This window comes from Polaromonas sp. P4_F4, from assembly GCF_056401355.1.
Map to the genome: position 1 here is coordinate 1 of NZ_JBFUJO010000005.1, position 55,899 is coordinate 55,899.

Consider the following 55,899-nt stretch of genomic DNA (forward strand, 5'->3'; position numbering starts at 1 on the left):
GGGTCTCGCGAGGCCTCTCGGCCACGAAGGATTGCGGGCGGCTATTCACGTTGATCGCACAATGCAGGGTCGGCCATCGACCCGGACGCATCGAGCCGCGAATGCGAAAACGAAGGCCCAAACCCTACCCCTGGTTGAAGGTGCCCCGCGACCAGGCTCGCCGACACGTCCAGAGGCATGGTCATGCCTATGAGCCAAAGTAAGTGCCATTCCCGTTAACCCGCCTTCACGGTGAGCCGGTTCTCGACCGAATTCACCCCTTTGACGGTTTTGGCAAGGGTGCCGGCTCTCTCGCGCGCAGCTTCGGTGGGGGCTGAGCCCGTCAAGGTGACAGCGCCATTTTTGGTATCCACATTGATTTTCAGGGCGCTCAGCTCGGGATCCTTGGCAAGTCCGGACGACACCGCGGCGGTGATGCTCACGTCGTTGATCTTTTCCCCGGCCTTGTCCGCTATCTGCTTGCCGGAAGCTTCAACCTCCCGGGTCGCATCCTTCATCGCCACACCGGCATTGGCCATGGCACTTTCGGTCTTGGCTTTCGCTTTCTCGGCAGCCTGTTCGGTTTTCGCGATGGCGGTGTCCAGCTGCTGGCCGGCCGTTTTGCCATCATCTTGCTTGCCACAAGCACTCAAGGCGAAAAGAAGGACCAGCAAACTGCCTGTCAGCCTCACCCGGGGCTTGCAATGATCGAAAGATGGTTTTTTCATGGGTACTCCTGTTCGTGATCCTGTTCGTGAAGTAGGCACCAGGCACGCTCAATACGCCCAGCAAGCAAATGGGACCGGATCACCGGGTCACACAGGCAACAGATCAAAGGGGGCGACGATCCTGAGTCGTGTCTTTTTGACCTTAGCCCTGAAACCCGCCTTGTGAGGTCAGCCCCCGCCGAAGATGCCGTAGGACAAATCCAGAATCCGTCACCTGGCCCCGACTGACATCGTTCAGGAAACACCGCAACTCAGGGAACGACTCAAAGGCTCAAGCGTGGCAAGGTCCATGCTGCTTGCGAAATGCCCGGGGATAGACAGGGGGCATGGCATGAGACCGTGAGAAAAGACCAAGCCCCCCGGCTTTCGCGCGGCTTTGCTGAAGGGCGTAGGGGCCAGGTCGCCGGCCATAGTGATACGACCACGCCTGGCCTTGGGAGACCATCCATTGGCCCAGGTCATCGCCATTCAATTCCAGCCGGGCCAGTAGCCGACCGTAGTCGTCGTGGCGCCTGCCGAAAACCGCGATGCGCTGGCCCAAGGTCCGCCGCTTGAGCGCGTCGCGGGAAATGCCACCTCCCGGCTGGCAAATCTCGGGGGCGTCAATGCCGTCCACTCGCACGCTGACGGGCTTGCCGCCATCCGCTGGCCGCACCCAGACGGTGTCGCCATCCACGACATAGGTAACCACGCCCATCCACATGGCCTGGGCCGGTGCCGACGCACGTGCGGGAACGCAACAGGCCAGCCAGACCGTCAGGGCGAGAGCCGCGAGCGCCTTCACCTCGTCACGGATTGCCAGGCTCATAGGCTGTTAAATTGATAGCGCACGATTCCTTGCTTGATGGGTTCTCGGCCGAAATTAATGATTATTTACAGGCACCACAACTGCCCTGTGCCTTGCCGCGGGCACCCAAACCGGCGCCCCAAAAAAACCCAGCGCAGCTTGACCGGGTCGAACACCGAATGTACCTGAAAGACTGTATGAATAACCAGCAAACTCGGCAAGCCCAGCAAATCGCATCGTATTCTAGGCAGTGACCACCCAGCCTTCCAGCGTGTCGGTGTCGGGTGGCAAGCCATAACGGGGGGCACCCTGCTGCGCTGCCCACGCCGCCTGCATGAGGCACAGCACGGCATCCAGGCTGTCGCCGCTGGCATCGTCCACGAGGGCGTCCCGCTGGGCATGGCTGACCTTCAGCCGCACCCCCAGCCGGGTCTGCCCGTGCTCCAGGGCGGTGATCAGGTCCTTGCGCGCAATCAGGCGATCGGCCGTCTGCTTGGCGCGGTCGTCGCTTTTGTAGGAGCGACTGCCGAGCACCTCCCGGGCCAGCAGCCCGGGATAGCCTTCCAGCGCGACACGGTTGACATCCCCCTCGTGCAGGCAGGGAAGGTGCACGCCGGCTTCCAGCAGCCGGGGCACACCGGCATGCAGCATGTAGGCCACCGGCGGATTCACCCACTTCATGGACGGGCTGGAGCCAGCCGGCCTGTCCGCCGCACGGTGGGCAAACTTTCCCCCGACGGGGCGCGCATCGCAAAAGGCGGCGAAGGTGTCTCGTATCTCCGGCCGGCTCAGGCTGGCGTAATGGCGAATCAAGGCCGGCCACTGCTCGGGCCAGCCGAGATGCACCACCAGTTCACGCGGCAGGCCGAACGGGAAATCGAAGGCTGCGATCCAGGCGCGTTCCCGGCGCAACCATTCATCAAATTCATCCAGCGAGGCCACGCGTTCGAGACTGGCCAGCAGCACCCGCCCCTGCGATGCCGTGCCCGCAGCCATCACGATCGGCTTGCGCCGTGTGGGACTGCTGGAAAAGTCGCAACCGATCAGCAGGCCGGAGGTCATATGCTCATGAACCCACTGCCAGCTGCGCCATCACGCCGGTCACAATGAAAAGCGTGCCAGGCAATCAGGCTCGGCCAATGATGGCGGCGGTCGCCATCAATTCCTCCAGCAAGGCCATCGATACCTTGCCCGATACCGAGTAAGGGTCGAGTTCCGGCTTTTCGGAATATTTCAGCAGGATGGAGTGGTTGAGCTTGAGCAGGTTGACCTGCCCCATGGTCCAGCCGCCGAAGCGGCGTTCGGAAATTTCTTCATAGTCGAGCAGCGCCACGTCCTTGTGGCGCGGGTCCCGCTGGATGTGGCCATACAGCTCGCTGACAGCCATGCGGCCGCCCTCGATGGCCTGCAGAAAAATCCCCCCACCGTAACAAAGAATGCCGGTGATGCCGCAGGTCGGGTTGTACTGGCGTGACTGGGTCAGGATGGCCTCAATCGCATCGGGACGGGTATCCAGCGCGCGACTGGCATAAAGCAAACGGACTAACATGGGATCATCCTTTCTGTGGAATCAGGGCAAGGAATTCACGGCGCAGGTTGGGGTCCTTCAGGAACACGCCGCGCATCACCGAATTGATCATCTTGCTGTCCATGTCCTTGACACCGCGCCAAGCCATGCAGTAGTGGCTGGCTTCCATCACGATCGCCAGCCCATCCGGCTGTGTTTTCTCCATGATGAGATCGGCCAGCTGCACGACGGCCTCTTCCTGAATCTGCGGGCGCCCCATCACCCACTCGGCCAGCCGCGCATATTTGGACAGGCCGATCACATTGGTGTGCTCATTGGGCATCACACCAATCCAGATCTTGCCGATGACCGGACAGAAGTGATGCGAACAGGCGCTGCGTACGGTGATCGGCCCGACGATCATCAACTCGTTGAGGTGTTCGGCATTGGGGAATTCGGTGATGCTGGGCGGCTGCACATAGCGGCCCTTGAACACCTCGTTCAGATACATCTTGGCGACACGGCGCGCGGTGTTGTTGGTGTTGTGATCGCCGGCGGTATCGATCACCAGGCTGTCAAGCACGGTCTGCATCTTGACTTCAACTTCGTCAAGCAGCTTTTCGAGCTCGCCCGGCTCAATGAACGCGGCAATGTTGTCGTTCGCATGGAAACGCTTGCGTGCCTGATGCAGGCGCTCGCGGATCTTCACGGATACGGGCGTTCCCTCGTCGGTGGAGCCCTGGGGGTGCGTGGTGGATTTCATAAGCATGCCTGATATTACCAGCCCGTCCTGAAACAGTCTTGTCCCGAAATTTGCAAGGTTTTGAGCTGCCAGCCCATAGGACACATACGCAAGCAGCTATATATTTAATAGCAAAAACAGGGGCTCCCGCGCGCCCCGCCAATGCCGGGGGCAATGAGCTCAGTAACGCTGTCCGGTTATCAGCAAGGCCAGTCGCATCAGGGCATAGGCCATCCAGCCCCGCAGACGCTGGCCCAGCGGCCGCTGGCTGTAGACCGCGGGGTCGATGCGCCGGCCGTAGCTGGTAATGGCCACGCACAGGCGGTCTCTCAACGCTTCGGCAAACGCCTTGTTCTCCACCACCACGTTGGCCTCCCGGGCCAGCAGAAAACTGAGCGGATCCAGGTTGGACGAGCCCACCGTGGCCCAGTGTCCGTCCACAACGGCTACCTTGGCATGCAGAAAACTCGCCTCGTATTCATGGATTTCCACCCCTGCCGCCAACAGGGCGCCGTACACCGGTCGCGCAGCATGGTATTGCATGAAGTACTCGTAGCGTCCCTGCAGCAGCAGGGTCACGCTCACACCGCGTCTGGCCGCATTGATGAGGGCGCGGCGCAGCTTGCCGCCGGGCAGGAAATAGGCATTGGCAATGATGATTTCCTGGCGCGCCTGGCCAATCGCCTTGCGGTAAACACGCTCGATGCTGCTGCGGTTGCGCAGGTTGTCGCGCAGTATCAGCGCGGCCCGCGCGCCCGACGCGCCGGCAAGCCTGAAACGTGGCCGACCCGTGAGCACTCCGTTGCCGGTGCGGCCGCCGTAACCGGCAGCCTTGAATTTTTCCCATGCCGCGCTCAAGTGCCTTTGCCGTGCGCTGTAGCCTGCCTGAACGCGCCACCAGAGCAGCGCTGCGGCGTCGGCGGCATCAGCGGCCAGCGGACCTGTCACCGCTACGGCAAAATCAAGACGCGGGGCCTGGAGCTCCCCATGGTTGGGATCGTAAAAGTCATCCAGCACATTGATGCCACCACAAAAAACCACATGCTGGTCCACCACGCACAGCTTGCGGTGCAGCCTGCGCCAGCGGTCGGGCACCAGCAGGCCCAAGCCGCCCAGCCCGCCGAAGCCGGAAGCCAGCGGCGAGTAGACGCACCACTCCACGCCCGTTTCGCTGAATTTTTTTTGCCATTCGGCCGGCAAGGGATCGGTGCCGATGCCATCGACCAGCACCTGGACCGTCACACCGCGCCCCGCTGCCCGCGCCAGCGCCTCGGCCACCTCCGCGGCGACGCCGTGAACGTCAAAAATATAGGTTTCCAGCTGTATCCAGTTGACCGCGGCATCAAAGGCCTTGATGAGTGCCGGAAACAAGGCCTGGGCGCCTTCGAGCAATTGCAAGGCTTCGGACTTGTGGAGTGGGGACATGGGCCGGGGAATTTCGCCTGGGGGCTTGTGAGTTTCAGATGTGGTGTGGACTGGTCAGCCCATTTAAACCGACTGCCCCACATTTGCCAATCGGCTGCGACCCACATGCGGGCAGCGCACCCGCCCCGGCGTGAAGTAAAACAACAAGGCCAAACGCGTGGCCCCGTCCGTTTCAAGCCATGAAGCGCGGCAGAAGCAGGACCGCTTCAGCGTTTGAAGGGGAAAAACAGAGATCGGCGGCGGCCCGGTACGGCAACCACTGCCAGGCTGTGTGCTCGCGCGGATGGAGGGTCACAGCGCAGGTCTCGGGCACGCACAAGCCAAACACATGCTCGGTATTGTGCGTCACCCCCGGCGCGTAGCGGTGGCGCCAGGCCGGGTAAATCTCGTAACGATTGGAGAGCGCCCAGTCCCGGAATTGTGCGGGTGCGGCGGCGATGCCGGTTTCTTCCATCACCTCGCGCAACGCCGTCTGCAGGAGCGGTTCGTCCACCGTGTCTTTGGAGCCGGTGACGCTCTGCCAGAAGCCCGGATGGTCGGCACGCTCAAGCAACAGCACATCGAGCTGCGGCGTATGGATGACGACCAGCACCGACTCCGGAATCTTGAAGCGCTTCATGGCTCCTCAAACACCGACGGCCCCCGAGGCGCAACGAGCAAGCGTGGTGGCGGCATCCCCTTCAAGCAGGGGCCGCGGAACCGGCTCAGCCGGGCCGCAGGCGCAGCGGCCCCCTCGGGGGGCAGGAAGCTACGCGAAGCGAGCGACCGTGGGGGCCACATTCAAACCGGCTGCGGATTGCGCAGGCGGATATGCAGCTCACGCAGCTGCTTTTCATCGACCGGGCTCGGTGCATGGGTCAGCAGACATTGCGCACGCTGGGTTTTCGGGAAGGCAATCACGTCACGGATCGACTCGGCTCCGGTCATCATGGTGACGATGCGGTCCAGCCCAAAGGCCAGGCCACCGTGCGGCGGCGCGCCATATTGCAGGGCATCCAGCAGGAAGCCGAATTTCTGCTGCGCTTCTTCCGGTCCGATCTTGAGTGCGTTGAACACCTTGCTCTGCACATCAGCGCGGTGGATACGAACCGAGCCCCCGCCGAGCTCCCAGCCGTTGAGCACCATGTCATAGGCTTTGGCGATGCAGCGGCCGGGATCGGTGTCCATCCAGTCTTCGTGCCCGTCCTTGGGTGCCGTGAAAGGGTGGTGCACCGCGCTCCAGCGCTGGCCTTCTTCATCAAATTCGAACATCGGAAAGTCCACGACCCACAGCGGCTTCCAGCCGGCGGTGAACAGGCCGGTCTTTTTACCGAATTCGCTGTGGCCGACCTTCAGGCGCAGGGCGCCTATGCTGTCGTTGACGACTTTTTCCTTGTCGGCACCAAAGAAAATCAGGTCGCCGTTCTGCGCGCCGGTGCGCTTGAGGATTTCGGCAATGGCGGCGTCATGGATGTTCTTGACGATGGGGCTCTGGAGCCCTTCGCGGCCCTTGCCCGCATCGTTGACCTTGATCCAGGCCAGGCCCTTGGCGCCGTAAATCTTGACGAACTCGGTGTAGCCGTCAATCTCGCCGCGGCTCATCTCCGAGCCGCCGGGCACGCGCAGGGCGACCACGCGGCCGCCCTTGGTGGTGGCCGGCGCACTGAACACCTTGAAGTCGACATCGGCCATGACATCGGTCAACTCGGTGAACTCGAGGTTCACCCGCAGGTCGGGTTTGTCGGAGCCGTAACGGTGCATCGCATCGTTGTAGGCCATCACCGGAAACTCACCAAGGTCGGTATCCAGCACGGTCTTGAAGATGTTGCTGATCATGCCCTGGAACATGTCGCGGATGTCCTGCTCCCCCATGAAGGATGTCTCGATATCGATCTGCGTGAATTCGGGTTGGCGGTCGGCACGCAGGTCTTCGTCACGAAAGCACTTGGTGATCTGGTAGTAGCGGTCAAAGCCCGCCACCATCAGCAACTGCTTGAACAGCTGCGGACTCTGCGGCAGCGCGAAGAACATGCCTTCATTGACACGGCTGGGCACGAGGTAATCGCGCGCGCCTTCAGGCGTGCTCTTGGTCAGCATCGGGGTTTCAATGTCGATGAAACCATGGGAATCGAGAAACTTGCGCGTCTCCATGGCCACGCGGTAACGCAGCATGAGGTTCTTCTGCATGTAGGGACGGCGCAAGTCCAGCACCCGGTGCGTCAGGCGCGTCGTCTCCGACAGGTTGTCGTCATCGAGCTGGAAGGGCGGCGTGACACTGGGGTTGAGCACGATCAGCTCATGGCACAGCACCTCGATCTTGCCGCTTTTCAGGCTGTCGTTGGTGGTGCCCTGCGGGCGGGCGCGCACCACGCCCTTGACCTGGACACAAAATTCATTGCGCACGTCTTCCGCGGTTTTGAACATGTCGGCACGGTCCGGGTCGCACACCACCTGCACGTAACCTTCGCGGTCGCGCAGGTCAATGAAAATCACGCCGCCATGGTCACGCCGGCGGTTGACCCAGCCGCACAGGCTGACGGTCTGGCCCATGAGGCTTTCGGTCACCAGACCGCAATAGTTGGAACGCATTTGGGAAGCAATAGCCATAAAAATCTCGAACTTTCAATGCCTCTGGGGCAGTTTTCGCCGTTTACAGGGGCGGGGTCAGCGGCTGGAAGGGCCTTGCGGGAACCACGACGCCCATCGAAATCACGTAAGTCAGTGCCTCGTCGACGCTCATTTTCAGCTCGATGCATTCGGACTTTTTCAGCATGACGAAGTAACCGCCCGTGGGGTTGGGGGTCGTGGGAACGTAGACGCTCACGTAGTCCCCCGGCAAATGGTTGACCACATCGCCGCCCGGAAAGCCGGTCAGGAATCCGATCGTCCAGACTCCCTCGCGCGGCCATTGCACCAGCAGGGCCTGGCGAAAGGCATTGCCGTTCTCGGAGAACAGCGTGTCCGACACCTGTTTCACGCTCGAATAGATGGACCGCACAATGGGAATGCGGTGCAGCAGCGAATTGCCCCAGTGGACCAGCTTCTTGCCAAAGAAGTTGCTGGCAATGGCGCCCATCAGCAACACAATCGCCAGCATCAAGAGCACACCGAAACCAGGAATGTGAAAGCCCAACAGCTTGTCGGGGTGCCAAGCCCCCGGCAGGATCAAGAGCGTCTGATCAAGCGTTGCAACGATCCAGTTGAGGACTGCCAAGGTAATGGCCAGAGGCACCAGCACCAGGAGTCCGGCCAAAAGCCATCGGCGAATGGAGCTCATCACGAGACTTTGGATGACGAATCGCTGGCCGCGCCCTGGCTGGCTGGCGCTGCCGCAGGCGTAGCTGTTGCAGGGGCGCTGGCCGTTGCAGCGGCCGCGCCTGTATCTGCGGATTTGCTGTCCGTGCTTTCCGTGCTTTCCGTCGCTGTCGAGCCGCTGCCACCCGATTTGGCAGGCTGAGCCGCCTTGTCTGCGCCGCGGAAATCAGTCACGTACCAGCCCGAACCCTTGAGCTGAAAGCCGGCTGCCGTGACCTGCTTCTTAAAGCTGGCGGCCCCGCAGTGCGGGCAATCGGTCAAGGGCGCATCCGATATCTTTCGCAAGACGTCCTTGGCATGCCCGCAGGACTCGCATTTATAGGCGTAGATTGGCATAGTGCTAGAGGTTCTGTCCGGGAAATTGCGCCTGAAGAAGGCTTGCCAGCGCAAAACCCTCAATTATAGGCGTTGCCGCCAACTTCAAGGCAAACGGGCGGGGGAGACCCGCGGCGCCCGGGCCGGCGTCAAAAAATCCGGACCCGCAACAGCAATTGCATCACGATCAGGCCCAGCACAAAGCCCAAACCGCCATAGATCAGGCTTTGCAGCAACCTGTTGGTACGCTTTTGCTCGACCAGCAGGGCTTCCACGTCGCGGCGGCTTGGCCCCGACGGCCCCTTAAGGTACTGGGCCAGCAGCCGCGGCAGCTCCGGCAGCAGCTTGGCATAAGCGGGGGCCTCGGCCTTGAGTTGGGCCCAAAGCTTTTCGGGCCCCACCTGCTCCACCATCCATTTTTCAAGAAAAGGCTTGGCAGTGCTCCAGAGGTCGAGTTCGGGGTCCAGTTCGCGCCCCAACCCTTCAATATTGAGCAATGTTTTTTGCAGCAGGACCAGTTGCGGCTGGATTTCCACCTGAAAACGGCGGGAGGTCTGGAACAGGCGCATCAGCACCAGACCCAGCGAGATTTCCTTGAGCGGCCGGTCGAAGTACGGCTCGCAACAGGCTCGAATGGCCGCTTCCAGCTCGTCCACACGGGTGCTGGCAGGCACCCAGCCGGACTCGAGATGCAGCTCGGCCACGCGTTTGTAGTCGCGCTGAAAGAAGGCGCTGAAGTTGTGAGCAAGGTACTCCTTGTCCACCTCTGTGAGCGTACCCACAATGCCGAAATCCAGCGAAATGTAGCGCCCGAATGTTTCCGGGTCGAGGCTGACCTGAATGTTGCCCGGATGCATGTCCGCATGAAAAAAACCATCGCGAAACACCTGGGTGAAAAAGATGGTCACGCCGTCACGGGCCAGCTTCTTCATGTCCACGCGGGCATCGCGCAGGCGCTGGACCTGGCTTATGGGCACCCCCTTCATGCGCTCCATCACCATGACATCGGGCATGCAGTAGTCCCAGAACATTTCCGGAATCATGACGAGGTTGAGGTTCTGCATGTTGCGGCGCAGTTGCGCCGCATTGGCGGCCTCGCGCAGCAGGTCCAGCTCGTCGTGCAGGTATTTATCAAACTCGGCCACCACTTCCCGCGGCTTGAGGCGCTTGCCATCGGCGGATGCGCCCTCCACCCAGCCGGCCATCATGTGCATGAGCGCAAGGTCTTTCTCGATCGCGGGCAGCATGTTGGGGCGCAATACCTTGACGGCCACCTCACGGCCGTCGTGGAGCGTCGCAAAATGAACCTGGGCAATCGATGCGCTGGCCACCGGTATCTGCTCAAACGTCGCGAATATGCGATCCAGGGGCCGGGAAAACGCCTTTTCGATGATGGCCACGGCCACGGCCGACTCAAAGGGCGGCACCCGGTCCTGCAGGCGGGCCAGCTCATCGGCGATGTCGGGCGGCAGCAGGTCGCGCCGGGTGGACATCACCTGCCCAAATTTGACGAAGATAGGCCCCAGCCTTTCCAGCGCCTCGCGAAGACGGGCGCCACGGGGAGCGCTCAGGTTCCGCCCCAGCGAGACGATGCGGGTCAGCAGGCGGATCCACGGTTTTTCAAAGCTGGACAGAACCAGTTCATCGAGACCGAAACGAAGCACGGTCCAGACAATGACTCCCCCCCTGAACACCCGGGTCATGCAGAAGCCTTCGCGGCATCCGGAGAAGAACCGGGCGCTGCGGATGAAGATGAGGATGCGGATGAAGGGGACGTTGAGAATGGAGCCGGGGACATTGGCGCCTGCGCCAGAAACTGCTTCAGGCCGGCCAGCAGCCGCCTTGCTGCGTCGGCGAGGGCGTGCGCAGGCGCATCACCTATCAGGCGGGAGAGATCCTCTTCGGCATCCCAACGCAGATTTTCGGCCAGCCATCCAAACTCGGCCGCCAGTCGCACATCGCCCTCAACCTTCACCGGCGGAGGTTTGCCAGCAGCCACCGACTGCATGATGACCAGGGGCGACTCGGCGGCCACCGAAAGCAGCAGGTCCGGCTGTGCTGCGGGTGGCGCACGGTCAACCAGACCCGCCGGGGTTACGATCAAATCAAGCGCAAAAACACCCCACCGAAGGTGGACAACACGGCCTTTTTGCCGTAACAACCGATCCTGCGCCTCTTTCTCCTGCAGCAAGACATGGTTCAGAAACAGCACCAGCCGCCGCTGCCCTTCATCGACCACCCAGGCGGGCGGCTGAAAACGGCTGGCGACAGACTCGAGAAAAGAAAAAGGGGACGTGTTATTCATACGTCCCCGATTTTGACAGCAATGTGGCCCCCACGTTCGCCCACTGCGTGTGGCTCTCTTCCCCCCGAGGGGGCCGCTGCGCCTGCGGCCCGGCTAAGCCGGTTCCGCGGCCCCTGCTGGAAGTTGGGACCCGCGCTTTTCAGTTCAGCTAGCGGGATTACTGGAGTGCCTGAACACCGGCGACCAGCCAGCCACTGCCGCCGTTACGGGGTTTGGTCATGTTCCAGACTTCGCGGAAGGGGCTGGCGCCAGCGGAAGCGTCCTCGCGGATCATCCCCGAGAACTCGACGCTGGCCATGTACGTATCGCTCAGCTCCTCTATGCCCAACAGCTGCGCATTGAGCATCACGACCTCGGTCCGGTTGGCCACACCGCCGGTGTGAGATTCGCGGTCGGCCAGCTGCGCCTTGATCTGCGCCAGCATGTCGTCGGTCATCATGGCGCGCAAGCTCTGAATGTCGGAACGGTCCCAGGCGTCCTGCAGCGTCACGAAATTCGCCTTGCTGGCCTTGAGGAAGCCCTCGGCATCAAACCCTGCAGGGACGCCCCACGTCTGGGCGCCCAGCAAGGCCGAGCCAATCATGGAGCCCGCGGCGGGCGCGGCCGCCGCGTCCCGGTTGGCATCGAACGCCATGCCGCTGCGCTCCCAGGGTCGCGCCGAGGCGTCGTTGCCCACATTTTCGGGACTGTAGTTCCTCGGCGTGGCAGCGTTGCCCGCGCCCTGGAATGCAAACGGATCCTGCGTACGTGGAGCAGCAGGACTTGCTCCACCGCCCTTGAGCTTGCGCATGACGAAACCGATCACCACCATGATCACCAGGGCCAGCAGCGCGAACATGATGACCTGGCCAAAGGCTTCACCCAGGCCGAGCGACGAAGCCAGCCAAGCCAGGCCGAGGCCGGCAGCCAGGCCGCCCAGCATGGCACCCCACGGTTTTTTCGGGGTGGCAGGGGCAGGTGCCGCGGCAGGCGCTGCCGGTTTGGCCGCGGAGTTGGTCGCGGAAGTAGCGCCGCCCGGCGTGGCCTCACGCTGCGTGACATTGGACGATTGCTTGCCAATTGACTTGCCGCCACCCAGACGCGCAGCCTCGGCGTCCGTCCCCGGCACAGCCAGGGTGAGCGCCATTACGGCAGAAAGAATGACTGACCAAATCTTCATGACATCTCCTTTGAGCAAGCTTTTCGCCTGTTTATTTAAAGTCCGTTTAACTTCTTCAACTCTTCTTCAACTCTTCTTCAATACTTCTTCAAAAAATCTTCTTCAGCATTTGATTGCAACATGCAATGCCACTACCCCGCCGGTCAGGTTGTGATAGTCCACATGACCAAAACCACCTTTAAGCATCAGGGCTTTGAGTTCTTCCTGGCTCGGATGCATGCGAATCGACTCGGCGAGATACTGGTAACTTGAATCGTCATTGGCCACCAGCTTGCCGAGCCTGGGCAACACCTTGAACGAATACCAGTCATAAATCTTTTCCAGGGGTTTGGCCACCTTGGAAAACTCCAGCACCAGCAGCTTGCCGCCGGGTTTGAGCACACGGTTCATTTCGCGCAGGGCATCCTCTTTATGCGTCATGTTGCGCAAGCCGAAAGCGACGGTGACCACGTCAAAACTGGCATCGGCAAACGGCAGGTGCTCTGCATCACAGACCAGTGTGGGCAGGTTCACACCGGCATCCAGCAGCCGGTTGCGCCCTTCCCTGAGCATCGCCTCGTTGATGTCGGTGTGGACCACCCGCCCGCTGTTGCCCACCTTGGGCGCAAAAGCCAGGGCCAGGTCGCCCGTCCCGCCGGCAATGTCGAGCACCTGCTGGCCCTCCTTGACATTGGCGACCAGCACGGTGTAAGCCTTCCAGGCGCGATGCAGGCCCATCGACATCAAATCGTTCATCACGTCGTATTTGGGTGCCACGGAGTCAAACACGCCGCGCACGCGTCGCGCCTTGTCCTGCTCCTCGACGGATTCAAAGCCGAAATGGGTTTTCGTCATAAAGTGAATGCTAGGGGGCAATGCCCCAATTGGTTGCTACAACCCTGCACCGGTTCAGGGCATTGTGAATTTTTATCCCGGAAAAACAACAGTCCCGCACAACCATGCGGGCAGGCCTCGCCGGTAGTGGCGTTCCTCAGTGATGCCCGCAGGCGTGACCTGCGGCTTCGACCATGGGGGCGTCCCTGTCCCGACCCGCAGCCTGGAGTCGCCGGTTGTAGTCGTCCCACAGACGCTCTTGCTCGACACCCAGGTGATACAGGTAGTCCCAGGAAAAAATACCGCTTTCATGGCCATCGGAAAATACCGGCTTGACCGCGTAGTTGCCTATGGGTTCCAGCTCGACGATATTCACCTCGCGCTTGCCAGTCTGCAGCACTTCCTGGCCGGGGCCGTGGCCCTGCACTTCCGCAGACGGCGAGTACACACGCATCAGTTCAAACGGAATCCTGAATTCGGCGCCGTCCGAAAACGCGATTTCAAGAATACGGGACTGGCTGTGAACCGTCAGCGCCGTGGGAATCGGTGAACCGGCCTGGAGACCTGCCATGGTGATGCATCACTTTCTGAGTAAACCAAATCGAAACCTGCGGAGGTCGAACGCCTGTCTGGGGCAGGTTGCATTGCTGAACCGGGAGCCACTGGAAAAACCGCGAGCGCTTTCCCGGCTTTCCTGTTCTCTACACCAGCACCCGCTCGATCCCACCGTGGTTGGCCGCCTCGACATAGGCCGGCAGCCATTCCTTGCCCAGAATCTGGTTGGCCATTTCGACGACGATGTAATCGGCTTCAAGCAGGCCGTTTTGCAGGTCGCCTCCGTAGCGGGACAGGCCCTGCAGACAACTTGGGCAGCTGGTGAGTATTTTGACGTTTTCGCTCTCGCCCACGGCACCGGCGGCCCGCAAGCTGGCCTCGCCTTTTCGCAGTTCTTCTTCCTTGCGGAAGCGGACCTGCGTTGAAATGTCAGGACGCGTGACACCCAGCGTGCCTGATTCGCCGCAGCAGCGCTCGTTCTTGAGGACGTTGTCGCCGAGCAGTGCCTTGACGGTCTTCATCGGCTCCTGCAGCTTCATCGGGCTGTGGCAGGGGTCATGGTACAGATAGCCCTTGCCGGGCTGGTCCGTCCGCAACGTAATGCCTTTTTCCAGCAGGTACTCATGGATGTCGATGATGCGGCAGCCCGGGAAAATTTTCTCGAACTCGTAACCCTGCAACTGGTCATAGCAGGTGCCGCAGCTGACCACCACGGTCTTGATGTCTAGGTAGTTCAGGGTATTGGCCACGCGGTGGAACAGCACCCGGTTGTCGGTGATGATTTTCTCGGCCTTGTCGTACTGGCCCGATCCGCGTTGCGGGTAGCCGCAGCACAGGTAGCCTGGCGGCAGCACGGTTTGCACGCCGGCATGCCACAGCATGGCCTGCGTAGCCAGGCCGACCTGGCTGAACAGACGCTCGGAACCGCAACCCGGGAAATAAAACACCGCTTCGGTTTCCGCCGTGGTGTTTTTTGGATTACGGATGATGGGCACGTAATCCTTGTCCTCAATGTCCAGCAGGGCACGGGCCGTCTTCTTGGGCAGGCCACCGGGCATTTTCTTGTTGATGAAGTGGATCACCTGCTCCTTGACCGGCGCCTTGCCCACCGTTGCCGGTGGCCTGGCGGTCTGCTTGCGCGCCAGGGTGCGCAGCAGGTCATTGGCCAGGCGCTGGACCTTGAAGCCCACGTCGACCATGGCGCCGCGCATGAACTTGATGGTTTGCGGATTGGTGGCGTTGAGGAAGAACATGGCGGCCGCATTGCCGGGCCGGAAGGACTTCTGGCCCATCTTGCGCAACAGGTTGCGCATGTTCATCGACACATCGCCAAAGTCGATATCCACCGGGCAGGGCGTCAGGCACTTGTGGCATACCGTGCAGTGGTCGGCCACATCCTCAAACTCTTCCCAGTGCTTGATGCTGATGCCGCGCCGGGTCTGCTCCTCATAGAGAAACGCTTCCACCAGCAGCGAGGTCGCCAGGATCTTGTTGCGCGGGCTGTACAGCAGGTTGGCGCGCGGCACATGCGTGGCGCACACCGGCTTGCATTTGCCGCAGCGCAGGCAGTCCTTGATGCTGTCGGCAATCGCGCCGATGTCAGACTGCTGCATGATCAGCGACTCATGACCCATCAAGCCGAAGCTGGGCGTGTAGGCATTCGTCAAATCGGCCGGGAGCCTTTTCCCATCCTGCGTATTCAGCTCCTGATTTCGCAGCAGCTTGCCTTTGTTGAAGCGGCCTTCGGGGTCGACCTTCTGCTTGTACTCGGTGAAGGGGCGCAGTTCCTCGTCGGTCAGGAAATCCAGCTTCGTGATGCCGATGCCGTGCTCGCCGGAAATCACGCCGTCGAGCGAACGCGCCAGCACCATGATGCGCGCCACGGCTTCGTGCGCGGTCTGCAGCATCTCGTAATCGTCGCTGTTGACCGGCAAATTGGTGTGCACATTGCCATCGCCAGCATGCATGTGCAGCGCTGCCCACACGCGGCCCTTGAGCACCCGCTTGTGAATGGCGTTGCATTCTTCCAGGATGGGCAGGAATGGCGCGCCGCTGAACAGGGTCTGGAGCCTGGCCCGGATCTGCGTCTTCCAGCTGGCGCGCAGCGTATGGTCCTGCAGCTGCGGGAAAAACGCCTCAATACCCTCGAGCCAGCCGGCCCAGAGGGCCCGGACTTCGGCAATCATGGCAAGCGCCTGGCCGACCCGGTCTTCCAGCAGTTCGGCCGACGGGATGTCGTTGGCATCGTCCGATTTACCCAGAGGCAGGTTGCCCTTGAGGAAAAAGGCTTCCAGCTCATCGCACAGCCTGATCTTGTTGCGCAGGCTCAGCTCGATATTGATGCGCTCGATGCCGTCGGTGTACTCGGCCATGCGCGGCAGCGGGATCACCACATCCTCATTGATCTTGAAGGCATTGGTGTGCCGGGAAATGGCGGCGGTGCGCTTGCGGTCCAGCCAGAATTTCTTGCGCGCGTCCGGGCTGATGGCGATAAAACCCTCACCATGGCGCGAGTTGGCAATGCGCACTACTTCCGAGGTCGCACGCGCCACCACATCGGCGTCATCGCCAGCGATGTCGCCGAACAGCACCATTTTTGGCAGGCCGCCGTGCTTCTTCGACTTGGTCGCATAGCCGACCGCTTTCAGGTAGCGGTCGTCCAGGTGTTCCAGGCCCGCCAGAATGGCGCCGCCGCGCTTTTGTTCCGCAAACATGAAATCCTTGATCTCGACGATGCTGGGAACAGCATCCTTGGCATTGCCAAAGAACTCCAGGCAGACGGTCCGGGTGTGTGCAGGCATGCGGTGCACGATCCAGCGGGCGCTGGTGATCAGGCCGTCGCAGCCTTCTTTCTGGATACCCGGCAGGCCACTGAGGAACTTGTCGGTGACGTCCTTGCCCAGGCCTTCCTTGCGGAAAGTCTTGCCCTGAATATCCAGGCGCTCTGTGCGCACCGGCGTCTTGCCGTCGGCTTCAAAATACTTGAGCTCGAAACTCGCCATCTCGGCGTCGTGGATCTTGCCCAGGTTGTGGTCCAGCCGGGTGACTTCCAGCCACTGGGCTTGGGGCGTCACCATGCGCCAGGAGGCCAGGTTGTCCAGGGCCGTCCCCCACAGCACGGCCTTTTTGCCGCCCGCGTTCATCGCGATATTGCCGCCAATGCAGGACGCTTCGGCAGACGTCGGGTCCACCGCGAACACAAAACCGCCCCGCTCGGCGGCATCGGCCACACGCTGCGTGACCACGCCGGCCTCGGTCCAGACCGTGGCCACGGGCTGCGCAATACCGGGCAGCGAGACCATTTCCACTTCGGTCATCGCCTCGAGTTTTTCGGTGTTGATGACGGCCGACTTCCAGGTCAGCGGAATCGCGCCGCCGGTGTAGCCGGTTCCGCCACCACGCGGCACGATCGTCAGGCCCAGTTCGATACAGCCCTTGACCAATCCGGCCATTTCCTGCTCGGAATCGGGGGTGAGCACGACAAAGGGATATTCGACGCGCCAGTCGGTGGCGTCGGTGACGTGCGAGACGCGTGACAGGCCGTCAAACTTGATGTTGTCCTTGAGCGTCAGCTTGCGCAGTTTGCGCTCGGTCTGACGGCGCAGGCCGGCTATTTCCTCAAACGAGGCCGAAAAGCGGCTGACCGCGCTGCGGGCCGCGTCCAGCAGCTCGCCGACGATGCCGTCGCGCTGGCTGTCAGCCTCCGGTGTGCGGCGCTTTCCGACTTCGGAGAGGCGATGGTGCAAGGCATCCACCAGCAGCTTGCGGCGTTTGGGATTGTCCAGCAGGTCATCCTGCAGATAGGGGTTGCGCTGAACCACCCAGATGTCCCCGAGCACCTCATAGAGCATGCGGGCAGACCGGCCGGTGCGCCGTTCGTCGCGAAGGCGGTTCAGCAAGTCCCAGGCAGGCGCGCCCAACAGACGAATAACCACTTCCCGATCGGAAAAGGACGTGTAGTTATAGGGAATTTCGCGAATGCGTGCTTCGCCGGGCTTTGCGTCATCCGCAAAAACGTTCAATTCTTGAAGGGTAGTAGGGGCGTTCATCGTGAAAATCAGCGGCTTCGGACCCACGTCCAGCGCTGTTGCCCTATGTTACCGCAGCACGGCGTTTGGCCGGGGACCCGGCCCAATGGCCTCATGGAAACCCCGCTTGTTAAGAAGGCACCAAATCGCTTAAATCGGCCTGTCACAAACAGTTCCTAGACTGACCTATTTCAATAACAGCCCCAAAAAATGGGGCATCCATATCAGGAGTTTTCATGAAAACCCGTTTCTCCGCACTGGCCATCGCTGCCTGCGCCCTTGTTGCCCCCCTGGCGAGCCAGGCGCAAACAGAGATCCAGTGGTGGCACTCCATGGTTGCCGTTAACAATGAATGGGTCAACGACCTGGCCAAGGATTTCAATGCGAGCCAGAAGGAGTACCGGGTCGTGGCCACCTACAAGGGCAGCTACGACGAGTCGATGACCGCCGCCATCGCCGCCTTCCGCGCCGGTAACGCGCCGCACATCCTGCAGGTGTTCGAGGTAGGCACCGCCACCATGATGGCCAGCAAGGGCGCGATCGTGCCCGTAGCCAAGGTCATGAAGGATGCCGGCCTGAAATTCGACCCGGCCGCCTACATATCGGCAGTCGCCGGCTACTACACGGCGCCAAACGGCCAGATGTTGAGTTTCCCGTTCAACAGCTCCACCACCATTTTTTACTACAACAAGGACGCCTTCAAGGCGGCAGGACTGGACCCGGACAAGGCGCCCTCCACCTGGCCCGAAGTCGCGCTGGCGGCTGCCAAGCTCAAGGCCTCCGGCCACAAGTGCCCCTTCACGACGGCCTGGCAGGGCTGGACCCAGCTGGAAAGCTTTTCCGCCTGGCACAACGTCGAATTCGCCAGCAAGTCCAATGGCCTGGCCGGCATGGACGCGCGGATGAAAATCAACTCACCGCTGCACCAGCGGCATATCGAGAACCTGTCGAGCATGTCCAAGCAGGGCCTGTTCGTCTACAAGGGCCGTGGCAATGTGCCCGAAGCGAGCTTCATTTCGGGCGAGTGCGCAATGATCAACACCTCTTCGGGTTTCTACGGCAATGTGGCCAAAAACACCAAATTCAGCTATGGCCTGGCCCCGCTGCCCTACTACCCTGACGTCCCCGGCGCACCGCAAAACACGGTGATCGGGGGTGCCAGCCTGTGGGTCATGTCGGGCAAGAAACCCGCTGAATACAAGGGGGTGGCAGCCTTCTTCAACTACATCTCCAGCCCTGAAGTGCAGTCAGCCAGCCACAAGCGTACCGGCTATCTGCCGGTCACCACGGCCGCCTACCAGCTGACAGAAAAATCCGGCTTCTACAAGGAAAAACCGGGCACCGATGTCGCCGTGACACAGATGATTCGCAAGGTCACCGACAAGAGCCGCGGTATCCGCCTGGGCAACTACGTACAGGTTCGCGCGATCGAGGATGAAGAGCTGGAGCAGGTCTGGAGCGGCAAGAAATCAGCCAAGGAAGCCCTTGATGCCATTGTGAAACGCGGCAACGAGCAGCTCGAACGCTTCGAGAAAGCCAACAAGCCCTGATATCCCCGGCGCCGGCCGCAGGCCTGCACCACGGCTAACCCGCAATCCCCCGCCTGCCCGGTTGCTGGCGGGCGGATTGTTTACCTTGAATAAGCCCATGGAAAAACGCGTCTTGTTCCGCTCAGGCTGGCTGCCATGGCTGCTGCTGACTCCCCAGGTCATCGTGATCAGCGTGTTTTTCTTCTGGCCCGCAGCGCAGGCGCTGCTGCAATCATTCCAGCTACAGGATGCCTTTGGGAGTTCCACGGAATGGGTCGGTCTGGCCAACTTTGACAACCTGTTCAACGATCCGGGTTACCTGGCCTCATTCAAAACCACCGCGGTATTTTCCGTGCTGGTTGCGGTGCTCGGTATCTCTTTGTCGCTGACGCTGGCGATCTTTGCAGACCGCATCCTCAAGGGTGCGCTGTTTTACAAAACCTTGCTGGTCGTCCCCTATGCAGTGGCCCCTGCCGTGGCTGGTGTACTGTGGGTGTTCATGTTTTCTCCGGCGCTGGGCGTGGTCGCCTATGCACTGGACCAGGTGGGCATCAACTGGAATCACCTGCTCGACTCCGGCCACGCGATGACGCTGATCGTGATGGCCGCCGTGTGGAAGCAGATTTCCTACAATTTCCTGTTCTTCCTGGCCGGCCTGCAGTCGATTCCAAAATCGCTGATCGAGGCCGCCGCCATCGATGGCGCCCGGCCCTGGCGGCGTTTCTGGACGATTCAATTTCCGCTGCTCTCGCCCACCACCTTCTTCCTGCTGGTGATCAACATGGTGTACGCATTCTTCGACACGTTTGCCATCGTCGATGCCACCACTCATGGCGGCCCCGGCCAGGACACATCCATCCTGGTCTACAAGGTCTACTACGATGGCTTCAAGGGCATGGACCTGGGCGGTTCAGCGGCGCAATCGGTGGTCCTGATGCTGATCGTGATTGCCCTGACGGTGGTGCAGTTCCGGTATGTTGAAAAGAAAGTGGTGTACTGATGTTCCTGCCCATCATGAGTTCAGCCTCGGCTGCTGCGCCGCAATTTCAGCAGGAGCGCCCTCATGGTTGAGCGCCGCGCCACCCTGGGGCTGCTTGCCCATGCAGTGATGATCCTGGGCGTTTTGATTGTCGCTTTTCCGCTCTACCTGGCTTTCGTGGCGTCCACCCATACCGCGCAGGAAATCGTGCAGGCCCCGATGCCTCTGCTGCCGGGCAACCATTTTTGGGACACCTACCGCGCCGCGTTGTTCGGCCGTGATACCGGAACGGGTTCCAACGCGCCTGTCGCCCGCATGATGTGGGTCAGCCTCGTGACGGCGCTGGTGATTACCTTCGGCAAGATCGCGATCTCGCTGCTGTCGGCCTTTGCCATCGTCTACTTCCGTTTTCCCCTCAAAAACTTCTTTTTCTGGGCGATTTTTGTGACCCTGATGCTGCCCGTGGAAGTGAGGATAGGCCCCACCTACAAGGTAGTTTCCGATCTGGGCATGCTCAACAGTTACGCGGGCCTCACCATTCCGCTGATTGCGTCCGCCACGGCAACTTTCCTGTTCCGCCAGTTTTTCCTGACGGTGCCCGATGAACTGGTAGAGGCCGCGCGCATGGATGGCGCGGGCCCGATGCGCTTTTTCAAGGACATCCTGCTGCCGCTGTCCAAAACATCAATGGCCGCGCTGTTCGTGATCCAGTTCATTTACGGCTGGAACCAGTACCTCTGGCCTCTGCTGGCCACCACCAGTGAAGACATGTACCCCGTCGTGATCGGCATCAAGCGCATGATCGCCGGCGGTGACGCCGCCAATGAATGGAACGTGGTCATGGCCACAGCCATTCTGGCCATGCTGCCGCCCGCCTTCGTGGTGGTGCTGATGCAGAAGTGGTTTGTCAAGGGCCTGGTGGATACCGAGAAATAGGCAGAAAACACAAAAACGACAACGACAAAAATGACAAGAAAAGACAACAAGCAGGCGCAACACCCATGGCATCCATCTCGCTGAACAACGTCATCAAGCGCTACGGCGCCGGCAAAAGCACCGTGCAGGTCCTGCATGGCGTGAATGCCGAAATCGCAGACCGCGAATTCATCGTCATCGTCGGCCCTTCCGGCTGCGGCAAATCAACGCTGCTGCGCATGGTCGCCGGCCTTGAGGAAATCAGTGAGGGACAGATCGCCATCGGCGGCAAGGTGGTCAACGACCTGGAGCCTGCCGAGCGCGACATTGCCATGGTGTTCCAGAACTACGCGCTCTACCCGCACATGAGCGTGTTCGACAACATGGCGTACGGCCTGAAGATCGCAAAAATTCCGAAGAATGACATCAAGACCCGCGTCGACAAGGCCGCCGGAATCCTCGAACTCGGCCACCTGCTGGACCGCAAACCCCGCGAACTCTCAGGCGGGCAGCGCCAGCGCGTAGCCATGGGCCGCGCCATCGTGCGCCAGCCCCAGGTGTTTTTGTTCGACGAGCCGCTTTCCAACCTCGACGCCAAGCTGCGCGTGCAGACGCGGCTGGAGATCCAGAAGCTGCACCGCGAGCTCGGCATCACCGCGCTGTTCGTCACGCATGACCAGGTGGAGGCGATGACACTGGCACAGCGCATGATCGTGATGAACGCGGGCCGCATGGAGCAGTTCGGCACCCCCGAAGAGGTCTATAACCGCCCCGCCACCACCTTTGTGGCGAGCTTCATGGGCTCGCCGCCGATGAACCTCCTCAAGCACGCCCCCAACGCTGACTTCGGTGGCAAGCCCGGCACCATTCTGGGCATCCGCCCCGAGCACCTGCAAATCGGCCCGACCGGCTGGGCGGTGCAGGTTGACACCCTTGAAATGCTGGGCGCTGAGCGTTTGGTGTACTGCCGCATGGGTGACGAGTTCCTGATCGTACGCACCGATGAGAGTCTGTCGTCCGCACCCGAAATCGGCGCCACCATTCATGTGACGCCGCGCACTGACCGTTTGCACTGGTTTGACGCCGGGACAGGGAAACGTTTGCCATGAACAACGGGTCGCCACACGAAGTAGCGAGCAGTGGGGCTTCAGCTTCCTGGCCCTACCCGCGCTGGATCGCCCACCGCGGCGCTGGCAAGCTGGCGCCTGAAAACACGCTGGCGTCGTTCAGGCTGGGGGCCAGCCACGGCTACCGCATGTTCGAGTGCGATGTGAAGCTGAGTGCCGACGGCGTGCCGTTTTTGCTGCACGACACCACGCTGGAGCGCACCACCAACGGCCGGGGCGTGGCCGGCGAGCAGCCCTGGGAAGCACTGTCCGAGCTCGACGCGGGCAGCTGGCACTCGCCTGCTTTTGCCGGTGAAGCCTTGCCCACGTTCGACAGCATTGCGCGTTACTGCCTCGACAACAGTTATTTTTTGAATATCGAGATCAAACCCACGCCGGGAGTCGAAAGCCGCACCGGCACCGTGGTGGCCAATGAAGCGGCCCGACTGTGGCAGAGCACTGCCATCCCTCCCTTGCTCACGTCGTTCCAACCTGCGGCGCTGGAGGCGGCGCGGGCTGCCCAGCCCGGGCTGCCACGCGGCCTGCTGCTCGACGAGCTACCCGAAAATTGGCTGGAAACCGCGACAAAGCTGCGATGCGTGGCCATCGTCTGCAATCAAAAGCTCTGGAACGCAGATACGGTGGCACAGGCCCAAAAAGCCGGCTTCAGGACGCTCAGCTACACCGTCAATGACGAAATCAGCGCCCGCCGGCTGATCGAATTGGGCACCGACGGCATCATCACTGACCGGGTGGATGCCTTCCGGCCTGATTCGTAAACCGCGCGGGGGACCTCTGGAGATTCAATTCCCGGGATGCAGGGCAAGGCGCCCGGAGCGCAGGACACCGGATTGCACTTGGGTGCATGAGGATTCCGAGCACCGCGCAACGCGGCCATGCGCCCGGGAATTGAATTTATAGAGATTCCCTCAGGCCTTCCAGCCACGCAGCAGGACCCACTGGCACAGCGCCGCAACCACCACCAGCGCGGCATAGGTCAGCATTTTTCCGTCGTGGCCGAAGATCAGCAGCCCGGCCACCAGGACAGCCATGCCCGCTACGAAAACAATAGCAAACTGCATCCAAACTGCTTGAGCCAGCGGTCTTTTTGATTTAAAAAATCCGGAAAAGAGACGGGGCAGGAGCACCAGCAGCACAGCGACAAACGCGGCCGGCGCCATGAAATTGAGCAAGTGGTTGGTCAGCAGGTAAGCGGTCATGGCGGCGGCGGTCAAAGTCACGGGCAAGCCCTGAAAACAGCCTCCAAAAGGCTCTGAAGGGTGATTGATCCAGGCCAAATGACCCTCCCGCGCTTCAATTTTATAATCGGGAGATGTCAGTCTGGGCCCTGGGGCTAAACCATACCACCGCACCGCTCGATTTGCGCGGGCGATTCGCCTATGCCCTGGACCAAATCGAGCCCACGCTGCGCGGCTTGCGCGAATCGCTGGCCCGCCAGCCCGAGGCCACCTTGCTCTCGACCTGCAACCGGACCGAGATTTATTGCGCGGGCGACCACAACGATCTGGAACACACGCTGGAGTGGCTGGCGCACAACGGCGGCGTCTCGCCTGCCCTGCTGCGTTCGCACGCCTACACACTGCAGGACGACCAGGCAGCCCGCCACGCTTTCCGCGTCGCCAGTGGGCTCGACTCCATGGTGCTCGGCGAGCCGCAGATTCTGGGCCAGCTGAAAGACGCGGTGCGTGCCGCGGAGGACGCGGGCGCCATGGGCAGCACACTGCACCAGCTGTTCCAGCGCTCCTTCGCCGTCGCCAAGGAAGTACGCACCAGCACGGAGATTGGCGCGCACAGCATCAGCATGGCGGCCGCCAGCGTGCGGCTGGCCGGCCAGCTGTTTGAAAACCTGGGCGACATCAAGGTGCTGTTCGTCGGCGCCGGTGAAATGATCGACCTGGCAGCCACCCACTTTGCCGCCAAAAACCCCAGGTCTATGGCGATTGCCAACCGCACGCTGGAGCGCGGCGAAAAGCTCGCCAGCCGCTTCGGTGCCGAAGTCATGCGCCTGGCCGATCTGCCCAGCCGCCTGCACGAGTTTGACGCGGTGATCAGCTGCACGGCAAGCACCCTGCCCATCATTGGCCTGGGCGCCGTGGAACGTGCGGTCAAGCTGCGCAAACACCGCCCCATGTTCATGGTCGACCTGGCCGTGCCGCGCGACATCGAACCCGAGGTCAAGGCCCTGCCCGACATCTACCTTTACACCGTGGACGACCTGGCGCACGTCGTCCAGACTGGCAAGGACAACCGCCAGGCCGCCGTGGCCCAGGCCGAGGTCATCATTGATGCCGGCGTGCAGAACTTCATGCACTGGCTGGGCCAGCGCCGCACGGTGCCCTTGATCCAGCAGCTCAATGCGCAAACCGACGAGTGGCGCGCCGCGGAAATTGCCCGGGCCAAAAAACTGCTGGCCAAGGGCGAGCCTATGGATGCCGTGCTGGATGCGCTGACGCGCGGCCTCACACAGAAAATGCTGCACGGCGCCCTGGCCGAATTGCACGCGGGTGACGCCGCCAGCCGCGAGGTCACGGCGAACACGGTGTCCAGGCTGTTTTTGCGCGGGCAACTGCCCAAAGAACACAAAGAGCGTTAGCGCCGGCCTTCCGCGCCGCCGCAGCCGCCAGAACGGCTGCTTTCCTGCCGGCGGCTTCGCCGGTGTGCTCTCCCTGATTTTTTCGCCACTCCGGCCTTCGACTCGATGAAACCCTTTCTCCGCCAAACCCTGGACCGTCAGCTGCTGCGCCTGCATGAACTGGACTCCCTGCTGTCCGCCAGCGACGTCGTGAGCGATCTGGACCGTTTTCGCGCCCTGACCCGGGAGCATGCCGAAGCCAGCGTGGTGGCCGAGCAATACACCCGGCTCACCAGCCGCGAGGCCGACCTGGTCAGTGCCGAGGGCATGCTGGCGGAAGCCAAAGACGACCCCGAAATGGCCGCCATGGCCGAAGAGGAAATCGCTGCCGCCAAGCTGGATGTCGCCCGGCTCGATGAAGCCCTGCAGCTCATGCTGATTCCCAAAGACCCGGACGACGCGCGGGCGGCCTTTATTGAAATCCGCGCCGGCACGGGCGGTGACGAGTCGGCGCTGTTCGCCGGCGACCTCTTTCGCATGTACACGCGCTTCGCGGAACGCAACCGCTGGCAGGTCGAGATCATCAGCGAATCATCCAGCGAACTGGGCGGCTACAAGGAGGTGGTGTTGCGCGTGGACGGACCCACCGATGCCACGGGCGTGGGCGTGTACGGCAAGCTGCGCTTTGAGTCGGGCGGGCACCGTGTGCAGCGCGTGCCGGCCACCGAGACCCAGGGCCGAATCCACACCAGCGCCTGCACCGTGGCAGTAATGCCGGAGCCCGATGAGGCCGTGGCCATCCAGATCAACCCGGCCGACCTGCGCATTGACACCTACCGCGCCAGCGGCGCCGGCGGCCAGCACATCAACAAGACCGACTCGGCGGTGCGCATCACGCACATCCCGACCGGCATCGTCGCCGAATGCCAGGAGGGCCGCAGCCAGCACAGCAACAAGGCCCAGGCGCTCAAGGTGCTGACCGCCCGCATCCATGAAAAAGACCGCGCCGAGCGCGCCGCCAAGGACGCGGCGCTGCGCAAGGGCCTGGTCGGTACGGGCGACCGCAGCGACCGCATCCGCACTTACAACTTCCCGCAGGGCCGCCTGACCGACCACCGCATCAATCTGACGCTGTACAAGCTGCTGGCCATCATGGAAGGCGATTTGGGCGATGTCATCACGGCGCTGCAGGTGGCGCGCGGCGCCGAACAGCTGGCCGAGCTGGAAACCGCCAACAACGGCTTTTAAGCGGTTGATCGCCGCTCCTCACGCGTCAAATCAGCCTCTAACCCCATCTTTATGAGAACAAGCAGCTATTTCTCTTATAGCAAATGCAAGGCTGTCCGATGAACCATCCACAACGCCAGCCCACCTGCGCCCAAGCCCTGGGTGCCGCCCAGGCACTCGGGCTGGATCGGCTGGACGCCCAGTTGCTGCTGCTGCACGCGCTGGGCAAGCCCGCCACCGACCGGGCCTGGCTGCTGGCGCATGACACCGATGAGTTGACGGAAGGGGTCGCCGGGCGCTTGCGGGCATTCAGCCTGCGCCGGGCCAGCGGTGAGCCCCTGGCCTATATCGTCGGCAGCAAGGAGTTTTTTGGCCTGGACCTGCAGGTCGACGCCCGGGTGCTGGTGCCCCGCCCCGACACCGAAACGCTGGTGCATTGGTCGCTGGAGGTGCTGCAGGCGCCGACCATGCCGGCACGGCCGCAAATTCTTGACCTGGGCACCGGCAGCGGAGCCATTGCGCTGGCCATCGCGCACAGCCTGCAAGCGGCCGGCCGGGAGGCCCGGGTGGTTGCCGTGGACGCGAGTGCCGACGCGCTGGCCGTGGCCCGTGCAAACGCCCGACGCCTCCAGCTGGAGCTCGATTTCCGGGAGAGCGACTGGCTGACAGAAGTTAGTGGACACTTTCACCTGATCGCCAGCAATCCGCCTTATATCGCCAGCGCCGACCCGCACCTGGTGGCATTGGCGCATGAGCCTTTTCCGGCGCTGGCAGCGGGTACAGACGGGCTGGAAGATATCCGGAAAATTGTGACGCAGACGCCGGGACACCTGGAGCCCGGCGGCTGGCTCCTGCTGGAGCACGGCTATGACCAGGCCGCTGCGGTACGCGGTCTCCTCGCGGAGCAGGGCTTTTCGCAGGTCCAGAGCCGGCCGGACCTGGCCGGCATCGCGCGCTGCTCGGGCGGCCAATGGCCAGGCTAAGTATCCCGCGCGGAGGCCGTAAGGTCCGGACGGGCGGGTAGCGCCCAGCACCCGGTTTCAAACAGCGGGATAATCAGGTTCTTCAGACCGTTGAATTCTGATTCCCGGATTCCATATATTAAAGAACGGCCCGGCGGAAAACGTCTGTTTTTCGACCCTGCACGGGCCCTTAGCGCCCATTCCAAAGGATTTCACCATGAGCACCAGCGACACCACCCAGCAACGCATTGACCAGATCGTCAAATCCAGCGACGTCGTCCTGTTTATGAAAGGCACGGCCCAGTTCCCGATGTGCGGCTTTTCAGGCCGCGCCATCCAGGTGCTGAAAGCCTGCGGGGTGAACAAACCTGTGACGGTCAACGTGCTGGAAGACGAGGAAATCCGTCACGGCATCAAGGAATACAGCAACTGGCCCACCATTCCCCAGCTGTATGTGAAGGGCGAGTTCATTGGCGGTTCGGACATCATGATGGAGATGTACCAGAACGGCGAACTCCAGCAGGTACTGGGCACGACTGCCGCCTGAGACCTTTCAACGCCGTCCGGGGGTAGCCTCAATAGCGTCACATAGCGCCCACGGCGCGCCCGGTTAGCGCGTGTAGCCTTCGCAGGCGCCCGCGTTCACAGCCCCCTTGCATTCACGCTTCAGCCGGGCCACGCGCTGGCTGACCGTCTCTTCGGATCCGGGCATGAACTTGACCTTGCTGCCCCGGGTTGGGGTTTTGGCTGCTTTTTTGCCGGATTTGGCTTTTTCAGGCCTATTTCCGGTTTGTGCAGGCTCTGCAGGCTGGGCGTGCGCCGTGCCCTGCATCAGCGCGGCGACGACCAGGACGGCCTGTGCCGGCCAGATAACGGACTTCTTCATTTCCTCTCCCTCTCTTCCTCTTCCAAACCTTTTTGATCTTCTTGATCTTCTTGATGCGGTTCTACGCCGCTTGCGGCTCTAAAGCTTATTGCAGCCTGGGGTCACCAGGGTTTTCATTATCAGGCGGGGCGTCCGCCGGCAACCTGAACCCCTCGCTGGCCCAAGCGCCCAAATCGATGTTTTTGCAGCGCTCGCTGCAAAAGGGCCGGAAGGGATTGCTCGGTGCATAGATGCTTTGACCGCCGCAGCCGGGGCATACCACCCGCTTGACGGGTATCGGGTCTTCATTCATGGCTGACATGACCTCAAACGGTTCTGCAAAAATCAACCGGTCAGGAGCAAAGCGTCAACTCAAACGTCGAATCATCTGTGCTCGCGTGCAGCCGGTCATCGCTCTCGTGGCGCATCAGGCGTACCGACACAATCAGGCGATTGCCGCTGATTTCGGGAATCAGCCCCTTTGCAGGGTCAATGCGCAGGCGCAGCAGCTGGAAGGTGCGTCCCTGCGGCAGCGTCTGCTGGTATTGCCCCCCCGGCGCCACCACTTTTTGCGGTGCACCCGAGTCGCGCAAAAGCGTCAGCAGCACGCGTATGGATTCAGCCAGCGGTACGAGTGGCGCCACCCAGCGCTGCAAATCGCGCTGGCGCGTGGCGGAAGCCAGATGCTGCCATGCATAGTAGGCCGGCAAATCAAACTCGCAGGTTCCGCCCGGAATACCGACACGGCTGCGTATGCTCATGAGCCAGTCGTTTTCGGTCAACGAATGCCCAGCCTTGCCCGGAAGGTTGTTCAGGGCAGCAAAACAGCCCTCAAGCTGCCCCGTCACTTCATCGAGCACCGCCTCGGAAATGGCCGGATTGCCGCGGTAACCATTCAGCACATGTTTCTGCTTTTCGAGGTCCTTGAGCACATCGGTTTTCAAATCCGCCCGGGCACCCACATCCATGATTTCGAATATGGTCGTGATGGCATAGTGATGATCCGTCGGGCTCTCCCGCTCCACCAGTTCACCCAGGCGGCGGAACAGGTGCTCCAGGCGCAAATAGGTGCGTATGCGTTCGTTAAAAGGATACTCGTAAAGAATCACAGCGCTATTTTCGTCAACTTCATTGGGGATGCTAGTCTGCGCATCATAGCCCGAAGCGGCTCGCCAGCTGCCTGACCTGCAAGCCAAGGGCTTCAAGGGACAGGCTGTCGTTGTATAGACAGATGTCGGCTGCCGCGAGCCGCTGCGCGCGGCTGGCCTGGCCAGCGATAATCTTTTCAACGACATCACGCGTCCAGCCGCTGCGGCCCATTTCTCGGGCCACGACCCGGGCTATCTGGGTGGCTTCGCTGCAGTCCACCACCAGAACCCGGTCCAGCTGCTGCCGCCAGCGCCCCGACTCGACCAGCAAGGGAATGTCAAAGACGATGCATGAACTGCCTGCCCGCACCGCGTGTTCGTACTGCCGCAAGGTTTCCTGACTCACCAAGGGGTGAATGATGGCTTCCAGCTGCTGCTTGACTGTCGGGTCGTTGAAGGCAAGCTGGCGCATCCGGTCACGGTCCATGGCCCCGTCGGCTGTGATGGCCGCACTTCCAAACCGATGGCGGATTTCATGGATCGCAGCGCCCCCGGGCGCCGTCACCTGACGGGCGATGGCGTCTGCGTCGACCAGCGTCGCGCCCCTGGCCACCAACAGACGGCCTACCGTACTCTTGCCGCTGCCTATGCCGCCAGTCAGTCCGATGCGCTGGGCTGCGAAGGGCATGGCATCACAAGCCCACAAACTGCAAAATCGATTGAGGCCCGAACACCATGGCGGTAAATCCCGCACCTGCCAGGAAAGGACCAAATGGCACGTAACCGCCCTCGCGCAGTCCACTGGAAAACTTCAGCGCAATACCGATGACGGCGCCAATAACGGAGGCCATCAGGATCATCGGGATCAGTGCCTGCCAGCCAAACCAGGCGCCCAGTGCCGCAAACAATTTGAAATCTCCGTAACCCATGCCTTCTTTTCCGGTCACCAGCTTGAACGCCCAGTACACCAGCCACAGGGAGAGATAGCCGGCGACCGCACCCCACAGGGCGGAGTACAGATTGACGGCCGGATTCCACTGCAGCGCCGCCACGATCAGTCCGGCCCACAGCAAGGGGAAGGTGATGTCGTCCGGCAGCAAGGTCGTGTCCCAGTCAATCAGCGCCAGCACCAGGAGCGCCGCCGAGAATCCGCACCAGACCAGCGCAGCCAGCGACCAGCCCCAACGCCATGCGCAAAAGAAGAACAGGGCGCCGGTCACCGCCTCCACGATGGGATAGCGCACGCCGTAGGGCGTCCCGCACACCGCGCACTTCCCCCTGAGGAACAGGTAGCTCGCCACCGGGATGTTCTCATACCAGCGTATGACATGGCCGCAGTTGGAGCAACGCGATCGCGGTGCCAGCAAATTGAATTTCTCTCCGGGCTCCACTGGGTTTCCGGCCAGGTCGGCACATTCCTGCGCCCATTGCCGCTCCATCATTTTGGGCAGGCGATAGATTACGACGTTCAGGAAGCTGCCAATGAGCAGGCCAAAAAAACCGGCCAGCAGGGCATCGATCTCCGGCCCTAAACCCAGTCCCGATCCCGTCGTCATTAAACGACTTGGCCCAGCTTGAAAATGGGCAGGTACATGGAGACCACAATACCGCCAATCAGCGTGCCCAGAAACACGATGATGATGGGCTCCATCAGGCTGGACAGGCCGGCCACCATTTCATCAACTTCCGCCTCATAAAAATCGGCGGCCTTGCCCAGCATGTGGTCGACCGAGCCGGACTCCTCGCCAATGGCGCACATCTGCAGCACCATGGTGGGAAACAGGTTGGCATTGCCCATGGCAGCCGTCAGGCTGGTACCTGTCGAAACCTCCTGCTGGATTTTTTCGGTGGCATCGGCATAGAGGGAATTACCCGATGCGCCCCCCACGGAATCCAGGGCCTCCACCAGCGGCACACCGGCCGCAAACATGGTCGAGAGGGTACGGGTCCAGCGGGCAATGCAGGACTTTTCAATGAGGGGCCCAAACACAGGCACCTTGAGCAGGAGCCGGTCCATGAACTTCTGCATTTTTTCATTGCGCTTCCAGGCCTGCATGAAAAAATACAAGGAACCGCCGATACCGCCAAAAATCAACCACCAGTAAGCCACAAAGAATTCACTGACGGCAATCACGAACAGCGTGGGTGCCGGCAAATCCGCCCCGAACGAGGTAAACACTTCCTTGAAGGCCGGGATCACGAAAATCATGATCACCGCCACCACCACAAAAGCCACCACGACCACCGAGATGGGGTACATCAGGGCGGACTTGATTTTTGACTTGATGGCCTCGGTCTTTTCCATGTAGACCGCCAGGCGGTCCAGCAAGGACTCCAGAATACCGGCGGCTTCACCCGCCTCGACAAGATTGCAATACAGGGCGTTGAAATACAGCGGGTATTTGCGAAACGCAGCGCTCAGCGAGGTACCGGTTTCCACATCAGTGCGAACATCGTTGAGCAGTTTGGTCACGCTGCCGTTGGGGTTGCCGCGACCCACGATGTCAAATGACTGCAAAAGGGGCACGCCGGCCTTCATCATCGTGGCGAGCTGGCGGGTAAAGATGGCAATATCCTTGGGCTTGATGGCCTTGCCCGAGCGCATGCTGCGTTTCTTGATTTTGGTGGGCAACACACCCTGCCGGCGCAAGGAAGACTTGACCTGGTTCTCGCCAGAGGCACGGATCTCGCCACGGACCGGTTTACCCCCCCGGTCCTTGCCCTCCCACTCGAAAACAAATTCCTTGACGCCTTTGGATACTGCAGTTGCCATGATGTTTTCTCGTTGTATGGACGGCCTCAGGCCATCCCGTCGCCACAGTCACTCACCAGTGTGTTCAACTTTGCACGCCCATTAAACATTGGTGCAACCCAAAACCTCTTCCAGGGAGGTCGTGCCGAGTTTAACTTTAGACAGACCGGATTGGCGCAAACTCCTGACCCCCTCAGCCTCTGCCTGCGCCGCAATCTCGAGGGCGCTGCCGTCGCGCAACACTATCCGCTGAATCTCTTCGGAAATAGGCATGACCTGGTAGATGCCGACGCGCCCCTTGTAACCGTTTGTGCACATGGAGCAACCCACCGGGCGATAAGGTGTCCAGGAGCCATCGACTTCCTCCTCCTTGAATCCTGCCTCCAGCAGCGTTTCGCGCGGAATATCGGCAGGCGCCTTGCAGCTGACGCACAGGCGCCGCGCCAGCCGCTGCGCCGTGATCAGGATCACGCTGGATGCAATATTGAACGGCGCAATTCCCATGTTGCGCATGCGTGTCAAGGTAGTGGGCGCGTCATTGGTGTGCAGCGTTGACATCACCATGTGGCCGGTCTGGGCCGCCTTGATCGCAATGTCGGCCGTTTCGATGTCGCGGATCTCACCCACCATGATGATGTCGGGATCCTGGCGCAAAAAGGCCTTGAGCGCGACTGAAAAAGTCATGCCCGCCTTGTCATTCATGCTGACCTGGTTAACGCCCGGCAAGGTGATCTCGGCGGGGTCTTCAGCGGTGGCAATGTTGACGCCCGGCTTGTTCAGGATATTCAGACAGGTGTAGAGCGACACCGTCTTGCCTGAGCCGGTAGGGCCAGTCACCAGCACCATGCCATAAGGCCGCTGTATGGCCGCCAGCAAACGCTCCTTCTCGACCGGCTCGTAGCCCAGGGCGTCAATGCCCAGTTTGGCACTGCTCGGGTCCAGGATACGGATCACGACTTTTTCGCCGTACATGGTGGGCAAGGTGCTGACCCGAAAATCGATCACGCGATCCGGGCCGATTTTGAGCTTCATCTTGCCGTCCTGCGGCACCCGCTTTTCCGAGATGTCCAGCTTGGAGATCACCTTGATACGTGCCGCAAGTTTTTCCTTGATGGCCACGGGTGGCGACGCGATTTCGCGCAATTCGCCGTCTATTCGGAAACGGACACGGTAGGTGTGCTCGAACGGCTCAAAGTGCAAATCAGAAGCCCGCATGCTGAAGGCATCGAGCAGCATCTTCTGGAGGAATTTGACGACCGGTGCATCCTCGACTTCCGAGACGCTGGCATCGTTGTCCTCAGCGGCTCCCGAATCCACCGTGGATTCATCGAATTCGAAATCATCGCCAATGATGCTTTCCATGGCCTCGGCAGCCGTGGTACTCGACGTCTCCACCAGTTTGGACAGCTTGTCGTACTCGGCGATCACCCAGTCCACACCCATCTGGGTGGAAAACTTAATCTTTTCCGCCGCTTCCTGGTCGGAGGGATCTGCCGTTGCGACGATCAGGCGGTTATTGCGCTTGCTCAGCACGACAATGCGGTAAGTCGTGCAAATCTTGGTGTCGAGCAGGCCCTTGGGCAGGCGCAGAACGTCGATGGCCTCCAGATCCAGCAAGGGCGCAGCGAACGAGGTAGACATGATGTGCGCCAGATCAATGGCGGACACTGCCCCCGAACCGGTCAGCTCGGCAATGAAACTGGTACGCCCGCTTTGGGCCTTGCGAAAGATGTCTTCAGCGGCCTTCTGGCCCAGCTTGCCTGCCACCACCAATGCCCGGCCCAATCCGGGCAATGCCAAGGCGGGGGGTTCATTGATAGCGGTATCGACAGCGGCCATGAATCTTTGAAATTAGCCCAAATGGGTATCATCGTCGATAGATAACACGGTGTAAATCGAAAACGCCCCCGCCCCGCCCCCAAGCGTCGGAACTGTGCGGAGAAACGCACACTCTATGTATGCATACTCTATAAAAACAGAAAAGAATCTGGTCGGGGTGAGAGGATTCGAACCTCCGGCCTCTACGTCCCGAACGTAGCGCTCTACCAGGCTAAGCTACACCCCGCCTTGACAACCCTCAGGAACGCCTCTGCAACAGTTGCGATGCCAGTTGCCCCAAGGCACTACTGTAAGGGTTTTGGGGCAATGCTTGCAAGGTATCCAGCGCACGCTGGGCCTCCGCGGCGGCCGCGTCCCGTGTTGCCTGCAGGGCTCCCGTCTGTTGCACGATGGCAATGATTTGCGGCATCTGGTCCGTTCCGCCTGTTTCAATGGCCCGGCGAATCACGGCACGCTCAAGTTCAGTGCATCGCTGCATCGCAATGATGAGCGGCAACGTCGTCTTGCCTTCGCGCAGGTCGTCCCCCAGGTTTTTTCCCATTTCCGACACGTCGCCGTCATAGTCCAGCACATCGTCAATCACCTGGAAGGCGGTGCCCAATGCCTGGCCATAATCCGCGCAGCTTTGCTCCACCGCCAGCGAAGACTGCGCCAGCAACGCCGCCAGACGAGCGCTGGCCTCGAACAACTTGGCCGTCTTGGAACGGATGACCCGCAGGTAACCGTCCTCCGACAGCGTCGCGTCATGCATGTTCATGAGTTGCAGCACCTCGCCCTCGGCAATCACATTGGTGGCCTCCGCGAGCGTCTGCATGATGCGCATGTCGCCGGCCTCCACCATCATCTGAAAGGCGCGTGAATATAAAAAATCCCCCACGAGCACGCTTGCAGGATTGCCGAAGGCCTCGTTGGCCGTGGCACGGCCGCGACGCAATGTGGACTCATCCACCACGTCATCGTGCAGCAAGGTGGCGGTATGAATGAACTCCACCACCGCAGCCAGGTTGTAGCGCTGATCGCCGCGATAGCCCAGGGCGCCGCACATCAGAAGCAGCAAGGCGGGCCGCAGGCGCTTGCCGCCGGCCGCCACGATATATTGAGACACTTGGCTGACCAGCGGCACGTCCGACTCCAGCCGGCGCTCGATCACCGCGTCCATTCCACGCATGTCGTCGGCAATCAGGGCAAGGGCGGCGGCGGTGCTTGAGGAATTGGCAGACAAAAGGCGGTCCAGACGTTAAGTTTGGGCAGATTATAGAAAGCACCCCATCCGCAGCACCCGGCGCGCCCTGGAGAATGCCTTAAAACCGTCCGCCTGGCCATTTTTGGCCGGCCGTGCTAGAATATCGGGCTCTGTGGAAATTCGTCCACAGAACTCAATTTACGAGGTCTCACATGTACGCGGTCATAAAAACCGGTGGCAAACAATACAAGGTTGCTGCTGGAGAAAAAATTAAAGTAGAACAGATTGCTGCGGACGTAGGCCAAGAGATCGTTATTGACCAGGTATTGGCTGTCGGAGAAGGCAGTGCAATCAAGGTTGGTACGCCCTTGGTGTCCGGCGCGACTGTCACAGTCACAGTGCTGTCTCATGGCAGGCACGACAAAGTGCGCATTTTCAAAATGCGCCGTCGCAAGCACTACCAGAAACGCCAGGGTCACCGGCAAAACTTCACCGAACTGCAAATCGGCGCCATCGTCGGTTAAGCAGGGAAGTACCAGGAGTAACGAAAAATGGCACAGAAAAAAGGCGGCGGCTCTACGCGAAACGGGCGCGATTCGCAGCCCAAAATGCTGGGCGTCAAGAAATTTGGCGGCGAAGTGATCAATGCAGGCAGCATCATCGTGCGCCAGCGTGGCACCAAGTTCCACCCAGGCGTCAATGTCGGCATCGGCAAGGACCATACCCTGTTTGCGCTTGTTGACGGTGCGGTATCGTTTTCCGTCAAGGGTGCACTGAACAAGCACACTGTGAATGTGACCCCGGCCTGAGCTGATCACTTCGATAAGTCACTTCGACTGAAGCGAAGCCCCGACCTGTCGGGGCTTTTTTGTTTGTAAACTACCTTTCAGCTTCTCCAGTCTTCCGCCCTACCCGAGCACCCGCACATCATGAAATTTGTTGACGAAGCCTTTATTGACATTGCCGCTGGCGATGGCGGGAGCGGCTGCGTTTCCTTCCGCCACGAGAAATACAAGGAATTCGGCGGCCCGAACGGCGGTGATGGCGGTCGCGGCGGCCATGTGTACGCGGTCGCAGATGTCAACCTGAACACGCTGGTGGACTTCCGGTTTTCGCGTCGCCATGAAGCCCGCAATGGCGAGCACGGCATGGGCTCCGACATGTTCGGCGCCAAGGGGGACGACATCATCCTCAAAATGCCCGTGGGGACCATCCTGACCGATGCCGAGACCGGTGAAGTGCTTTACGAACTGCTGGTGCCGGGTGAGCAGGTGTTGATCGCCAAGGGCGGCGATGGCGGTTTCGGCAACCTGCGGTTCAAAAGCTCTACCAACCGCGCGCCACGCAGCAAGACGCCCGGCTGGCCCGGGGAGCGCAAAAGCCTGAAGCTCGAACTGAAGGTACTGGCCGACGTCGGCCTGCTCGGCATGCCCAATGCGGGCAAGTCGACCTTTATTTCGGCCGTCTCCAACGCCAGACCGCGCATTGCCGACTACCCTTTCACCACCCTGCACCCCAACCTGGGTGTGGTGCGCGTCGGCCCCGAACAAAGCTTTGTGGTGGCCGACCTGCCCGGCCTGATCGAGGGCGCCTCCGAAGGTGCGGGGCTGGGACACCTGTTTTTGCGCCACCTGCAACGCACACGCCTGCTGCTGCACATCGTCGATCTGGCGCCTTTTGACGAAGGCGTGGACCCGGTCGCCCAGGCCAAAGCCATTGTGGGTGAGCTGAAAAAATACGACGAAGCGCTGTATGAAAAGCCGCGCTGGCTGGTGCTTAACAAGCTCGACATGGTGGACGCCGACAAGCGCGCCGCGGTCGTGAAGGATTTCGTCAAGCGCTTCAAGTTCAAGGGTCCGGTGTTCGAGATCTCGGCACTGACGCGCGAAGGCTGCGAGCACCTCGTCAAGACGATTTACCAGCACGTCCAGGGTGTGCAAAAAAGTGAGCAGGCCGTGGAAGAGGTCGATCCGCGCTTTGCCGAACTGCCGCCCGAGCCACCCCAGCCGCCCGTTTCCAGCTGATCCGCGTGCAATTGCCTGGCGGCAGTTGCTTATAAATCACAGCTGTTTGCGCCCACCTTCCTTGGGTTAAAACCTCAAAACGTACTCAACATGCAAGATAAAACAGGCTCTCCTGTTCTACGCAACGCCAGACGCATTGTGGTCAAGGTGGGCTCCAGCCTGGTAACCAACGAGGGCCGTGGACTCGATGCGGATGCCATCGGCCTGTGGTGCGAACAGCTGGCAGCACTGGTCAAGGATGGACGCGAAGTCATCATGGTGAGCAGCGGCGCCATTGCCGAAGGCATGAAGCGGCTGGGCTGGACCGCCCGGCCCAAAGCCATCCACGAGTTGCAGGCCGCCGCCGCGGTAGGCCAGATGGGGCTGGCCCAAGTGTATGAGAGCAAGTTGCGGGAGAACGGCATCGGTAGCGCGCAGGTCCTGCTCACGCATGCTGACCTGGCCGATCGCGAACGCTACCTCAACGCGCGCTCCACCCTGCTGGCCCTGCTGCAGCTCGGCGTGGTGCCGGTCATCAATGAGAACGACACCGTCGTCAACGACGAGATCAAGTTTGGCGACAACGACACCCTCGGTGCGCTGGTGGCCAACCTCGTCGAAGCCGACGCACTGGTTATCCTGACCGACCAAAAGGGACTCTACACCGCCGATCCGCGAAAGGACCCGACCGCCCGGTTTGTGCACGAAGCAAAAGCCGGTGATGCCGCGCTGGAAGCCATGGCGGGTGGCGCGGGCTCGAGCATTGGCAAGGGCGGCATGATCACGAAAATCCTGGCGGCCAAACGCGCGGCAGGTTCAGGCGCTTCAACCGTCATTGCCTGGGGCCGCGAGCCGCAGGCCCTGATCCGGCTGACACAAGGCGAGGCCATCGGTACGCTGCTGGTGGCGCAGACCCAGAAGATGCAGGCCCGCAAGCAATGGATGGCCGATCACCTGCAAATGCGCGGCTCGGTCACCGTAGATGCGGGTGCTGTCGGCAAGGTGCGCGACGAAGGCAAGAGCCTGCTGCCGATTGGCATGACAAGGGTGGACGGTGATTTTTCCCGTGGCGACGTGATTGCCATCAGGGATACCGAAGGCGCAGAAATTGCGCGGGGCCTGGCCAACTATTCGAGTTCGGAGGCGCGGCTGATTTGCCGCAAGGCGTCGTCGGAATTCGAAAAGCTTCTGGGCTACACCGGCGAGCCTGAAATGGTCCACCGGACCAACCTCGTGCTCACGCGGTAGCTACCCGAGGCAGAGCGCGCCAGCATCGAAAGGTGCCCCGAAGCAACCAGTCCTCCCCCCATGCGACCGGGCGACGCCCTCGCACGACAGGGTACGGTGCGCTATTCCGATATCCTGAAATTCGGATTTTTCAGCCGGCTTATCAGGACGGGAACTGACGGTGCCGGTGCCGCGTTATCGCATGCGCCGGCCTTGGCGAACCGCAAGACATGCTTGGACGGCATGTTGCCAAACATGGAGCGCCACTCCGCATTGGCCACCGGGTTCCAGCGGCCATCTGGCGAGTAACGGGCATAGGTCTTGTATTCACCGGTAGCGCAGCGTATGCCTTCGTACATCACATTGCGCGCACCACTGGCGCTGGTCGCCACCATCACATAGCGTACGAGGCCGTCGCTGTTGGAAATGCGGATGGTAGCGGGATCGACTCCATAAACCAGCGATGAGTTGGGTGACACATCGAAAGTGACCAGCTTGCCGGCATCAAATGCCGGAGGCGGCGGAGCGTCCGATTCCTTCCAGTCCGGATCGTCCGTAGCGCTCTGGGCCCAGGCCGCGCAGGTGATGCCCAACGCAATTGCTATACAAGAAAGACGGACCACAAAGGCCGGTTTGAATGTCATGTTTTGGTCGTCGAAGGATCCGCGCCCAGGCTGGTCTGCGGATCAGGTTCAAAGGTGGCACCGGGGGGCAACTCGAACGAGGCACCCAATCTGGCCGTGTAGCTGTATGTCAGGCTATTGGCCGGACGGGGGCTGGTTTCACCGGCCTGGCCCGCCATCTGATCGCGCAGGTGAACTCCCCCGCGCAGATAGCGGTTGCGATGGTCGGGACGTGAATCGGGCCGTGGGTCGGACCGGGGGTCACAACGCGGAACAAAGCGCGCCAACTCGGTCAGCGCCATCTCGTACACGCCACGTTTGAACTCCACCACCACATCGAGTGGCACCCAGTAGTCGTTCCAGCGCCAGGCGTCAAACTCGGGATGGTCTGTCGCGCGCAGGTTCAGGTTCCAGTCGTAACCGACCAGCTGCAGCAGGAACCAGATCTGTTTCTGGCCTTTGTAATGTCCGCGCGCATCGCGGCGGATAAACCGGTCAGGCACCTCATAGCGCAACCAATCTCGGGTACGGGCCAGCACGTGAACGTGCTGCGGCAACAGTCCCACCTCTTCATGCAACTCGCGGTACATGGCCTGTTCGGGATTTTCGCCCCGATCAATGCCACCCTGCGGAAACTGCCACGAGTGGGTACGGATACGTTTGCCCCAAAATACCTGACTTCTCTGGTTGAGCAAGATGATGCCGACGTTAGGCCTAAAGCCATCCCGGTCAAGCATAATCAAACCTCAAATTTTTTAAACTGAGTCCATTATGCACAGCGAAGGCGCCAGCGCCAAGCGCACGGCCGGGCTCCAGCCCCCTTCCAACGCAGAATTCCAGAAAAATAGCCCATGAAAGCCTCCCAGTTCTTCATTTCCACCCTCAAGGAAGCTCCTGCGGATGCGGAGATCGTCAGCCATCAGCTCATGGTGCGTGCCGGCATGATCAAAAAGCTCGGCGCCGGCATTTACAACTACATGCCCATGGGTTTACGTGTCATCCGCAAGGTCGAGGCGATTGTTCGTGAGGAAATGAACCGCGCTGGTGCCGTGGAAATGGCAATGCCAGTGATTCAGCCGGCCGAGTTCTGGCAGGAGACCGGCCGGTTTGAAAAAATGGGCCCCGAACTGCTGCGCATCAAGGACCGCCACGGCCGCGATTTTGTGGTGCAACCGACCAGCGAGGAAGTCATCACCGACGTGATGCGCCAGGACATCAAGAGCTACAAGCAGCTGCCGAAGAACCTGTACCAGATCCAGACCAAATTCCGCGACGAGCGCCGTCCGCGTTTTGGCCTGATGCGCGGGCGGGAATTCATCATGAAAGACGCCTACAGCTTTGACCGCGACCAGGCTACGGCCAAGGCCAGCTACCAGGTCATGGCTCAGGCCTACCGGCGGATTTTTGACCGCTTTGGCCTCACCTACCGCGCGGTGGCTGCCGACAGCGGCGCGATTGGCGGCGATTTGAGCGAAGAGTTCCAGGTGATTGCCACCACTGGCGAAGACGCCATCGTCTACTGCCCCGGCAGCGACTATGCGGCCAACATGGAAAAGGCCGAAGCCCTGGCGCCCCAGGGCGCGCGCAAGACCGCCTCCCGCGCCATGACCAAGACCCCCACGCCGGACAAAGCGACCTGCGCCGACGTAGCCCAGTTGCTGGGCATCCCGCTGGAAACGACCGTCAAGTCCCTGGTGCTGGCCACCGACCAGACCGATGAAACCGGCAAAATCATCAAGACACAGATCTGGCTGCTGTTGTTGCGCGGCGACCATGACATGAATGAAGTCAAGGTCGGCAAGGTACCCGGCCTGGCGGGATTCCGCTTTGCCACCTTGCCTGAAATCGAGGAGCACTTTGGCTCCAAGCCCGGCTACCTGGGCCCCCTGAATCTCCAAAAACCGGTGAAGCTGGTCGTCGACCGTGAGGTGGCGGCCTTGAGCGACTGGGTTTGCGGCGCCAATGAAATTGATTTTCACATCACCGGCGTGAACTGGGGACGTGATCTTCCTGAACCCGACCTGGTGGCCGACCTGCGCAACGTGGTCGCGGGCGACACCTCGCCCGACGGCAAGGGCGTGCTGGCGATTGAACGCGGCATCGAGGTGGGCCACGTGTTCTACCTCGGCACCAAATACAGCCAGGCCATGAACGCCACCTTCCTGGACGAAAACGGCAAGCCCCAATTCCTGGAGATGGGCTGCTACGGCATCGGCATCACACGCCTGCCTGCTGCGGCCATCGAGCAAAACCACGACGAGCGCGGCATTATCTGGCCCGACGCGATTGCGCCCTTCACGGTGGTGCTCTGCCCCATCAGCCCGGACCGCTTCGCCGACGTGAAAGCCGCTGCCGACAAGCTCTATGGCGAACTCCTCGCCGCCGGCGTGGACGTGATTCTCGATGACCGCGGCGAGCGCCCCGGCGCGATGTTTGCCGACTGGGAACTGATCGGCGTGCCCCACCGCGTCACCATTGGCGACCGCGGCCTTCAATCCGGCCAGGTTGAATACCAGCACCGCCGTGATGCCACCTCCAGCAAGGTCGATGCAGCCACGGCGCTGGACTTCCTCAAGGGAAAACTGGCCCTGTGACAGCGCCCGGCATCGCGTCTGCGACGTCCCTCCGGCAACTTTCAAGAAGAAAGTGCCTACAGTCCCTGTCTGCCGCGTGTATTCCGCTATTATTTTCAGAGCAAGCGGACGCCGGCGCCCAGATTGAAGAGCCTTTGATGGACTCGGTCCGCTCGGCCCTGAGCTCGGCCGTTGCCAACCATGCGCCTCCGGTGCCGGAGTTCAGGGACACCGAAAGCCGGCTGGCCTACCTGCGCTGGCTGGGCGCCATGAGCGAGCGCCTCAAAAAGAAAAAACCGGAGTGGCAAGTCCGCAAGGAATTCCTGCAAACCGTCTGGTATGAGAGCAAACGCGCCGGACTGGACGTTACGCTGGTGCTCGGCCTGATCCAGGTCGAAAGCAACTTCCGCAAGTTCGCCGTGAGCAATGTGGGTGCGCGCGGTTACATGCAGGTGATGCCATTCTGGACACGCGTGATTGGAGACGGCGACCCTTCCAAGCTCTTTCACATGCAGACCAATTTGCGCTTCGGCTGCGTCATTCTTCGCCATTACCTGGACCGCGAACGCGGCGACCTGTTCATGGGCCTGGGCCGCTACAACGGATCGCGCGGCAAGGCGCCCTATCCGAATGCGGTGATGGGTGCGAGCAAACAGTGGGAATTCAGCGGCTGAAACCGTCTCCACGCACAAACAAGCCAGAACCCCAATGAATTCTGGATTTACAGCTATCAATTAAATAGCAAACCCGAGTTGAGCTGCCGCTCAGCGCGTCGCGCCCGAAAAGCCGCGCTCTTCGGCAAACCAGGCCAGCACCGGTACCGTGCCCGGCAACACCGGCTGCACGGTGACCGGCAATGACTGCCAGGCAAACGACTGCCCCTCATGCATGTGCAGTTCACCCGTCCACTCAAACACCTTGCAGAAGTTGAGCCGTACCAGCGCATGGGGGTAGTCCACCATTTCAACCTTCCACGGATGCACGGCGCCGATGGTGATCCCGATCTCTTCCTGCAGCTCGCGCCGCAGCGCCTGCTCGACACTCTCGCCCTGCTCCAGCTTGCCGCCGGGAAACTCCCAGTAGCCTTCATAGACTTTGCCAGGCGGGCGCGAGGTCAGCAGGAAATCGCCATTGGGCCGGATCAGCACGCCGACCGCAACGTCAACAATCTTTCGGTCCACACCGCCCTCGCGCGGTCGCTCACCGTCGGCGACCAGCATGCTCATGTGGAGTGGTCTGGCGCCTGGTCGGACGGTGCAACGGCAGAAGCACTGGCCCGCTCGTACGGCAGGATGACCTTCACAGCCACAGACGTTGCGGCACCATCCCGGCCCGCAAAGTCGCGCGCGAACTGGTAGGCGACACGGCCGCTGCGCGAGCCACGCTCCAGCGCCCACACCAGGGAGGCCGGCTTCGCTGCGGCAATCGGGTCCTGGCCCACGCCGAACGACGAGAGCCACTGCGCGACGATGGTCAGGTATTCCTCCTGGCTGAAGGGGTAAAAGCTCACCCACAAGCCGAACCGTTCCGAGAGCGAAATCTTTTCCTCCACCACCTCGCCGGGGTGAACCTCGCCATCCTCGCTGTGCGTGTAGGTGAGGTTTTCCGTCATGTACTCGGGCAGCAGATGGCGCCGGTTGCTGGTGGCGTAGATCAGCACATTGGGCGTGGCCGCTGCGACCGAACCATCCAGAATCGATTTGAGCGCCTTGTAACCTGGCTCGCCCTCCTCAAAGCTGAGGTCGTCACAAAACACAATGAATTTCTCGGGCAATTCGGACACCACGTCCACAATGTCCGGCAGGTCGGTCAGGTCGGCCTTGTCGACTTCAATCAGCCGCAGGCCGCGTGACGAATATTCATTCAGGCAGGCCTTGATCAGCGACGACTTGCCGGTGCCCCGTGCGCCCGTCAACAGCACATTGTTGGCCGGTTTACCGTTGACGAACTGCTCGGTGTTGCGCCGGATTTTTTCCTTCTGGTCCTCGATCTCCTTCAGGTCGGCCAGGCGCATGGCGCCCAGGTGCCTGACGGGCTCGAGCGAGCCGTGGCCCGACCTGCGCTTGCGGTAGCGGTAAGCGACTGACGCCTGCCAGTCGGGCGCCTGCAGCGGTTGCGGCAAGACCGATTCAATGCGCGTGACCAGGGACTCCACCCGCGCCATCAGGCGCTCAAATTGCTCGTTCATGCTCTTTAGCCCCGGTTGCTTCAGCTGCGGTAATCAGCGTTGATCTTGACGTAATCGTAGGAGAGGTCGCAAGTCCAGACGGTATCCTGGGCCGCACCACGGCCCAGCACCACGCGCACCGTGATCTCGCTTTGCTTCATCACGCGCTGGCCATCCGCTTCCACATAGCCCACGTGCCGGCCACCGTTTTTGGCCACCAGCACATCATCCAGGTACAAGTCGATTTGGGTCTGGTCCAGGTCGTCAATGCCGGCATAGCCCACAGCAGCCAGAATACGGCCCAGATTGGGATCGCTGGCAAAAAATGCCGTCTTGACCAACGGTGAATGGGCGATGGCGTAGGCCACCTTGCGGCACTCTTCACCAGTTTTTCCGCCCTCGACCTGCACCGTGATGAATTTGGTGGCGCCCTCGCCGTCCCGCACGATGGCCTGCGCCAGTTTTTTGGCGATGTCCAGCATCGCCGCACGCAGGGCGTGGCCGTCTGCGCTGTCCAGCGAGGTGATGGGGGCGTGGGTCGCCTGGTTGGTGGCCACAACCACAAAGGAGTCGTTGGTTGATGTGTCGCCATCCACCGTGACGCGGTTGAACGAGCCCTCGGCGAGTTCGCGGGCCAACTGGCCCATCAAGGTTTGCGACACGCAGGCGCTGGTTGCCATGAAGCCCAGCATGGTCGCCATATTGGGCCGGATCATGCCGGCGCCCTTGCTGATGCCGGTGATGGTGACTTCTGCGCCGCCGATCACGAGCCTGGTGGAGAATGCCTTGGCCACCGTATCGGTGGTCATGATGGCCTCCGCCGCATTCGCCCAGTTGTCGGCTTTGGCATCCGCCAGCGCGGCGGGCAGGCCAGCGGCAATGCGGTCGTGCGGCAGCGGCTCCATGATCACGCCGGTTGAAAACGGCAGGATTTGCTCGGGAGCCAGATTGAGTTCGCGGGCCAGTGCAATACAGCTGGCCAGCGCGCGGTTCAGTCCGTCCTCGCCGGTGCCGGCGTTGGCATTGCCGGTGTTGATCAGCATGGCGCGGATACCCAGGCTTTGGCCCGCGTTCTTTGCGAGGTGCTCCCGGCAGATCTGCACGGGCGCCGCACAAAACCTGTTTTGCGTGAAGACGGCGCCTACCGAGGCCCCCTCATCCAGCAGCAGCACGGCCAGATCCTTGCGGTTGGCCTTGCGTATGCCTGCTTCGGTGATGCCCCAGCGCACACCAGGCACAGGGTAAAGGTCCGCCGCGGGTGTAGCCAGCAGATTGACGGGCATGTTCGTGACTCCAGAAAACTAGTCGTTCGACCCAGAGGGACTCAATTCAGCCGGCCGTGGCACAGCTTGTATTTTTTTCCCGAACCGCAGGGGCACGGATCATTGCGCCCCACACGCGGCACGGCGATGCCGGAGGCCAGTGGCACGCGCCGCTGCGTGTCTTCGTCCACCCGGGTTTCCGCTTCACCGGTTTCGGTGGGAGCCGTATAGGTGACGTTGGAGATGCTTTCTGCCCGGTTTTCCATTTCCTCGGCGGCCTGCTCGAGCTGCTCGCCCGACTGGATCTTGACCGTCATCAGCACCTTGGTGACTTCGTTCTTCACGCTGTCAAGCAACTGGCCAAACAGCTCAAACGCTTCGCGCTTGTATTCCTGCTTCGGCTGCTTTTGCGCATAGCCGCGCAAATGGATGCCCTGGCGCAGATAGTCCAGCGCGCTCAGGTGTTCACGCCAATGGGTGTCTATGCTTTGCAGCAACACAATGCGCTCGAACTGCGTGAAGTTTTCCTGGCCGATTTTCTCGACCTTGTCGGCAAACGCGACATTGGCCGCAGCAATAACCTTTTCCAGGATGTCTTCGTCGGTGATGGCGGTTGCGCTCTCCAGCTCGCCGGCCAGCGGCAGGCTGATCTGCCACTCATCGAGCAGCACCTTTTCGAGGCCGGCAATGTCCCACTGCTCCTCGACGCTTTCAGCCGGCACGTACTGCCGCGCCAAATCCGTGAAGCAGCCTTCACGCAGGGACTCGATCTGACCTTGCAGGCTGCCCGCGTCCATGATGTCATTGCGCTGCTGGTAAATCACCTTGCGCTGGTCATTGGCCACATCGTCATATTCAAGCAGCTGCTTGCGGATGTCGAAGTTGCGCGCTTCAACCTTGCGCTGTGCTGATTCGATGCTGCGCGTCACGATGCCGGCTTCGATGGCCTCGCCATCGGGCATTTTGAGCCGCTCCATGATGGCCTTCACGCGATCGCCCGCGAAAATGCGCATCAGCGGATCATCCAGGCTCAGGTAAAACCGCGAGGAACCCGGGTCACCCTGCCGGCCCGAACGGCCGCGCAACTGGTTGTCGATGCGGCGTGACTCGTGACGTTCGGTCGCGATGATGCGCAAGCCGCCCAGCGCCTTGACCTGCTCATGCTCTTCTGTCCACCGGGCACGCAGGCGGGCAATTTCGGCCTCCTTCGCAGCGGTGTCCATCGACTCGTCGGCTTCAACCGCTTCAATCAGCTTTTCAAGGTTACCCCCCAGCACGATGTCGGTACCGCGACCGGCCATGTTGGTGGCAATGGTGATCATCTTCAGGCGACCGGCCTGCGCCACGATATCGGCTTCCCGGGCGTGCTGCTTGGCGTTGAGCACCTGGTGCGGCAGTTTTTCCTTTTCCAGCAACTGGTCAATGATTTCGGAGTTCTCGATGGAGGTCGTACCCACCAGCACCGGCTGGCCGCGCTCATAGCACTCGCGAATATCCTTGATGCCGGCTTCGTATTTCTCGCGTGTGGTTTTGTACACGCGATCAAGCTGGTCATCGCGCCGGCTGACCCGGTTGGGTGGAATGACCGTCGTCTCCAGTCCGTAAATCTCCTGGAACTCGTAGGCTTCGGTATCGGCGGTACCGGTCATGCCGGCCAGCTTGCCGTAGAGGCGGAAATAGTTCTGGAACGTGATGGAAGCCAGCGTCTGGTTTTCCGCCTGGATCTGCACACCTTCCTTGGCTTCAACGGCCTGGTGCAGGCCATCGCTCCAGCGGCGGCCCGACATCAGGCGGCCGGTGAACTCGTCAACGATCACGACCTCACCGTCCTGCACCACATAGTGCTGGTCACGGTGGTACAGCAAATTGGCGCGCAGGGCGGCGTACAAATGGTGCATCAACGAAATGTTGGCCGGATCGTAGAGCGTGGCGCTTTCGGCAATCAGGCCCAGGTTGAACAGGATGCGCTCGGCGCTCTCGTGGCCCTGCTCGGTCAAAAACACCTGGCGTGTTTTCTCGTCGATGGTGAAGTCGCCGGGCTTGGTCACGCCCTCGCCGGTGCGGGGGTCGGCCTCGCCTTCCTGGCGCGTGAGCAACGGTACGACCCTGTTCATCGCGAGGTACATCTCGGTGTGGTCTTCGGCCTGGCCGCTGATGATGAGGGGTGTACGCGCCTCGTCAATCAGGATCGAGTCCACCTCGTCAACGATGGCGTAGTTCAGGCCGCGCTGCACGCGGTCCCCGACCTCGTACACCATGTTGTCGCGCAGGTAGTCAAAACCGTACTCGTTGTTGGTCCCGTAGGTGATGTCGGCGTTGTAGGCGGCCTGCTTTTCCTCGCGCGACATGTTGGGCAGGTTGATGCCGACCGTCATCCCGAGAAAGTTATAGAGCTTGCCCATCCAGCGGGCGTCCCGGCTGGCCAGGTAATCATTGACCGTCACCACATGGACGCCCTTGCCGGTCAATGCATTGAGGTAGACCGGCAGCGTCGCGGTCAGGGTCTTGCCCTCACCCGTGCGCATTTCCGAAATCTTGCCGTTGTGCAGTGCCATGCCACCCAGCATCTGCACGTCAAAGTGGCGCATCTTCATGACGCGCTTGCTGCCTTCGCGTACAACGGCAAAGGCTTCCGGAAGAATGGCATCCAGCGCCTCGCCAGCCGCCACGCGACTCCTGAATTCCTCGGTCTTGACACGCAACTCGTCGTCGCTCAGCTTCTCGTACTGGGTCTCCAGTGCATTGATGTGGTCTACGGTTTTGCGGTAGGTTTTGAGCAGCCTGTCGTTGCGGCTGCCGAAAATTTGGGTCAGGATGTTGGAAGCCATAAATGCGAGGCCGCCTTGACACTCCCGTGAGCGGGCAAGGCGGCCAAAATCCCTTAGTGAATACGGAACTTAGGTGTGGGCGCGACCAGTTAGTTCAACTGTGCGCAAAGCGCTGATTTTAGCGCCGCTGGAACCGCTAGTTCGGCGGGGCTTGCGGCAAGGCTGCCGTCCGCCGCGGCCGGGTGCCTGCAGCAGCCATTGCAAGCCTGGGCAGTTTCTGGCCGGCTGTCAGAAATTTCTGCGGGTCCTGAAAAACCCCCTGGACCAGAACCTCAAAATGCAGGTGCGGGCCTGTGGAGCGACCGGTAGTGCCCACCTCAGCAATCTTCTGGCCGCGTTTGACCAGATCGCCTTTTTTGACCAGCACCCGCGACGCATGCGCGTAGCGCGTCACCAGCTCATTGCCATGGTCCACTTCCACCATGTTGCCGTAGGCCGGGTGATATTCCTGCGCCACGACCACGCCGCCCGCAGCCGCAAGGATCGCGGTGCCAGGGTCTGACGGGAAGTCCAGGCCGGTATGCAGCGCAGACCGGCCATTGAGCGGGTCAATGCGCCAGCCAAAGGACGAGCCAAGTTGGCCGCCAGCCACCGGCTCCTGGGTCGGCACCATCATTTTCTTGATCTTCTGGTCAAACAGGCGGGACTCCATCACGGTCATCAGGTCGACCCGCTGATCGGTCAGTTTGTCCAGATCCGCCAATGTGGCCTGAAGCTCGTCCATCGTGAGTGAACGCCCGGACACCAGCGCGCCGCCGCTGCCGGGCACTGCCCTGATCTCGCCGGGGTTCACACCGGCCAGCCCCGATACCCGCTCACCCAGCGCTTCAAGCTGCATCATCTTGGCCTGCATTTCACCAAGCCGCCTGGCCATCACATCGAGGTTCTCGCGCAGGAAGCGATCGCGCTGATCGAACTCATCCTTGACCACCAGCTTCACCAGCGATCCAATCACGGGCCAGCCTTCACGGGCCCCCTTGAGAAACACCCAGTGGTACAGGCCGGCGGCGACAAGCATGAGGGCCAATGCGGCGACAAAGCCCGCCAGAATCAGTTTTGTGCCACTTAAATAGATGGCCCGGCTATTGGCCAGCCACGCATCCGTGATAATCAAATGCACTTGTGTCTACCTCTTTAAAAGCTTGCACTGACCGGGCCAGAGCCCGCCCAACGTGAATCCCATCCGGCGCCCTCCTTCGACCCTCACCATCCATCAGGCTGCCGGCAATTCTCCGTCCCTTGCACGGCTGACCGAACTCGTCCGTGAGTCCAATGACAGACTCAGGGCGATTGAGTCGCTGCTTCCGGAGGCCCTGCGTCCTGCCGTCAAGGCCGGACCGATTGAGGGAGAAAGTTGGTGCCTGCTGGTGAGCAGCAATGCAGCCGCCGCGAAAATCCGTCAGCTACTTCCGCTCATCCGGACCCACCTAGTGGGCAAAGGTTGGAAGGTTACCTCAATTCGGTTGAAGATACTAATAACCAAAAAGTAGTAAGCGCATGCTTCCAACGAAGGTTCAGCGCAGTCGACCCGGTGATCAGTTTGCCAATCGCTACTCAAGTCATAGCGCCGAACACCCATGAAGTATGGGATGGCAAAGATGCTTTGATAAATGGTGCCGCTTGTCGGAATCGAACTGACGACCTACCGCTTACAAGGCGGTTGCTCTACCAACTGAGCTAAAGCGGCACAAAACTATTTTACTTGACGCGCTTGAGTGACGGGCGTGTGCGCGGTGGTGACTTGGGGGGCTCGGGGGAATCAGGGCCTTGCTCACCAGCTTCGGGTGCACTCTCGGGCACCAGCTGCATGATCTTGCCCTCCGGTCCCTCCGCCACACCCTGCGCCGAAGAGACTTCGGCCGGGGCAGATTCACCGGGTGTCCCCGAAGCCGCATCAATGCCGGCCGGCGAGGCCACCATGGGGAAAGCCATGCCCTGCCCATTTTCGCGGGCGTAGATGGCAATCACATGCGTGATCGGAACGATGATCTCGCGGGCGCTGCCGGCGAAACGCGCCTTGAACTCGATAAAGTCGTTGCCCAGTTTGAGCGAGCTGGTCGCATCAAAGCTGATATTGAGCACGATCTCATTGTTTTTCACATACTCGCGCGGCACTTGCACGGTTTCATCCACCGACACCGCCACATAGGGCGTGAGGCCGTTGTCGGTGCACCACTCGTAAAGGGCCCGTATCAGGTACGGGCGGGTCGACGTGGAATCCGGTGCGTTCATGAATTCAGCCAAGTTAAACCCGGGCCAGCGTGCGGGCACCCTCTTCACCAGCCAGGGCCGCGGAACCGGCTATGCCGGGCCGCAGGCGCAGCGCCCCCCCGGGGGGCAGCGAAGTACACGCAGTGACGAGCGTGGGGGCCATATTACTTGCGCATGACCTTCTCGGAAGGCGTCAGTGCTTCAATGTAAGCGGGACGCGAAAAAATGCGCTCGGCATACTTGAGCAGCGGTGCGGCATTTTTTGACAGGTCGATGTCGTAGTAGTCCAGGCGCCAGAGCAGCGGCGCAATCGCCACGTCCAGCATCGAGAAGTTGTCGCCGAGCATAAACTTGTTTTTCAGAAAGATCGGGGCCAGCTGCGTGAGGCGGTCACGGATGTGCGAGCGGGCTTTTTCAAGCGCCTTCTCATTGCCCTTGGAGGCACGTGACTCCAGCGTGCTGACGTGAACGAACAGCTCTTTTTCAAAGTTCAGCAGGAACAGGCGAACACGCGCACGGTCAACCGGGTCGCCGGGCATCAGTTGCGGGTGAGGGAAACGCTCGTCGATGTACTCGTTGATGATGTTGGACTCGTACAGGATCAGGTCGCGTTCGACCAGAATGGGAACCTGTCCGTAAGGATTCATCACATTGATGTCTTCCGGCTTGTTGTAGAGGTCGACATCGCGGATTTCGAAGTCCATGCCTTTTTCAAACAGCACAAAACGGCAGCGGTGCGAGAAGGGGCAGGTCGTGCCTGAATAAAGGACCATCATGATTCGGAACTCCTGAAAACAAAAGAGTGGAGGCTAAGAATCAAAACTTAGAACCTTCCACTCCGAAGATGCCGGCGCGCAGCAAAGCGCATGGCCGGCGAAAAATTACTTGATATCTTTCCAGAACGCCGCATTCAGGCGCCAGGCAATGAAGGTCATGCCCAGAAGGAAAATCAGCACCCACACACCTACACGAACACGGGTGTTCTGGGCCGGCTCGCTCATCCACTGCAGGTAACCCACCAGGTCACCCATGGCCTGGTCGTATTGCAGCGGCGTCATGGCGCCAGGCGTGACCTGCTGCCAGCCCTTGAAAATAGACACCTTGTGGCCGTGTTCTTCCTTTTCCAGGTAGACCGGCTTGCGTTCACCCTGCAGTTCCCACAGCACATGCGGCATGGCCACGCTGGGGAAAACCAGGTTGTTCCAGCCCGTCGCCTTGGTGTCGTCGCGGTAGTAGGTGCGCAGGTAGGTGTAGAGATAGTCGGCACCCGTGCCATTGGCGCCGGAACGCGAGCGTGCAATGACGCTCAAGTCCGGTGGGTTGCCGCCAAACCAGTCCTTGGCCTGTTTCGGGTCGATCGCGGCCTTCATGGTTTCACCGACTTTTTCAGTGGTGAACAGCAGGTTGTCCTTGATCTGCTGCTCGGTCAGGCCGATGTCCGCGAGGCGGTTGTAACGCATATAAGCAGCCGAATGGCAGCTCAGGCAGTAATTGACGAAGAGCTTGGCGCCGCTTTGCAGGGTGGCCATGTCGTTGGTCTTGCCGGGCGCCTTGTCCCAGGCAATGCCACCTTCCGAAGCCTGCGCACCAGCTACCAGACCGACCGCCGTGACCAGGGCAAAAATCGCGTTAGAAATCAGTTTTTTCATTGTTACAACTTTCCAGCTCAGTGGGCAGCAAAAGTCACGCGGTTGGGGACGGGCTTGAAGGTTCCCAATCGGCTCCACCAAGGCATCAGCAGGAAGAAGCCAAAGTAGAAGAGGGTGCCAATCTGCGACACGCGCTCGCCAACCGGAGAGGGAGGCTGCACGCCCAGGTAGCCCAGCACCAGGAAGTTGACCACGAACACACCGTACAGGATCTTGTTCCAGCTTGGGCGGTAGCGGATGGACTTGACTTCGCTGTGGTCCAGCCACGGCAGGAAGAACAAAATGACGACCGCGCCACCCATGACCATCACACCCCAGAACTTGGCGTCGATCGACAGCATCAGGATCGCCACCACCACGGCCGCCGCCACGATGACACCCTTGACCAGCGCAGGCATCTTGAACTTGACCACGCTCAGCGCCGCAGCACCGATCACACAGGCAATCAGCGCATACATCATTTCGCTGGTAATTGCGCGCAGCATGGAGTAATAAGGCGTGAAGTACCAGACGGGTGCGATGTGTGCAGGCGTCTTGAGCGGATCAGCCGGGATGAAGTTGTTGTACTCAAGGAAGTAGCCGCCAAACTCGGGCGCCAGGAACACGACAGCGGAGAACACCATCAGGAACAGGCAAACGCCAAAAATGTCGTGCACCGTGTAGTAGGGGTGGAAGGGAATGCCGTCCAGCGGATGGCCGTCCGCACCCTTGGTGGCCTTGATCTCAACACCGTCGGGGTTGTTGGAGCCCACTTCGTGCAGCGCGATGATGTGCGCGGCCACCAAGCCCAGCAGGACCAGCGGCACGGCAATCACGTGGAAGGCGAAAAAGCGGTTCAGCGTGGCGTCACCCACCACATAATCACCGCGAATCAGCAGCGCCAGATCGGGACCAATGAAGGGAATGGCGGCGAACAGGTTCACGATCACCTGGGCGCCCCAGTAGCTCATCTGGCCCCAGGGCAACAGGTAGCCCATGAACGCCTCGGCCATCAGGCAGAGGAAAATTGCGCAGCCGAAAATCCAGATCAGCTCGCGCGGCTTGCGGTAGCTGCCGTAGATCAGGCCGCGGAACATGTGCAGGTAGACCACGACAAAGAAGGCCGAGGCGCCGGTGGAGTGCATGTAGCGGATCAGCCAGCCCCAGGGCACGTCGCGCATGATGTATTCGACAGAGCCAAACGCCAGCGCCGCATCCGGCTTGTAATGCATGGTCAGGAAAATACCGGTGACGATCTGGATCACCAGCACCAACATGGCCAGCGAGCCAAAGATGTACCAGAAGTTGAAGTTCTTCGGCGCGTAATACTCGCTCATGTGCTCTTTGTAGAGCTTGCTGGCGGGAAAACGGTTGTCAACCCAGGCCATCGCCTTGGCAGCGAGGGGGGCGTCGGGGGAAATTTCTTTGAATTCAGCCATCACTGATCCTGGTTCGGTGGGGTTCTTTGTCGATCGCTTGAATCAGGTCTGGATATTCCGTTTGAAGGAACGGCCAGCAAATTTTCAAGCGCTTTCGGCAGGGTCTTGGGAAGGATTGATCAGCCTTCAGGCCTTTTTGTCTTCACCAATCAGCAGTCGGGTGTCTGACAGGTACATGTGCGGAGGCACTTCCAGGTTATCGGGAGCGGGCTTGTTTTTGTAGACGCGGCCAGCGATGTCGAAGGTGGAGCCATGGCAGGGGCAAAGGAAGCCGCCCGCCCAGTCGTCAGGCAGCGAGGGCTGGGCGCCGGGCTGGAACTTGTCGGACGGCGAGCAGCCCAGGTGCGAGCAGATGCCCACCACCACCAGCGTTTCGGGCTTGATGGAACGGTTTTCGTTGCGGGCGTATGCGGGGGTCAACTCATCCGGCTTGCGCTCGGACTTGGGGTCGGCCAGCAGGGCATCGACTTTGGGCAGGGAGGCGAGCTGCTCGGGCGTGCGCTTGACAATCCACACCGGTTTACCGCGCCACTCGACCGTGATTTTCTCGCCGGGCTTGATGCCGGAAATATCAACTTCAACGGCCGCACCGGCGGCCTTGGCACGCTCGGACGGTTGAAAACTGCTTACAAAGGGAACGGCAACAGCGGCAGCGCCAGCGGTGCCTGCAACGGCCGTGGCCACGAGCCAGTTTCTTTTATCTTTATCTACAGGAGCGCCGTGCGGCACTGCGTTCACGCTTGCTTGGGTCATGAGAGTCCTTCAAGAACTGGCTTGAAAAAGGCATAGTGGGGTCAACCCGCAATTGTAGCGGAGCGCGAACGCGTTTTTCAAGGCGGTGGCAGTTGGTCCGGCTTGCCGCCGCCCGTGCCGGGCTGTTTCAGCCATGGGTGGGAACGGGACGCGATTTCTTCCAGCCAGACGAGGTACGGCGCCCAGGATCAGGTCCAGCCTTCATAATGCCTTTTCGACAATCGCAAGGGGCGATCGGCAAGCGTTCACCAACAACAGGAGTAGCACATGGGAATGATGCAGGAATTCAGGGAATTTGCCGTGAAAGGCAACGTGATTGATCTGGCTGTGGGCGTGATCATCGGCGCGGCATTCGGCAAAATTGTCGAATCGGTGGTGGGCGACCTGATCATGCCGGTGGTGGGCGCGGTGGTCGGGAAACTGGATTTTTCCAACCTGTTTGTGGTGATGGGCAGTGTGCCGCCGGGCACCGTGATGACACTGGACGCCCTGAAAAAAGCCGGCGTACCGGTGCTGGCCTATGGCAACTTCATCACCGTCGCGGTCAACTTTGCCATCCTGGCTTTCATCATTTTCCTGATGGTCAAGCAGATCAACCGGCTCAAACGCAGCCAAACCCCGCCTGCGGCGCCCGCAGCACCGCCTGAAGACGTCGTGCTGCTGCGCGAAATTCGCGACAGCCTGAAAAAATAAGCTCCTGCGAACCCTGCCGCAGGGTTCTGCGCCAAGTCGCCATTTCGCCATTTCGCCATCTATTTGATAGCTTGATGGATTGATTTCTGTCGGACCGGTAGCGGTTTTGCGGCGCGTTCCGTCAGGCAGCCAGCTGGCGCGCCATGCGGACGGCGGCCAGCAAGCTTGCGGCGTCGGCACGCCCGGTCCCGGCAATGTCAAACGCGGTGCCGTGATCCGGACTGGTGCGCACCAGCGGCAGGCCCAGCGTCACGTTGACGCCCTGCTCCACCCCCAGGTATTTCACCGGGATCAGCCCCTGGTCGTGGTACATCGCGACCACCACATCAAACTCCCCGGGCTTTGCAGGCGTACGGCGGGCTCGCATGAAGACGGTGTCGGGAGCGAAGGGTCCGCTCACCTCCAGGCCCTCCGCACGCGCGGCCGCAATAGCCGGCGCGATGACGGCCTGCTCCTCGGTGCCGAACAGCCCGCCCTCGCCGGCATGCGGATTCAGCCCTGCCACGGCGATGCGGGGAGGCCGGCCCAGGCTGGCGCCCACAGCCTGGTGGGTGATGCGCAGGGTTTGCAGCACATTGTCAAAAGTCACGGCCTCGATGGCGTGCCGGAGCGACATGTGAATGCTCACCAGCACGGTTTTCAGCTCATCATTGGCCAGCATCATGCGCACCGGCACCTCGCGCACCGGCTTGCCCAGGAAGGCCGCGGCCTCGGCCTGGAGCAGTTCCGTGTGGCCCGGAAAATTCGCCACCCAGCCACCGGCCGCGGCCAGGGCTTCCTTGTGGATCGGCGCCGTCACCATGCCAGCCGCCTCGCCCGCCAGCACCGCGCGGGCCGCCCAGACAATGCAATCGGCCGCAGCTTTTCCAGCCAGATCATTCACCCGCCCAAAGGGGACGGGCGTTTTCAGCTCACATTTTTGCAGCACTCCAATGCAATTGGGCGGAACGGAGGGCGCGTCGGCCAGCGCCGCGAGTTCAGCCACCGGCAAGGCCAGGGGTGAAGCCACCAGTGCGGCGGCGCGGCGCAGCGTGGCCACATCGCCCACGACCACGCAGCCGGCCATCCCCGTGGGCGATTCGCCAAACGCCCTGGCGATGATTTCCGGGCCGATACCGGCGGCATCGCCCATCGTGATGAGCAGGGGCTTGTCATGCATGGTGGTCAGGGGAAGGGAAAAGGGAGAGAGAAGGACTGGGGCCAAAAAATCAGGCCGGGTTGTCGATGTCGATGAACTGGTGGGCCAGGCCCAGTTGCGCTGCCACGTGCGCGGCCACGGCCGGCGCGCCGTAGCGCTCGGAGGCATGGTGGCCGCAGGCGATGAAGGCCACGCCCATCTCCCGCGCATAGTGGGCCTGCGGCTCGGAAATCTCGCCCGTGATAAAGGCATCGGCACCCGCCGCAATCGCGGCTTCAAAGTAGCCCTGTGCGCCGCCGCTGCACCACGCTATGTTTTTTATAGCATCATGCGGCCGACCTTCAATAACGACAGGCCGATTCACCACCTTTTTGACGTGCTCGGCCAGGGCATCTGCGCTGGCAAAGCTGCCGCCATCGGCCCGCCCGCCCATAAAGCCCAGGTCCTGCTCGCCGAACCGCGCCGTCGCCTGCAACCCAAGCCGCGCGCCCAGCTGCGCATTGTTGCCAAGCTCCGGGTGCGCATCCAGCGGCAGGTGGTAGGCGAACAGGTTGATGTCATGGGCCAGCAGCAGCGCCAGTCGCGGCTTCATCCAGCCCGTGACACGGCCGTCATGGCCCCGCCAGAACAGGCCGTGGTGCACGAAGATGGCATCGGCCTGCGCTGCAATGGCGGCCTC

The 55,899-nt window shown here is 61.1% G+C and carries 56 protein-coding genes, 2 tRNA genes and 1 pseudogene (1 of these 59 only partly in view); 18 read left to right on the plus strand and 41 right to left on the minus strand.

The genetic code is table 11. The features are described 5' to 3' along the window. Nucleotides 1-203: pseudogene (locus tag AC1DUR_RS07140) on the plus strand (IS4 family transposase); the annotation flags it as partial. Nucleotides 204-215: 12 nt separating this feature from the next. Here the strand turns inward: AC1DUR_RS07140 and AC1DUR_RS07145 are convergent. From AC1DUR_RS07145 to AC1DUR_RS07220, 16 genes are all read right to left on the minus strand, one after another. After that, nucleotides 216-707 (minus strand): BON domain-containing protein, encoded by a 492-nt coding sequence (locus tag AC1DUR_RS07145; protein WP_477717773.1) that lies wholly within the window; start codon nt 705-707, stop codon nt 216-218. A 271-nt stretch (nt 708-978) separates the two neighbouring features. Beyond that, nucleotides 979-1,515 carry a thermonuclease family protein gene (locus AC1DUR_RS07150; protein ID WP_477717772.1) on the minus strand — a complete coding sequence of 179 codons (537 nt, stop codon included), beginning with the start codon at nt 1,513-1,515 and terminating at the stop codon, nt 979-981. A gap of 222 nt (nt 1,516-1,737) precedes the next feature. Beyond that, complete coding sequence (locus tag AC1DUR_RS07155) at nt 1,738-2,556, minus strand: DUF429 domain-containing protein (RefSeq protein WP_477717771.1); 819 nt, start codon at nt 2,554-2,556, stop codon at nt 1,738-1,740. Between the two features lie 64 nt (nt 2,557-2,620). Continuing rightward, a complete protein-coding gene (locus AC1DUR_RS07160) occupies nt 2,621-3,043 on the minus strand; it encodes a BLUF domain-containing protein (RefSeq protein WP_011481828.1) in 423 nt (140 codons plus the stop codon). Nucleotides 3,044-3,047: 4 nt separating this feature from the next. Continuing rightward, a complete protein-coding gene (folE, locus tag AC1DUR_RS07165) occupies nt 3,048-3,770 on the minus strand; it encodes a GTP cyclohydrolase I (protein WP_477717770.1) in 723 nt (240 codons plus the stop codon). A gap of 153 nt (nt 3,771-3,923) precedes the next feature. After that, nucleotides 3,924-5,168: a cardiolipin synthase ClsB gene (clsB, locus tag AC1DUR_RS07170; RefSeq protein WP_477717769.1), complete on the minus strand. Its 1,245-nt coding sequence runs from the start codon at nt 5,166-5,168 to the stop codon at nt 3,924-3,926. Between the two features lie 172 nt (nt 5,169-5,340). Next, entirely contained in the window at nt 5,341-5,787 is a 447-nt protein-coding gene (gene nudB / locus AC1DUR_RS07175) for a dihydroneopterin triphosphate diphosphatase (RefSeq protein WP_477717768.1), read from the minus strand. A gap of 161 nt (nt 5,788-5,948) precedes the next feature. Further along, nucleotides 5,949-7,754: an aspartate--tRNA ligase gene (aspS, locus tag AC1DUR_RS07180; protein WP_477717767.1), complete on the minus strand. Its 1,806-nt coding sequence runs from the start codon at nt 7,752-7,754 to the stop codon at nt 5,949-5,951. A gap of 43 nt (nt 7,755-7,797) precedes the next feature. Then, nucleotides 7,798-8,424: a DUF502 domain-containing protein gene (locus tag AC1DUR_RS07185; RefSeq protein ID WP_477717766.1), complete on the minus strand. Its 627-nt coding sequence runs from the start codon at nt 8,422-8,424 to the stop codon at nt 7,798-7,800. Continuing rightward, nucleotides 8,424-8,798 (minus strand): FmdB family zinc ribbon protein, encoded by a 375-nt coding sequence (locus tag AC1DUR_RS07190; protein WP_477717765.1) that lies wholly within the window; start codon nt 8,796-8,798, stop codon nt 8,424-8,426. The genes AC1DUR_RS07185 and AC1DUR_RS07190 overlap by 1 nt, the downstream gene beginning before the upstream one ends. 128 nt (nt 8,799-8,926) lie before the next feature. Continuing rightward, the gene (ubiB, locus tag AC1DUR_RS07195) at nt 8,927-10,480 is read right to left on the minus strand and encodes a ubiquinone biosynthesis regulatory protein kinase UbiB (RefSeq protein ID WP_477717764.1); all 1,554 of its coding nucleotides are present in this window, start codon (nt 10,478-10,480) and stop codon (nt 8,927-8,929) included. Further along, nucleotides 10,477-11,082, minus strand: coding sequence for a hypothetical protein (locus tag AC1DUR_RS07200; protein WP_477717763.1), 606 nt, complete (start codon nt 11,080-11,082; stop codon nt 10,477-10,479). Before AC1DUR_RS07200 ends, ubiB begins: the two co-directional genes overlap by 4 nt. A 157-nt stretch (nt 11,083-11,239) precedes the next feature. After that, complete coding sequence (locus AC1DUR_RS07205; RefSeq protein WP_477717762.1) at nt 11,240-12,241, minus strand: Tim44 domain-containing protein; 1,002 nt, start codon at nt 12,239-12,241, stop codon at nt 11,240-11,242. 102 nt (nt 12,242-12,343) lie between these two features. Then, nucleotides 12,344-13,075 carry a bifunctional demethylmenaquinone methyltransferase/2-methoxy-6-polyprenyl-1,4-benzoquinol methylase UbiE gene (ubiE, locus tag AC1DUR_RS07210; RefSeq protein ID WP_477717761.1) on the minus strand — a complete coding sequence of 244 codons (732 nt, stop codon included), beginning with the start codon at nt 13,073-13,075 and terminating at the stop codon, nt 12,344-12,346. A 136-nt stretch (nt 13,076-13,211) separates the two neighbouring features. Beyond that, the gene (locus tag AC1DUR_RS07215; RefSeq protein ID WP_477717760.1) at nt 13,212-13,625 is read right to left on the minus strand and encodes a gamma-butyrobetaine hydroxylase family protein; all 414 of its coding nucleotides are present in this window, start codon (nt 13,623-13,625) and stop codon (nt 13,212-13,214) included. Nucleotides 13,626-13,755: 130 nt separating this feature from the next. Further along, complete coding sequence (locus tag AC1DUR_RS07220; protein ID WP_477717759.1) at nt 13,756-17,658, minus strand: DUF3683 domain-containing protein; 3,903 nt, start codon at nt 17,656-17,658, stop codon at nt 13,756-13,758. A gap of 215 nt (nt 17,659-17,873) precedes the next feature. On the opposite strand from AC1DUR_RS07220, the gene ugpB reads away from it, so the two are divergent. The 5 genes from ugpB (at nt 17,874) to ugpQ (ending at nt 22,945) form a co-directional block, all read left to right on the plus strand. Beyond that, nucleotides 17,874-19,187, plus strand: coding sequence for a sn-glycerol-3-phosphate ABC transporter substrate-binding protein UgpB (gene ugpB / locus AC1DUR_RS07225; RefSeq protein WP_477717758.1), 1,314 nt, complete (start codon nt 17,874-17,876; stop codon nt 19,185-19,187). 97 nt (nt 19,188-19,284) lie between these two features. Beyond that, nucleotides 19,285-20,166, plus strand: coding sequence for a sn-glycerol-3-phosphate ABC transporter permease UgpA (gene ugpA / locus AC1DUR_RS07230; protein WP_477717757.1), 882 nt, complete (start codon nt 19,285-19,287; stop codon nt 20,164-20,166). A 63-nt stretch (nt 20,167-20,229) separates the two neighbouring features. Next, nucleotides 20,230-21,081, plus strand: coding sequence for a sn-glycerol-3-phosphate ABC transporter permease UgpE (ugpE, locus tag AC1DUR_RS07235; RefSeq protein ID WP_477717756.1), 852 nt, complete (start codon nt 20,230-20,232; stop codon nt 21,079-21,081). Nucleotides 21,082-21,146: 65 nt separating this feature from the next. Beyond that, nucleotides 21,147-22,169: a sn-glycerol-3-phosphate import ATP-binding protein UgpC gene (locus AC1DUR_RS07240; RefSeq protein WP_477717755.1), complete on the plus strand. Its 1,023-nt coding sequence runs from the start codon at nt 21,147-21,149 to the stop codon at nt 22,167-22,169. Next, complete coding sequence (gene ugpQ, locus AC1DUR_RS07245; protein WP_477717754.1) at nt 22,166-22,945, plus strand: glycerophosphodiester phosphodiesterase; 780 nt, start codon at nt 22,166-22,168, stop codon at nt 22,943-22,945. Before AC1DUR_RS07240 ends, ugpQ begins: the two co-directional genes overlap by 4 nt. A gap of 150 nt (nt 22,946-23,095) precedes the next feature. Here the strand turns inward: ugpQ and AC1DUR_RS07250 are convergent, their stop codons facing one another. Continuing rightward, nucleotides 23,096-23,401, minus strand: a complete 306-nt coding sequence (locus tag AC1DUR_RS07250) for a hypothetical protein (RefSeq protein ID WP_477717753.1) — start codon at nt 23,399-23,401, stop codon at nt 23,096-23,098. A gap of 98 nt (nt 23,402-23,499) precedes the next feature. Between AC1DUR_RS07250 and hemA the strand changes: the two genes are divergently transcribed. The 4 genes from hemA to grxD all read left to right on the plus strand — a co-directional run bounded on the left by hemA (nt 23,500) and on the right by grxD (nt 27,495). Continuing rightward, on the plus strand, nt 23,500-24,780 hold the full coding sequence (gene hemA, locus AC1DUR_RS07255) for a glutamyl-tRNA reductase (protein WP_477717752.1): 1,281 nt from the start codon (nt 23,500-23,502) through the stop codon (nt 24,778-24,780). A 105-nt stretch (nt 24,781-24,885) separates the two neighbouring features. Then, nucleotides 24,886-26,007, plus strand: a complete 1,122-nt coding sequence (gene prfA / locus AC1DUR_RS07260; RefSeq protein WP_477717751.1) for a peptide chain release factor 1 — start codon at nt 24,886-24,888, stop codon at nt 26,005-26,007. A gap of 98 nt (nt 26,008-26,105) precedes the next feature. Continuing rightward, nucleotides 26,106-26,969: a peptide chain release factor N(5)-glutamine methyltransferase gene (gene prmC / locus AC1DUR_RS07265; RefSeq protein WP_477717750.1), complete on the plus strand. Its 864-nt coding sequence runs from the start codon at nt 26,106-26,108 to the stop codon at nt 26,967-26,969. Between the two features lie 196 nt (nt 26,970-27,165). Next, nucleotides 27,166-27,495: a Grx4 family monothiol glutaredoxin gene (grxD, locus tag AC1DUR_RS07270; protein WP_477717749.1), complete on the plus strand. Its 330-nt coding sequence runs from the start codon at nt 27,166-27,168 to the stop codon at nt 27,493-27,495. Between the two features lie 63 nt (nt 27,496-27,558). On the opposite strand, the gene AC1DUR_RS07275 is transcribed toward grxD, so the two are convergent. The 9 genes from AC1DUR_RS07275 to AC1DUR_RS07315 form a co-directional block, all read right to left on the minus strand. Continuing rightward, nucleotides 27,559-27,834, minus strand: a complete 276-nt coding sequence (locus AC1DUR_RS07275) for a hypothetical protein (protein ID WP_477717748.1) — start codon at nt 27,832-27,834, stop codon at nt 27,559-27,561. Between the two features lie 85 nt (nt 27,835-27,919). Next, nucleotides 27,920-28,126, minus strand: coding sequence for a DNA gyrase inhibitor YacG (locus AC1DUR_RS07280; RefSeq protein WP_477717747.1), 207 nt, complete (start codon nt 28,124-28,126; stop codon nt 27,920-27,922). A 40-nt stretch (nt 28,127-28,166) separates the two neighbouring features. Further along, nucleotides 28,167-28,922 (minus strand): cell division protein ZapD, encoded by a 756-nt coding sequence (gene zapD, locus AC1DUR_RS07285; RefSeq protein WP_477717746.1) that lies wholly within the window; start codon nt 28,920-28,922, stop codon nt 28,167-28,169. A gap of 43 nt (nt 28,923-28,965) precedes the next feature. After that, the gene (gene coaE / locus AC1DUR_RS07290) at nt 28,966-29,589 is read right to left on the minus strand and encodes a dephospho-CoA kinase (protein WP_477717745.1); all 624 of its coding nucleotides are present in this window, start codon (nt 29,587-29,589) and stop codon (nt 28,966-28,968) included. Nucleotides 29,590-29,593: 4 nt separating this feature from the next. Then, the gene (locus AC1DUR_RS07295) at nt 29,594-30,457 is read right to left on the minus strand and encodes a prepilin peptidase (protein WP_477717744.1); all 864 of its coding nucleotides are present in this window, start codon (nt 30,455-30,457) and stop codon (nt 29,594-29,596) included. Next, the gene (locus AC1DUR_RS07300) at nt 30,457-31,674 is read right to left on the minus strand and encodes a type II secretion system F family protein (protein WP_011481800.1); all 1,218 of its coding nucleotides are present in this window, start codon (nt 31,672-31,674) and stop codon (nt 30,457-30,459) included. Before AC1DUR_RS07300 ends, AC1DUR_RS07295 begins: the two co-directional genes overlap by 1 nt. 81 nt (nt 31,675-31,755) lie before the next feature. Further along, nucleotides 31,756-33,492, minus strand: a complete 1,737-nt coding sequence (gene pilB, locus AC1DUR_RS07305) for a type IV-A pilus assembly ATPase PilB (protein ID WP_477717743.1) — start codon at nt 33,490-33,492, stop codon at nt 31,756-31,758. 149 nt (nt 33,493-33,641) lie between these two features. Then, nucleotides 33,642-33,718, minus strand: a tRNA-Pro gene (locus AC1DUR_RS07310). A gap of 12 nt (nt 33,719-33,730) precedes the next feature. Then, nucleotides 33,731-34,714: a polyprenyl synthetase family protein gene (locus AC1DUR_RS07315; protein ID WP_477717742.1), complete on the minus strand. Its 984-nt coding sequence runs from the start codon at nt 34,712-34,714 to the stop codon at nt 33,731-33,733. A 173-nt stretch (nt 34,715-34,887) separates the two neighbouring features. Here AC1DUR_RS07315 and rplU point away from each other — a divergent pair, with 173 nt between their 5' ends. From rplU to proB, 4 genes are all read left to right on the plus strand, one after another. Beyond that, nucleotides 34,888-35,199 carry a 50S ribosomal protein L21 gene (gene rplU / locus AC1DUR_RS07320; protein ID WP_011481797.1) on the plus strand — a complete coding sequence of 104 codons (312 nt, stop codon included), beginning with the start codon at nt 34,888-34,890 and terminating at the stop codon, nt 35,197-35,199. A 27-nt stretch (nt 35,200-35,226) separates the two neighbouring features. After that, on the plus strand, nt 35,227-35,484 hold the full coding sequence (gene rpmA, locus AC1DUR_RS07325) for a 50S ribosomal protein L27 (protein WP_011481796.1): 258 nt from the start codon (nt 35,227-35,229) through the stop codon (nt 35,482-35,484). A gap of 120 nt (nt 35,485-35,604) precedes the next feature. Continuing rightward, nucleotides 35,605-36,699, plus strand: a complete 1,095-nt coding sequence (gene cgtA / locus AC1DUR_RS07330) for an Obg family GTPase CgtA (RefSeq protein ID WP_477717741.1) — start codon at nt 35,605-35,607, stop codon at nt 36,697-36,699. A gap of 90 nt (nt 36,700-36,789) precedes the next feature. Next, nucleotides 36,790-37,926: a glutamate 5-kinase gene (gene proB, locus AC1DUR_RS07335; RefSeq protein WP_477717740.1), complete on the plus strand. Its 1,137-nt coding sequence runs from the start codon at nt 36,790-36,792 to the stop codon at nt 37,924-37,926. Between the two features lie 101 nt (nt 37,927-38,027). Here proB and AC1DUR_RS07340 read toward each other — a convergent pair whose 3' ends face one another. After that, the gene (locus AC1DUR_RS07340; RefSeq protein WP_477717739.1) at nt 38,028-38,549 is read right to left on the minus strand and encodes a CNP1-like family protein; all 522 of its coding nucleotides are present in this window, start codon (nt 38,547-38,549) and stop codon (nt 38,028-38,030) included. Next, nucleotides 38,546-39,265, minus strand: a complete 720-nt coding sequence (locus tag AC1DUR_RS07345) for an RNA pyrophosphohydrolase (RefSeq protein ID WP_477717738.1) — start codon at nt 39,263-39,265, stop codon at nt 38,546-38,548. The genes AC1DUR_RS07340 and AC1DUR_RS07345 overlap by 4 nt, the downstream gene beginning before the upstream one ends. Nucleotides 39,266-39,379: 114 nt before the next feature. Here AC1DUR_RS07345 and AC1DUR_RS07350 point away from each other — a divergent pair, with 114 nt between their 5' ends. Together AC1DUR_RS07350 and AC1DUR_RS07355 are read left to right on the plus strand one after the other, a co-directional pair. Further along, nucleotides 39,380-41,122: a proline--tRNA ligase gene (locus AC1DUR_RS07350; RefSeq protein WP_477717737.1), complete on the plus strand. Its 1,743-nt coding sequence runs from the start codon at nt 39,380-39,382 to the stop codon at nt 41,120-41,122. Next, the gene (locus tag AC1DUR_RS07355; RefSeq protein WP_477717736.1) at nt 41,119-41,775 is read left to right on the plus strand and encodes a lytic transglycosylase domain-containing protein; all 657 of its coding nucleotides are present in this window, start codon (nt 41,119-41,121) and stop codon (nt 41,773-41,775) included. The genes AC1DUR_RS07350 and AC1DUR_RS07355 overlap by 4 nt, the downstream gene beginning before the upstream one ends. 90 nt (nt 41,776-41,865) lie before the next feature. Here AC1DUR_RS07355 and AC1DUR_RS07360 read toward each other — a convergent pair whose 3' ends face one another. The 5 genes from AC1DUR_RS07360 to AC1DUR_RS07380 all read right to left on the minus strand — a co-directional run bounded on the left by AC1DUR_RS07360 (nt 41,866) and on the right by AC1DUR_RS07380 (nt 48,478). Then, a complete protein-coding gene (locus AC1DUR_RS07360) occupies nt 41,866-42,327 on the minus strand; it encodes an NUDIX domain-containing protein (protein ID WP_477717735.1) in 462 nt (153 codons plus the stop codon). Next, complete coding sequence (locus AC1DUR_RS07365) at nt 42,324-43,289, minus strand: ATP-binding protein (protein ID WP_477717734.1); 966 nt, start codon at nt 43,287-43,289, stop codon at nt 42,324-42,326. Before AC1DUR_RS07365 ends, AC1DUR_RS07360 begins: the two co-directional genes overlap by 4 nt. A 20-nt stretch (nt 43,290-43,309) precedes the next feature. Beyond that, a complete protein-coding gene (gene argJ / locus AC1DUR_RS07370; protein ID WP_477717733.1) occupies nt 43,310-44,551 on the minus strand; it encodes a bifunctional glutamate N-acetyltransferase/amino-acid acetyltransferase ArgJ in 1,242 nt (413 codons plus the stop codon). A 41-nt stretch (nt 44,552-44,592) separates the two neighbouring features. Beyond that, entirely contained in the window at nt 44,593-47,358 is a 2,766-nt protein-coding gene (gene secA, locus AC1DUR_RS07375; protein WP_477717732.1) for a preprotein translocase subunit SecA, read from the minus strand. Between the two features lie 136 nt (nt 47,359-47,494). Further along, a complete protein-coding gene (locus AC1DUR_RS07380; protein WP_477717731.1) occupies nt 47,495-48,478 on the minus strand; it encodes a M23 family metallopeptidase in 984 nt (327 codons plus the stop codon). A gap of 61 nt (nt 48,479-48,539) precedes the next feature. On the opposite strand from AC1DUR_RS07380, the gene AC1DUR_RS07385 reads away from it, so the two are divergent. After that, nucleotides 48,540-48,848, plus strand: coding sequence for a hypothetical protein (locus AC1DUR_RS07385; RefSeq protein WP_477717785.1), 309 nt, complete (start codon nt 48,540-48,542; stop codon nt 48,846-48,848). A gap of 121 nt (nt 48,849-48,969) precedes the next feature. Here the strand turns inward: AC1DUR_RS07385 and AC1DUR_RS07390 are convergent. From AC1DUR_RS07390 to petA, 6 genes are all read right to left on the minus strand, one after another. After that, a tRNA-Thr gene (locus AC1DUR_RS07390) sits at nt 48,970-49,045 on the minus strand. A gap of 11 nt (nt 49,046-49,056) precedes the next feature. Continuing rightward, nucleotides 49,057-49,590 (minus strand): ClpXP protease specificity-enhancing factor, encoded by a 534-nt coding sequence (locus AC1DUR_RS07395; protein WP_477717730.1) that lies wholly within the window; start codon nt 49,588-49,590, stop codon nt 49,057-49,059. A gap of 143 nt (nt 49,591-49,733) precedes the next feature. Further along, entirely contained in the window at nt 49,734-50,345 is a 612-nt protein-coding gene (locus AC1DUR_RS07400; RefSeq protein WP_007868077.1) for a glutathione S-transferase N-terminal domain-containing protein, read from the minus strand. Nucleotides 50,346-50,450: 105 nt separating this feature from the next. Then, nucleotides 50,451-51,218: a cytochrome c1 gene (locus tag AC1DUR_RS07405; RefSeq protein WP_477717729.1), complete on the minus strand. Its 768-nt coding sequence runs from the start codon at nt 51,216-51,218 to the stop codon at nt 50,451-50,453. Between the two features lie 17 nt (nt 51,219-51,235). Further along, a complete protein-coding gene (locus AC1DUR_RS07410) occupies nt 51,236-52,636 on the minus strand; it encodes a cytochrome b (protein WP_477717728.1) in 1,401 nt (466 codons plus the stop codon). A gap of 126 nt (nt 52,637-52,762) precedes the next feature. Then, nucleotides 52,763-53,389 carry a ubiquinol-cytochrome c reductase iron-sulfur subunit gene (gene petA, locus AC1DUR_RS07415; protein ID WP_477717727.1) on the minus strand — a complete coding sequence of 209 codons (627 nt, stop codon included), beginning with the start codon at nt 53,387-53,389 and terminating at the stop codon, nt 52,763-52,765. Nucleotides 53,390-53,656: 267 nt separating this feature from the next. Here petA and mscL point away from each other — a divergent pair, with 267 nt between their 5' ends. Continuing rightward, the gene (gene mscL, locus AC1DUR_RS07420) at nt 53,657-54,082 is read left to right on the plus strand and encodes a large conductance mechanosensitive channel protein MscL (RefSeq protein WP_332774990.1); all 426 of its coding nucleotides are present in this window, start codon (nt 53,657-53,659) and stop codon (nt 54,080-54,082) included. A 121-nt stretch (nt 54,083-54,203) separates the two neighbouring features. On the opposite strand, the gene pdxA is transcribed toward mscL, so the two are convergent. Together pdxA and AC1DUR_RS07430 are read right to left on the minus strand one after the other, a co-directional pair. Continuing rightward, nucleotides 54,204-55,241 carry a 4-hydroxythreonine-4-phosphate dehydrogenase PdxA gene (gene pdxA, locus AC1DUR_RS07425; RefSeq protein ID WP_477717726.1) on the minus strand — a complete coding sequence of 346 codons (1,038 nt, stop codon included), beginning with the start codon at nt 55,239-55,241 and terminating at the stop codon, nt 54,204-54,206. A gap of 49 nt (nt 55,242-55,290) precedes the next feature. After that, nucleotides 55,291-55,899, minus strand: the 3' portion of a protein-coding gene (locus AC1DUR_RS07430) for a Nif3-like dinuclear metal center hexameric protein (RefSeq protein ID WP_477717725.1). Its footprint extends 153 nt past the window's final position; 609 of the gene's 762 nt are visible here — the last part of the coding sequence; the start codon falls outside the window, past its right edge; it ends in the stop codon at nt 55,291-55,293.

Bases quoted from the DNA above. Each gene is read 5' to 3' on its own strand.
- hemA (WP_477717752.1), top strand. From the start codon at position 23,500: ATGTCAGTCTGGGCCCTGGGGCTAAACCATACCACCGCACCGCTCGAT.
- AC1DUR_RS07205 (WP_477717762.1), bottom strand. From the start codon at position 12,241: ATGAAGATTTGGTCAGTCATTCTTTCTGCCGTAATGGCGCTCACCCTG.
- ubiE (WP_477717761.1), bottom strand. From the start codon at position 13,075: ATGACGAAAACCCATTTCGGCTTTGAATCCGTCGAGGAGCAGGACAAG.
- AC1DUR_RS07200 (WP_477717763.1), bottom strand. From the start codon at position 11,082: ATGAATAACACGTCCCCTTTTTCTTTTCTCGAGTCTGTCGCCAGCCGT.
- AC1DUR_RS07365 (WP_477717734.1), bottom strand. From the start codon at position 43,289: ATGAACGAGCAATTTGAGCGCCTGATGGCGCGGGTGGAGTCCCTGGTC.
- mscL (WP_332774990.1), top strand. From the start codon at position 53,657: ATGGGAATGATGCAGGAATTCAGGGAATTTGCCGTGAAAGGCAACGTG.
- prfA (WP_477717751.1), top strand. From the start codon at position 24,886: ATGAAACCCTTTCTCCGCCAAACCCTGGACCGTCAGCTGCTGCGCCTG.
- AC1DUR_RS07300 (WP_011481800.1), bottom strand. From the start codon at position 31,674: ATGGCAACTGCAGTATCCAAAGGCGTCAAGGAATTTGTTTTCGAGTGG.
- folE (WP_477717770.1), bottom strand. From the start codon at position 3,770: ATGCTTATGAAATCCACCACGCACCCCCAGGGCTCCACCGACGAGGGA.
- AC1DUR_RS07275 (WP_477717748.1), bottom strand. From the start codon at position 27,834: ATGAAGAAGTCCGTTATCTGGCCGGCACAGGCCGTCCTGGTCGTCGCC.
- rplU (WP_011481797.1), top strand. From the start codon at position 34,888: ATGTACGCGGTCATAAAAACCGGTGGCAAACAATACAAGGTTGCTGCT.
- AC1DUR_RS07410 (WP_477717728.1), bottom strand. From the start codon at position 52,636: ATGGCTGAATTCAAAGAAATTTCCCCCGACGCCCCCCTCGCTGCCAAG.
- AC1DUR_RS07280 (WP_477717747.1), bottom strand. From the start codon at position 28,126: ATGAATGAAGACCCGATACCCGTCAAGCGGGTGGTATGCCCCGGCTGC.
- AC1DUR_RS07150 (WP_477717772.1), bottom strand. From the start codon at position 1,515: ATGAGCCTGGCAATCCGTGACGAGGTGAAGGCGCTCGCGGCTCTCGCC.
- argJ (WP_477717733.1), bottom strand. From the start codon at position 44,551: ATGCCCGTCAATCTGCTGGCTACACCCGCGGCGGACCTTTACCCTGTG.
- ubiB (WP_477717764.1), bottom strand. From the start codon at position 10,480: ATGACCCGGGTGTTCAGGGGGGGAGTCATTGTCTGGACCGTGCTTCGT.
- ugpA (WP_477717757.1), top strand. From the start codon at position 19,285: ATGGAAAAACGCGTCTTGTTCCGCTCAGGCTGGCTGCCATGGCTGCTG.
- AC1DUR_RS07340 (WP_477717739.1), bottom strand. From the start codon at position 38,549: ATGACATTCAAACCGGCCTTTGTGGTCCGTCTTTCTTGTATAGCAATT.
- petA (WP_477717727.1), bottom strand. From the start codon at position 53,389: ATGACCCAAGCAAGCGTGAACGCAGTGCCGCACGGCGCTCCTGTAGAT.
- ugpQ (WP_477717754.1), top strand. From the start codon at position 22,166: ATGAACAACGGGTCGCCACACGAAGTAGCGAGCAGTGGGGCTTCAGCT.
- pdxA (WP_477717726.1), bottom strand. From the start codon at position 55,241: ATGCATGACAAGCCCCTGCTCATCACGATGGGCGATGCCGCCGGTATC.
- pilB (WP_477717743.1), bottom strand. From the start codon at position 33,492: ATGGCCGCTGTCGATACCGCTATCAATGAACCCCCCGCCTTGGCATTG.
- rpmA (WP_011481796.1), top strand. From the start codon at position 35,227: ATGGCACAGAAAAAAGGCGGCGGCTCTACGCGAAACGGGCGCGATTCG.
- AC1DUR_RS07405 (WP_477717729.1), bottom strand. From the start codon at position 51,218: ATGAAAAAACTGATTTCTAACGCGATTTTTGCCCTGGTCACGGCGGTC.
- AC1DUR_RS07350 (WP_477717737.1), top strand. From the start codon at position 39,380: ATGAAAGCCTCCCAGTTCTTCATTTCCACCCTCAAGGAAGCTCCTGCG.
- grxD (WP_477717749.1), top strand. From the start codon at position 27,166: ATGAGCACCAGCGACACCACCCAGCAACGCATTGACCAGATCGTCAAA.
- coaE (WP_477717745.1), bottom strand. From the start codon at position 29,589: ATGCCCTTCGCAGCCCAGCGCATCGGACTGACTGGCGGCATAGGCAGC.
- AC1DUR_RS07190 (WP_477717765.1), bottom strand. From the start codon at position 8,798: ATGCCAATCTACGCCTATAAATGCGAGTCCTGCGGGCATGCCAAGGAC.
- secA (WP_477717732.1), bottom strand. From the start codon at position 47,358: ATGGCTTCCAACATCCTGACCCAAATTTTCGGCAGCCGCAACGACAGG.
- AC1DUR_RS07185 (WP_477717766.1), bottom strand. From the start codon at position 8,424: ATGAGCTCCATTCGCCGATGGCTTTTGGCCGGACTCCTGGTGCTGGTG.
- ugpE (WP_477717756.1), top strand. From the start codon at position 20,230: ATGGTTGAGCGCCGCGCCACCCTGGGGCTGCTTGCCCATGCAGTGATG.
- AC1DUR_RS07360 (WP_477717735.1), bottom strand. From the start codon at position 42,327: ATGAGCATGCTGGTCGCCGACGGTGAGCGACCGCGCGAGGGCGGTGTG.
- AC1DUR_RS07145 (WP_477717773.1), bottom strand. From the start codon at position 707: ATGAAAAAACCATCTTTCGATCATTGCAAGCCCCGGGTGAGGCTGACA.
- AC1DUR_RS07400 (WP_007868077.1), bottom strand. From the start codon at position 50,345: ATGATGGTCCTTTATTCAGGCACGACCTGCCCCTTCTCGCACCGCTGC.
- AC1DUR_RS07155 (WP_477717771.1), bottom strand. From the start codon at position 2,556: ATGACCTCCGGCCTGCTGATCGGTTGCGACTTTTCCAGCAGTCCCACA.
- nudB (WP_477717768.1), bottom strand. From the start codon at position 5,787: ATGAAGCGCTTCAAGATTCCGGAGTCGGTGCTGGTCGTCATCCATACG.
- AC1DUR_RS07345 (WP_477717738.1), bottom strand. From the start codon at position 39,265: ATGCTTGACCGGGATGGCTTTAGGCCTAACGTCGGCATCATCTTGCTC.
- AC1DUR_RS07295 (WP_477717744.1), bottom strand. From the start codon at position 30,457: ATGACGACGGGATCGGGACTGGGTTTAGGGCCGGAGATCGATGCCCTG.
- AC1DUR_RS07215 (WP_477717760.1), bottom strand. From the start codon at position 13,625: ATGGCAGGTCTCCAGGCCGGTTCACCGATTCCCACGGCGCTGACGGTT.
- AC1DUR_RS07240 (WP_477717755.1), top strand. From the start codon at position 21,147: ATGGCATCCATCTCGCTGAACAACGTCATCAAGCGCTACGGCGCCGGC.
- clsB (WP_477717769.1), bottom strand. From the start codon at position 5,168: ATGTCCCCACTCCACAAGTCCGAAGCCTTGCAATTGCTCGAAGGCGCC.
- cgtA (WP_477717741.1), top strand. From the start codon at position 35,605: ATGAAATTTGTTGACGAAGCCTTTATTGACATTGCCGCTGGCGATGGC.
- prmC (WP_477717750.1), top strand. From the start codon at position 26,106: ATGAACCATCCACAACGCCAGCCCACCTGCGCCCAAGCCCTGGGTGCC.
- AC1DUR_RS07160 (WP_011481828.1), bottom strand. From the start codon at position 3,043: ATGTTAGTCCGTTTGCTTTATGCCAGTCGCGCGCTGGATACCCGTCCC.
- AC1DUR_RS07395 (WP_477717730.1), bottom strand. From the start codon at position 49,590: ATGAACGCACCGGATTCCACGTCGACCCGCCCGTACCTGATACGGGCC.
- ugpB (WP_477717758.1), top strand. From the start codon at position 17,874: ATGAAAACCCGTTTCTCCGCACTGGCCATCGCTGCCTGCGCCCTTGTT.
- AC1DUR_RS07220 (WP_477717759.1), bottom strand. From the start codon at position 17,658: ATGAACGCCCCTACTACCCTTCAAGAATTGAACGTTTTTGCGGATGAC.
- aspS (WP_477717767.1), bottom strand. From the start codon at position 7,754: ATGGCTATTGCTTCCCAAATGCGTTCCAACTATTGCGGTCTGGTGACC.
- proB (WP_477717740.1), top strand. From the start codon at position 36,790: ATGCAAGATAAAACAGGCTCTCCTGTTCTACGCAACGCCAGACGCATT.